This window comes from Actinomycetota bacterium, from assembly GCA_040757835.1.
Taxonomy (GTDB): Bacteria; Actinomycetota; Geothermincolia; order Geothermincolales; family RBG-13-55-18; genus SURF-21.
This window is the reverse complement of sequence record JBFLWJ010000004.1, coordinates 90126-145844: the sequence shown is the minus strand read 5'-3', so window position 1 is coordinate 145844 and position 55719 is coordinate 90126. Positions and strand designations below refer to the sequence as shown.

The 55719-nt window shown below is 63.3% G+C and carries 58 protein-coding genes and 4 tRNA genes (1 of these 62 cut by a window edge); 22 read left to right on the top strand and 40 right to left on the bottom strand.

Annotated elements, in window-relative coordinates; translation table 11 throughout:
- The 3 genes from AB1384_06090 to AB1384_06080 all read left to right on the top strand — a co-directional run.
- Positions 1–1629, top strand: the 3' portion of a protein-coding gene (locus AB1384_06090; protein ID MEW6553836.1) for a VWA domain-containing protein. It extends 372 nt beyond the left edge of the window; 1629 of the gene's 2001 nt are visible here — the last part of the coding sequence; its start codon lies beyond the left edge, outside the window; its stop codon occupies positions 1627–1629.
- 481 nt (positions 1630–2110) lie between these two features.
- On the top strand, positions 2111–3973 hold the full coding sequence (locus tag AB1384_06085; protein ID MEW6553835.1) for an ATP-binding protein: 1863 nt from the start codon (positions 2111–2113) through the stop codon (positions 3971–3973).
- Positions 3960–4343: a response regulator gene (locus AB1384_06080; protein MEW6553834.1), complete on the top strand. Its 384-nt coding sequence runs from the start codon at positions 3960–3962 to the stop codon at positions 4341–4343. The genes AB1384_06085 and AB1384_06080 overlap by 14 nt, the downstream gene beginning before the upstream one ends.
- 30 nt (positions 4344–4373) lie before the next feature.
- Here AB1384_06080 and AB1384_06075 read toward each other — a convergent pair whose 3' ends face one another.
- Positions 4374–5183 carry a histidinol-phosphatase HisJ family protein gene (locus AB1384_06075; protein ID MEW6553833.1) on the bottom strand — a complete coding sequence of 270 codons (810 nt, stop codon included), beginning with the start codon at positions 5181–5183 and terminating at the stop codon, positions 4374–4376.
- A 115-nt stretch (positions 5184–5298) separates the two neighbouring features.
- Between AB1384_06075 and AB1384_06070 the strand changes: the two genes are divergently transcribed.
- Entirely contained in the window at positions 5299–5454 is a 156-nt protein-coding gene (locus AB1384_06070) for a hypothetical protein (GenBank protein MEW6553832.1), read from the top strand.
- Between the two features lie 138 nt (positions 5455–5592).
- Here the strand turns inward: AB1384_06070 and AB1384_06065 are convergent, their stop codons facing one another.
- Both AB1384_06065 and AB1384_06060 read right to left on the bottom strand, forming a co-directional pair.
- A complete protein-coding gene (locus AB1384_06065) occupies positions 5593–6501 on the bottom strand; it encodes a PH domain-containing protein (GenBank protein ID MEW6553831.1) in 909 nt (302 codons plus the stop codon).
- 20 nt (positions 6502–6521) lie between these two features.
- Positions 6522–7421, bottom strand: coding sequence for a PfkB family carbohydrate kinase (locus tag AB1384_06060; protein ID MEW6553830.1), 900 nt, complete (start codon positions 7419–7421; stop codon positions 6522–6524).
- Between the two features lie 251 nt (positions 7422–7672).
- On the opposite strand from AB1384_06060, the gene AB1384_06055 reads away from it, so the two are divergent.
- The 7 genes from AB1384_06055 to AB1384_06025 all read left to right on the top strand — a co-directional run bounded on the left by AB1384_06055 (position 7673) and on the right by AB1384_06025 (position 14626).
- Positions 7673–7969 (top strand): FmdB family zinc ribbon protein, encoded by a 297-nt coding sequence (locus AB1384_06055; GenBank protein MEW6553829.1) that lies wholly within the window; start codon positions 7673–7675, stop codon positions 7967–7969.
- A 29-nt stretch (positions 7970–7998) separates the two neighbouring features.
- Complete coding sequence (locus tag AB1384_06050) at positions 7999–8829, top strand: S-methyl-5'-thioadenosine phosphorylase (protein ID MEW6553828.1); 831 nt, start codon at positions 7999–8001, stop codon at positions 8827–8829.
- A 16-nt stretch (positions 8830–8845) separates the two neighbouring features.
- Positions 8846–9979, top strand: a complete 1134-nt coding sequence (locus tag AB1384_06045) for a site-2 protease family protein (protein MEW6553827.1) — start codon at positions 8846–8848, stop codon at positions 9977–9979.
- A 91-nt stretch (positions 9980–10070) separates the two neighbouring features.
- Positions 10071–11120 (top strand): nitronate monooxygenase, encoded by a 1050-nt coding sequence (locus AB1384_06040; protein MEW6553826.1) that lies wholly within the window; start codon positions 10071–10073, stop codon positions 11118–11120.
- A gap of 374 nt (positions 11121–11494) precedes the next feature.
- On the top strand, positions 11495–12331 hold the full coding sequence (locus AB1384_06035) for a HesA/MoeB/ThiF family protein (protein ID MEW6553825.1): 837 nt from the start codon (positions 11495–11497) through the stop codon (positions 12329–12331).
- Between the two features lie 57 nt (positions 12332–12388).
- On the top strand, positions 12389–13060 hold the full coding sequence (gene cpaB / locus AB1384_06030) for a Flp pilus assembly protein CpaB (protein ID MEW6553824.1): 672 nt from the start codon (positions 12389–12391) through the stop codon (positions 13058–13060).
- A gap of 96 nt (positions 13061–13156) precedes the next feature.
- Complete coding sequence (locus AB1384_06025; GenBank protein ID MEW6553823.1) at positions 13157–14626, top strand: diguanylate cyclase; 1470 nt, start codon at positions 13157–13159, stop codon at positions 14624–14626.
- 8 nt (positions 14627–14634) lie between these two features.
- Here AB1384_06025 and AB1384_06020 read toward each other — a convergent pair whose 3' ends face one another.
- On the bottom strand, positions 14635–16032 hold the full coding sequence (locus tag AB1384_06020; GenBank protein ID MEW6553822.1) for an NAD(P)/FAD-dependent oxidoreductase: 1398 nt from the start codon (positions 16030–16032) through the stop codon (positions 14635–14637).
- 515 nt (positions 16033–16547) lie between these two features.
- Between AB1384_06020 and dapA the strand changes: the two genes are divergently transcribed.
- Positions 16548–17465 (top strand): 4-hydroxy-tetrahydrodipicolinate synthase, encoded by a 918-nt coding sequence (gene dapA / locus AB1384_06015; protein MEW6553821.1) that lies wholly within the window; start codon positions 16548–16550, stop codon positions 17463–17465.
- A 105-nt stretch (positions 17466–17570) separates the two neighbouring features.
- Positions 17571–17840, top strand: coding sequence for a hypothetical protein (locus tag AB1384_06010; GenBank protein MEW6553820.1), 270 nt, complete (start codon positions 17571–17573; stop codon positions 17838–17840).
- Positions 17841–17861: 21 nt separating this feature from the next.
- Here AB1384_06010 and AB1384_06005 read toward each other — a convergent pair whose 3' ends face one another.
- The 3 genes from AB1384_06005 to AB1384_05995 form a co-directional block, all read right to left on the bottom strand.
- Positions 17862–18101: a MoaD/ThiS family protein gene (locus tag AB1384_06005; protein MEW6553819.1), complete on the bottom strand. Its 240-nt coding sequence runs from the start codon at positions 18099–18101 to the stop codon at positions 17862–17864.
- Between the two features lie 32 nt (positions 18102–18133).
- The gene (locus AB1384_06000) at positions 18134–20200 is read right to left on the bottom strand and encodes an aldehyde ferredoxin oxidoreductase family protein (GenBank protein MEW6553818.1); all 2067 of its coding nucleotides are present in this window, start codon (positions 20198–20200) and stop codon (positions 18134–18136) included.
- Between the two features lie 421 nt (positions 20201–20621).
- Positions 20622–21503, bottom strand: coding sequence for a TetR family transcriptional regulator (locus AB1384_05995; protein MEW6553817.1), 882 nt, complete (start codon positions 21501–21503; stop codon positions 20622–20624).
- Between the two features lie 189 nt (positions 21504–21692).
- Between AB1384_05995 and AB1384_05990 the strand changes: the two genes are divergently transcribed.
- A complete protein-coding gene (locus tag AB1384_05990) occupies positions 21693–22142 on the top strand; it encodes a response regulator (GenBank protein ID MEW6553816.1) in 450 nt (149 codons plus the stop codon).
- A gap of 27 nt (positions 22143–22169) precedes the next feature.
- Here the strand turns inward: AB1384_05990 and AB1384_05985 are convergent, their stop codons facing one another.
- From AB1384_05985 to AB1384_05900, 18 genes are all read right to left on the bottom strand, one after another.
- Positions 22170–22766 (bottom strand): hypothetical protein, encoded by a 597-nt coding sequence (locus AB1384_05985; protein ID MEW6553815.1) that lies wholly within the window; start codon positions 22764–22766, stop codon positions 22170–22172.
- Between the two features lie 158 nt (positions 22767–22924).
- Positions 22925–23015, bottom strand: a tRNA-Ser gene (locus AB1384_05980).
- Between the two features lie 82 nt (positions 23016–23097).
- Positions 23098–24000, bottom strand: a complete 903-nt coding sequence (locus tag AB1384_05975) for a trypsin-like peptidase domain-containing protein (protein MEW6553814.1) — start codon at positions 23998–24000, stop codon at positions 23098–23100.
- A gap of 41 nt (positions 24001–24041) precedes the next feature.
- Positions 24042–24731 carry an ABC transporter ATP-binding protein gene (locus AB1384_05970; protein ID MEW6553813.1) on the bottom strand — a complete coding sequence of 230 codons (690 nt, stop codon included), beginning with the start codon at positions 24729–24731 and terminating at the stop codon, positions 24042–24044.
- A gap of 12 nt (positions 24732–24743) precedes the next feature.
- A complete protein-coding gene (locus AB1384_05965; protein ID MEW6553812.1) occupies positions 24744–26273 on the bottom strand; it encodes an ABC transporter permease in 1530 nt (509 codons plus the stop codon).
- Between the two features lie 19 nt (positions 26274–26292).
- On the bottom strand, positions 26293–27063 hold the full coding sequence (locus AB1384_05960) for a hypothetical protein (protein ID MEW6553811.1): 771 nt from the start codon (positions 27061–27063) through the stop codon (positions 26293–26295).
- 140 nt (positions 27064–27203) lie between these two features.
- Positions 27204–28361, bottom strand: a complete 1158-nt coding sequence (locus tag AB1384_05955; GenBank protein ID MEW6553810.1) for an ATP-binding protein — start codon at positions 28359–28361, stop codon at positions 27204–27206.
- A 66-nt stretch (positions 28362–28427) separates the two neighbouring features.
- The gene (locus tag AB1384_05950) at positions 28428–29129 is read right to left on the bottom strand and encodes a response regulator transcription factor (protein MEW6553809.1); all 702 of its coding nucleotides are present in this window, start codon (positions 29127–29129) and stop codon (positions 28428–28430) included.
- 168 nt (positions 29130–29297) lie between these two features.
- Complete coding sequence (nadA, locus tag AB1384_05945; protein ID MEW6553808.1) at positions 29298–30221, bottom strand: quinolinate synthase NadA; 924 nt, start codon at positions 30219–30221, stop codon at positions 29298–29300.
- 65 nt (positions 30222–30286) lie between these two features.
- Complete coding sequence (locus AB1384_05940; protein ID MEW6553807.1) at positions 30287–30754, bottom strand: Rrf2 family transcriptional regulator; 468 nt, start codon at positions 30752–30754, stop codon at positions 30287–30289.
- Positions 30755–30766: 12 nt separating this feature from the next.
- Positions 30767–31945 (bottom strand): cysteine desulfurase family protein, encoded by a 1179-nt coding sequence (locus AB1384_05935; GenBank protein ID MEW6553806.1) that lies wholly within the window; start codon positions 31943–31945, stop codon positions 30767–30769.
- A gap of 25 nt (positions 31946–31970) precedes the next feature.
- Positions 31971–32924, bottom strand: a complete 954-nt coding sequence (cysK, locus tag AB1384_05930) for a cysteine synthase A (GenBank protein MEW6553805.1) — start codon at positions 32922–32924, stop codon at positions 31971–31973.
- 131 nt (positions 32925–33055) lie between these two features.
- Entirely contained in the window at positions 33056–34138 is a 1083-nt protein-coding gene (locus AB1384_05925) for a hypothetical protein (protein MEW6553804.1), read from the bottom strand.
- Between the two features lie 376 nt (positions 34139–34514).
- Positions 34515–34606 (bottom strand) — tRNA-Ser (locus AB1384_05920).
- Positions 34607–34730: 124 nt separating this feature from the next.
- Positions 34731–35216, bottom strand: a complete 486-nt coding sequence (locus AB1384_05915; GenBank protein ID MEW6553803.1) for a hypothetical protein — start codon at positions 35214–35216, stop codon at positions 34731–34733.
- A gap of 221 nt (positions 35217–35437) precedes the next feature.
- On the bottom strand, positions 35438–35905 hold the full coding sequence (tadA, locus tag AB1384_05910; GenBank protein ID MEW6553802.1) for a tRNA adenosine(34) deaminase TadA: 468 nt from the start codon (positions 35903–35905) through the stop codon (positions 35438–35440).
- Positions 35906–35930: 25 nt separating this feature from the next.
- The gene (locus AB1384_05905) at positions 35931–37775 is read right to left on the bottom strand and encodes an aldehyde ferredoxin oxidoreductase N-terminal domain-containing protein (GenBank protein ID MEW6553801.1); all 1845 of its coding nucleotides are present in this window, start codon (positions 37773–37775) and stop codon (positions 35931–35933) included.
- A 1-nt stretch (position 37776) separates the two neighbouring features.
- Positions 37777–37986: a 4Fe-4S binding protein gene (locus AB1384_05900; GenBank protein ID MEW6553800.1), complete on the bottom strand. Its 210-nt coding sequence runs from the start codon at positions 37984–37986 to the stop codon at positions 37777–37779.
- 208 nt (positions 37987–38194) lie between these two features.
- On the opposite strand from AB1384_05900, the gene AB1384_05895 reads away from it, so the two are divergent.
- The 3 genes from AB1384_05895 (at position 38195) to AB1384_05885 (ending at position 40485) form a co-directional block, all read left to right on the top strand.
- Positions 38195–39052 carry a hypothetical protein gene (locus tag AB1384_05895; GenBank protein MEW6553799.1) on the top strand — a complete coding sequence of 286 codons (858 nt, stop codon included), beginning with the start codon at positions 38195–38197 and terminating at the stop codon, positions 39050–39052.
- 173 nt (positions 39053–39225) lie between these two features.
- The gene (locus AB1384_05890) at positions 39226–40089 is read left to right on the top strand and encodes a hypothetical protein (GenBank protein MEW6553798.1); all 864 of its coding nucleotides are present in this window, start codon (positions 39226–39228) and stop codon (positions 40087–40089) included.
- Between the two features lie 162 nt (positions 40090–40251).
- Positions 40252–40485: a hypothetical protein gene (locus tag AB1384_05885; protein ID MEW6553797.1), complete on the top strand. Its 234-nt coding sequence runs from the start codon at positions 40252–40254 to the stop codon at positions 40483–40485.
- 100 nt (positions 40486–40585) lie between these two features.
- Here AB1384_05885 and AB1384_05880 read toward each other — a convergent pair whose 3' ends face one another.
- The 4 genes from AB1384_05880 to AB1384_05865 are packed head-to-tail and all read right to left on the bottom strand — an operon-like array spanning position 40586 to position 43853.
- A complete protein-coding gene (locus AB1384_05880; protein MEW6553796.1) occupies positions 40586–41785 on the bottom strand; it encodes a uroporphyrinogen decarboxylase family protein in 1200 nt (399 codons plus the stop codon).
- A gap of 43 nt (positions 41786–41828) precedes the next feature.
- Positions 41829–42452 (bottom strand): cobalamin-dependent protein, encoded by a 624-nt coding sequence (locus tag AB1384_05875; GenBank protein ID MEW6553795.1) that lies wholly within the window; start codon positions 42450–42452, stop codon positions 41829–41831.
- 5 nt (positions 42453–42457) lie between these two features.
- Positions 42458–43099 (bottom strand): cobalamin-dependent protein, encoded by a 642-nt coding sequence (locus tag AB1384_05870; protein MEW6553794.1) that lies wholly within the window; start codon positions 43097–43099, stop codon positions 42458–42460.
- Positions 43100–43109: 10 nt separating this feature from the next.
- Positions 43110–43853 carry a GntR family transcriptional regulator gene (locus AB1384_05865; GenBank protein MEW6553793.1) on the bottom strand — a complete coding sequence of 248 codons (744 nt, stop codon included), beginning with the start codon at positions 43851–43853 and terminating at the stop codon, positions 43110–43112.
- A 168-nt stretch (positions 43854–44021) separates the two neighbouring features.
- Here AB1384_05865 and AB1384_05860 point away from each other — a divergent pair, with 168 nt between their 5' ends.
- Both AB1384_05860 and AB1384_05855 read left to right on the top strand, forming a co-directional pair.
- Positions 44022–44633, top strand: coding sequence for a GTP-binding protein (locus AB1384_05860; protein MEW6553792.1), 612 nt, complete (start codon positions 44022–44024; stop codon positions 44631–44633).
- On the top strand, positions 44612–44956 hold the full coding sequence (locus tag AB1384_05855; protein ID MEW6553791.1) for a hypothetical protein: 345 nt from the start codon (positions 44612–44614) through the stop codon (positions 44954–44956). Before AB1384_05860 ends, AB1384_05855 begins: the two co-directional genes overlap by 22 nt.
- Positions 44957–45028: 72 nt before the next feature.
- Here AB1384_05855 and AB1384_05850 read toward each other — a convergent pair whose 3' ends face one another.
- The 5 genes from AB1384_05850 to AB1384_05830 all read right to left on the bottom strand — a co-directional run bounded on the left by AB1384_05850 (position 45029) and on the right by AB1384_05830 (position 48643).
- A complete protein-coding gene (locus AB1384_05850; GenBank protein ID MEW6553790.1) occupies positions 45029–46591 on the bottom strand; it encodes an FAD-binding oxidoreductase in 1563 nt (520 codons plus the stop codon).
- A gap of 122 nt (positions 46592–46713) precedes the next feature.
- On the bottom strand, positions 46714–47661 hold the full coding sequence (locus AB1384_05845; protein MEW6553789.1) for a HEAT repeat domain-containing protein: 948 nt from the start codon (positions 47659–47661) through the stop codon (positions 46714–46716).
- Positions 47662–47819: 158 nt separating this feature from the next.
- Positions 47820–47896, bottom strand: a tRNA-Arg gene (locus AB1384_05840).
- Between the two features lie 41 nt (positions 47897–47937).
- Positions 47938–48031, bottom strand: a tRNA-Ser gene (locus AB1384_05835).
- Between the two features lie 87 nt (positions 48032–48118).
- Positions 48119–48643: a C-GCAxxG-C-C family protein gene (locus AB1384_05830; protein MEW6553788.1), complete on the bottom strand. Its 525-nt coding sequence runs from the start codon at positions 48641–48643 to the stop codon at positions 48119–48121.
- A gap of 198 nt (positions 48644–48841) precedes the next feature.
- Here AB1384_05830 and AB1384_05825 point away from each other — a divergent pair, with 198 nt between their 5' ends.
- Positions 48842–49798, top strand: coding sequence for an ROK family protein (locus tag AB1384_05825; protein ID MEW6553787.1), 957 nt, complete (start codon positions 48842–48844; stop codon positions 49796–49798).
- Positions 49799–49814: 16 nt separating this feature from the next.
- Here the strand turns inward: AB1384_05825 and AB1384_05820 are convergent, their stop codons facing one another.
- From AB1384_05820 to AB1384_05795, 6 genes are all read right to left on the bottom strand, one after another.
- Positions 49815–50276, bottom strand: coding sequence for a pyridoxamine 5'-phosphate oxidase family protein (locus tag AB1384_05820; protein ID MEW6553786.1), 462 nt, complete (start codon positions 50274–50276; stop codon positions 49815–49817).
- Positions 50277–50337: 61 nt separating this feature from the next.
- Positions 50338–51477, bottom strand: a complete 1140-nt coding sequence (locus AB1384_05815) for an ABC transporter permease (GenBank protein MEW6553785.1) — start codon at positions 51475–51477, stop codon at positions 50338–50340.
- A complete protein-coding gene (locus tag AB1384_05810) occupies positions 51474–52226 on the bottom strand; it encodes an ABC transporter ATP-binding protein (GenBank protein ID MEW6553784.1) in 753 nt (250 codons plus the stop codon). Before AB1384_05810 ends, AB1384_05815 begins: the two co-directional genes overlap by 4 nt.
- Positions 52227–52240: 14 nt before the next feature.
- Positions 52241–52879 carry a permease gene (locus AB1384_05805; protein ID MEW6553783.1) on the bottom strand — a complete coding sequence of 213 codons (639 nt, stop codon included), beginning with the start codon at positions 52877–52879 and terminating at the stop codon, positions 52241–52243.
- Positions 52880–52904: 25 nt separating this feature from the next.
- Positions 52905–53390 carry a permease gene (locus tag AB1384_05800; GenBank protein MEW6553782.1) on the bottom strand — a complete coding sequence of 162 codons (486 nt, stop codon included), beginning with the start codon at positions 53388–53390 and terminating at the stop codon, positions 52905–52907.
- A gap of 6 nt (positions 53391–53396) precedes the next feature.
- The gene (locus tag AB1384_05795) at positions 53397–53804 is read right to left on the bottom strand and encodes a PadR family transcriptional regulator (protein ID MEW6553781.1); all 408 of its coding nucleotides are present in this window, start codon (positions 53802–53804) and stop codon (positions 53397–53399) included.
- A 390-nt stretch (positions 53805–54194) separates the two neighbouring features.
- Between AB1384_05795 and AB1384_05790 the strand changes: the two genes are divergently transcribed.
- Complete coding sequence (locus tag AB1384_05790) at positions 54195–54401, top strand: SHOCT domain-containing protein (GenBank protein ID MEW6553780.1); 207 nt, start codon at positions 54195–54197, stop codon at positions 54399–54401.
- 522 nt (positions 54402–54923) lie between these two features.
- A partial coding sequence (locus AB1384_05785; GenBank protein MEW6553779.1) for a hypothetical protein occupies positions 54924–55719 on the top strand: 796 nt, incomplete at its 3' end.

The following is a 55719-nucleotide window of genomic DNA, read 5'->3' as shown; positions in this document are numbered from 1 at the left end:
GGGGTGAAGGATTTCGAGGCGGGCATACTCGCCGACGCCAACCGCTCGCTGCTCTACGTCGATGAGGTCAACCTCCTCGACGACCATATCGTAGACATCCTGCTGGACGCCGCGGCAATGGGGGTCAACGTGGTGGAGCGCGAGGGGGTCTCGTTCTCCCACCCCTCCTCGTTCATCATGATCGGCACCATGAACCCCGAGGAGGGCGAGCTGCGCCCCCAGCTCGAGGACCGCTTCGGCCTGTGCGTGGAGGTACAGGGCGAGAAGGCCAGCGAAGACCGCATCGAGGTGATACGCCGCCGCCAGCGCTTCCTCGCCGACCCCAGGCTCTTCCGCGCTTCCTTCGACGCCATGCAGGAGACATTACGCGGCGAGGTGCTGCGCGCGCGGCGGATGCTGCCGGAGATCGAGCTGTCCGATGCCATCATGGAACTGGTGGCCCGCATCGCCGTGGAACTGGAGGTGTGCGGACACCGCGCCGACATCGCCACCTGCCAGGCGGCCCGGGCCCTGGCCGCGCTGCAGGGCAAGAAGGACATCGACGACGACCACATCCGCGAGGCCGCGGAGATGGCCCTGGTGCACCGGCTCAGAAGAACGCCCTTCGACGACCAGTTCAAGGGCATGGAACGCCTGGAGCGCATCATTGAGCGCAAGGGCAGGTTGATCGATATCCCCCTGCAGGACAACCGGCCGGCCATGAATGCGGCGGCGCCCCTGGCGGGAAACGTGGCGGAGGAGAGCCGACCTGCCGCCCCACCTGAAGAGAGGTGTGCGGCGGTTTCCAGCCGGGAGATCGAGACGCCGCCACTGCAGGGACTGGAGACCAGGGTGAACCGCAGGGCTAACGGCAGCAGGAGCAGCGCGATCACGGAGACGGGGGAAGGGCGCAAGGTCGGGTACCGCCTTCCGCGCCCCGACGAGGAGGTCAACTCCGGCAACCTGGCCACCGGCCCGACCCTGCGTGCCGCCGCCGCCAGGACGGCGGGGAGCGACCAGCCGTGGGGCGTCCGCAAGGAGGACCTGCGCGCCTCCATCAAAAGGCGGAAGGTCGGTAACCTCATCCTCTTCATCCTGGATGCAAGTGCATCCATGGGCTGCCAGGAGCGCATCGAGACCACCAAGAAGGTGGTGACCCAGTTGCTCGTGGACGCTTACCAGAAGCGTGACCGCGTCGGCCTGATATCCTTCCGAGACGAGGGCGCCCAGCTCGTCCTCAATCCGACCTCCAGCGTCCAACTGGCGAACCTGCGCATCAAGGACCTGACCACGGGCGGGGCGACCCCCCTCAACCACGGCCTGGCCATGGGACTTCTGGTGGCAAGGCGGGAGCTGAGGCGGGACCCGGACATAGGGCCGCTGCTGGTACTGATCACGGACGGGCACGGCAATGTCGGCTACGCTTCCGACAACCCGCTGCGCGAGAGCCTGGAGCTCGCGGAGAAGATCCACGCGCAGAACCTTCCCTGCCTGGTCTTCGACACCTCCCCGGGGGCGTCCCGCAACAAGGCGGGGCGCACGGTGCCCTCGCATGCCCGCCGCATCGCGGACGCCATGGGTGCGGAATACCATCACCTGGCCGGCCTGCAGCCCGAGGACATGCTGGACCATTTGAACAGGCATCTCTGAGTCCGGGCTCAGACCTTAACATCCGGAAACAGTAAGGCGCAGGCACCGCCGCGCCACCCTGCGGGTGCCGCTGTCGCTTACGCGACGCAATCCACGCAGCCATGTGCGCCAGAACAGCGGGTAACGGAGCGAGGGTGGCAGCGCTGACGTTTCTGCCCGGGCACCGCGACGTCCGGGTTCGTTTTCGTTGACGAAACCCGGATCGGATTTATGTTGCCATGGCCATTTCCCACGCGGGGGCGTTCCTCGAGACGCGCTGTTCCATCGTGAATATGCACTTTTCTTGGTCATGTATTCACTTATCGGGCTCCTCGCTTTTTCAGAACCGTTTTTATCTGCTGGGCTTTGGGTTATCCATCCCATGTCCAGTGGGTCGGATAAACCGCTAAAAGGCGTGGTTTTCCTGCCGATAAAGAGGGAGTAGGGAATAGATGGGACGGCTGGAGAGCCCGGCTGGCGGGCTCTCCTATAGAGGTTTGCCATGAAAGAAAAGCGGGGGACCGATCACGACGCCGGGGAGAAGATGTCGCGCAAGCCCATCGGTTATCTCGTCTCGCTGGCCGTCACCATCGCCATACTGGTGGGAGGCATGATAGCCGTCTCCCTGGTGCTCTCCTCTCCCCTCAGCATTATCGTGGAGTGCATACTGGGCGCCTGCCTGGTCGCCCTGGGGATCTACCTGACCCTGGAGTGGTGGCATTTCCGTGAGCAGAACAAGGGATATATAGACGAGATAACCGACCTCAACCTCCGGTTCGGTATCCTGGCCGATGCGGTAAGCGCGGTCTCCTCCACCCTCGACCTGGAGGAACTGGTGGCCAACATCCTGGGGGTGATGCTTACCCTTACCAATTCCGGCATCGGCGTGGTCCTGGTGCCGGACGAGAACCTCAACTACCTGCAGGTGCTGTCGCACCGCGGCTTCCAGGAGAAAGCGGTGCGCGGCCTCAAGATCCAGGTGGGACAGGGCGCGGTTGGCAAGGCCTTCCAGAACGGCCAGATGGTCATCCGCAAGAACCTGCCGGAGGACCCCAAGGCGGGGGACACCTACACTGAGGGGAAGAGCCCGCGGTCTCAGATAATCATGCCGCTCAAAGCCAAGGGGCAGATGGTGGGGATAGCGGTCACCGCCTCCTTCGAGGAACACGAATACAAGTCAGACGAGATCATGTTGCTCTCCAGCCTCTGCCACGAGCTGGCCGTGGCCATGATCAACGTGGACCTCTACCAGCAGAGCCAGAAGACCCTGGAATGGCTGTCGGACACGCAGGAATATACCGAGCATTTCATCCAGGAGATGCTCGCCGGGGTCATGGTCATAAACAACGAGGGTGACACCATCTACTTCAATAACGAAGCGTCCTCCATCCTGGGCATAGCGGCCAAGGAGGTCATCGGGGTCAATTACGAGGACATGGTGGAGGAGGTGGAGAAGTTCCGTTCCCTCTCCTTCCTCAAGCCCGTCTTGCGCTTGAGCATGGAGGAGGACCGCGTGTTCCGCCGCCACGAGATGACCATCACCGGGCCGGAGAGCAGGAAGGTCACCATCAACTTCAACGCTTTTCCCCTCCACCGCTCGAATGGGGAGCGCATGGGCGCCGCCATCGTCTTCATGGACATCTCGGCGATGAAGGAGATGGAGGGGAGGCTGCGGCAGCAGGACCACCTCTCCATACTGGGACAGATGGCCGCCAAGATCGCGCACGAGGTGAAGAACCCGCTCTTCGCCATCATCGGGCTGGCCGACGAACTCGTGGATGATGAGAGTGACCCCGACCGAAAACACCTCCTGACCATGATCCAGCACGAGGCCATCCTGAGTAATCAGTGGATATCGGGCATGCTGACCTTCAGCAAGTCCCCCTTCCCCGTTGGCGAGGAGGCGGCGCTGGTGCTGCAGACGAGTATCCCCGAGCTGATAACCGACTTCCAGCGCACCCACGAGCAGGACAACGTGAAGATACTGCGGGATTTCGAGGAAGGCCTGCCGCCGGTGATGCTGAGCCGGGACAACATGCGGCATATCCTCTTCAATCTTCTGGAGAACTCCATGCAGGCCATGCCCCAGGGAGGCATGATCACCGTGCGCGCTCATTACACGGGCAACGGGTTCGTGGAGATGCGCGTGGAGGACACCGGGAGGGGCATAAAACCCGAGATCATGCCCTCCGTTTTCGAGCCCTTCTTCACCACCAAGGACGGGGGCACCGGCCTCGGCCTGTCCATCGTGCAGAAAATCCTTCTAGACATCGGCGGCGACATAGATGTACGCTCTCAGCAGGACCTGGGAACCACCTTCATCCTAAAGCTTCCAACACGGGGAGTCAGCCATGAACGGGATTGACGCCAAGCTTCTCATAGTCGATGACAACGAGGGGGTCCGCCACCTCGTCTCGCGCTGGTTGGAGAGGGCGGGGTTCTCCGTACACGAGGCCAAGGACGGCGCCGAGGCCATCGAAATGGTCAAGAAGGACCCCCCGGATATCATCCTCGCCGACATCCGTATGCCCAAGATAGACGGGATCGAGCTGGCGCGCATCATCAAGGGCGAGCACCCGGGGATCAAGATAATCCTGATGACCGCCTATTCATCTCCGCAGACCATCGCGCAGGCGAGGCGGGAAGGTGTCGATGACTACCTGGAAAAACCCTTCACCAAAGACCAGGTGGAACGGATAACCATGGAGGTCCTCTCCGCGGGATCGGGCGGATAGGCCCGGCCGCACACCCCTCTTGCCCCCACTTCAAGCAGGAAGCCGCAAAGTACCCCTCGCACGTCGGTTGAAGAGGGCGATCTCCTCGTACCCCACCCGCCGTAGCAGCGAGAGGGCCTGCTCGAAGTCCTGGCCGACCTCGCGGGGGTGGTGGGCGTCCGAGCCCAAGGTCACCGCGATGCCCCGCTCCCGGCACTCGCGCAGGAACCCCTCGTCCGGGTATATCTCCCGCGCCGGTTTGCGCAGCCCCGCGGTGCTCACCTCCACGGCCACGCCACAGGCGGCGATGCGGTCAAGGCACCTCTCATGAAGGTGGCGAACGTCCTCCTCGGGGCGGAACCCGAACTTCTTGATAAGGTCCGGGTGGGCGAGGACATCGAACAGCCGGCTTTCCGCCGCCTCGCCGAGGAGGTCGAAGTACCTCTCCCAAAGGGCGAGGAGGTCGCGCCCCTCGTAGCCGCCCAGGTTGCGGGGATCGTCGAACGCCCATCCATCCAGGAAATGCAGGGACCCCAGGACGTAGTCGAAAGGGTGGGCGTCCAACAGCTCCAGCAATCTCGGCGCGGTCTCCGGGAGGTAGTCGACCTCTATGCCCAGGCGGATGGGGAGGGCGGGGAAGGCGGCACGCAACTCATCCACTTCCCTCACGTAAAGGGGCAGTTCGTCCAGGGCCATGGACAGAGTCGGGTCCTCTGTGTGCAGCAGGGGCAGGTGGTCCGAGAACCCTATCTCGCGCAGGCCCAGTTCAACCGCCCTCGCGGCGTAATCCTCCAGCCGCCCCACGGCATGCCCGCAGCGGGCGGTGTGCATGTGATAATCCACCAGTTCCAGAGCTCTCATCAGTAAAGAGCATAGCAGATATACTTCCCTTATTGTTCAGGTTAAGAACCAGAAATGCTATACTTCTTTGGTACGTGGCATATGAATCCGGTTTAGCGAAAGGAGGACGCAGGGAATGGGAAAGGCTAGCAAGCTGAAGAAGGCGGAGAAGACCGTGGAGAAGACGGAGGCGAAGAAGGCCAAGCTGGAGAAGAGCATCGCCAAGCTCGACAAGACGGGCGCCAAGGCCCAGAAGAAGGTGGACAAACTCTCCAAGAAGCTCGCGGACTGATCACGCGGTCGATCCCGGTCACGTGAACCGCTAGGATATTCTCAACCGAGGAGGGGCAGCCGTTTCGGGCTGCCCCTCTGTCCTTACTGTATGCGCCTTCCCGGATAACAGCAGCGGGACGCTTGACACGGAAGGTGCTTATTCCTCCTGGTCCATCTCCAGCAGTTCCGCCTTGGCCCTCTGGAACTCTGCGTCGCTGAGGGCTCCGGAGGCGTGCAGCTCGGAGAGCTTCTCCAGGCGCTCCACCACGCTGGTATCCGTCGCCGCGGGTGCGGGCGCGGGTGGCGCCACGGGCGCCTGCGTCTGCATGGCCGTGGCCATCTCGTGGGCGATCTCCTTGCCCCGCATCGTCTCCTGTTGCTCCTCGAGGGCTTTTCTCTGCTCGAAGATCTGCTTCTTGACCTCCAGGGGGTGGCCGATGTTGGTGAAGGGCTGCTGGCCGAACTCCCCCGCGGTCTCTATCACCACGTCGCCGTAATTGAAGATGCGCTCCCAGGCGTTCTGGCTGGTCCTGACGTCGTTCAGCATCTCGAGGGGCATGGCCATGGTGCTCTTATTGATTATGCCCTGGGAGAGTATGAGGCGCCTGTCGGTGAGGACGAAATGGGCGAAGAACCACGCGAAAATGGGGTAGATGAGCCATCCGATGATTACCACCACGAAAGCGATCCAGACCACGGTGCTCCAGATGCTGGCAAAGTCCTCGTCGTTGCGGAACCACATCAGGGCCCCCCACCCTGCCGCCGCGAGGACCATGAACAGCACCGGCAGGAAGAAGTGCCTCTCGGGCAGCCTGCGCCGCTTGAACATGGGCCAGGCCCCGTACACGAGGACCACGAACAGGGCCATGGCGCTGATGAGGATGATGTAGCCCCAGTTCGTCCCGTCCGATGGACCCGGCTTGAACTTCGTCTGCAGCAGGATGAGCGCGACGATGGCCCCTGCCCCGATGATGAAGTTCCTCCAGATCTCCCACAGGGAATGCCTCTTGTCGAAGATGACCACCTCACCGGGCTCGATGAGCTTCTTGTGATACTGCTCGGCCATGTCCCCCCTCCTTCCACTATTCAAAAACAGGTGATGGACGAAAACTCACGGTATCTGTCCTCGATCTCTCCCATGGTCAGTCCGCGCAGGCGGTCGCACGAGAACGACTCCACGTTGAACGAGGCCACGACGCTGCCGTAGACGATGGAGCGGCGGACCTCGTCCTCGCTCATAGCCGGGTAACGGGACAGGGAGCCCAGGAAGCCACCCCCGAAGGAGTCCCCCGCGCCCGTGGGGTCGAAGACGGTCTCCAGGGGGTAGGCGGGAAGGGAGAAGAACACGCCCTTTCCGAGCATGATCACACCGTGTTCTCCCTTCTTGATGATCACCCTGCGCGGCCCCATGGTCAGCAATTTCCTCCCCGCGGCCACCAGGTTGGGCTCGTCGGCGAGCTGTCTAGCCTCGGAGTCGTTGAGGAGCAGGTAGTCCACGCGCGCTATGGTCTCCAGTAGCGCCTGGCGCTGGCTCTCGATCCAGAAGTTCATGGTGTCGCAGGCGACCAGGCGGGGTGAGCGCATCTGCTCCAGCACCTTGAGCTGCAGCGCGGGGTGTATGTTGGCCAGGAAGACGTACTCCGAGTCCCGGTACTCCTCCGGGATGTCCGGGTCGAAGTCCTCGAAGACGTTGAGCTGAGTATCAACGGTATGGGCGTCGTTCAAGTCGAACTCGTAATATCCCTTCCAGCGGAAGGTCTTCCCCGGGACCCTCTTCAGGCCCCTTAGGTCTATATCGCGCGAGGCCAGGAAGTCGACGTGCCCGGGCGGGAAGTCCTCCCCGACCACCGCCACCAGGCGCACCTGGCTGAAGAAAGACGCCGCCACGCTGAAGTGGGTCGCCGAGCCCCCCAGGATATCCTCTACCTCCCCGAAGGGCGTGCGGATGGAATCCAGGGCCACGGAGCCGACGACCAGGATGCTCATGGGTACCTCCCTCTTTTTACGCTATTCTAGCAGGATAAAAACCTCGCCTCCAGGCCACGCGGACAATCGGCCGGTCGGCCCCGCGGCGCGGCTAACCGGCATCAGGGCAAGGCGGGGACGGGGGTGGTAATGTTGATGAAAGAAGGAATAGAATGTATATTTTTAGACTACGAGCCCTTTTCCGGGTTGGTCTGATGTGACCGGTCAAGGACGGGGCTGCATGGGATAACCGACGATAGAGGTGAATGGAAATGCCGAGATACGACTACAAATGCGAGGACTGCAGCGACGTGTTCGAGACCACCCACGGCGTCGAGGAGGCCATTGAGGAGTGCCCCAGGTGTGGGGGAAGGGTCAGGCGCCTCTTCCATCCCGTGGGCATCATCTTCAAGGGCTCCGGTTTCTATAAGACCGATTACCGTTCCTCATCCTCGGGCAACGGGGGCGAGAAGCAGGGCCCCGAGAAGATAGAGAAAGAGCTCGAGAAGGTCAAGGAGAAAGGCCCGGAAAAGAAGGAGAAGGTCGCCGAGAAGAGCGGCGGGGACTGAGCGGCCACGGGTCCTGGATCGGGGGTCACATGAAACTGCCTGAGGTGAAGATCGGCATCTTCGGAGGATCCGGCTTCTATTCCCTACTGGAGAGCGCCAGCAGCTACGCCGTGCATACCCCGTACGGGGTCCCCAGCGACCGCTTCACCGTGGGAGAGCTTGGCGGCGTGCGCGTCGTGTTCCTGCCCCGCCACGGCCGGCACCACCAGTATCCGCCCCACCGCATCAACTACCGCGCCAACATCTGGGGCATGCGCGAGTTCGGGGTGGAACGCCTGATCTCGCCCGGCGCCTGCGGCTCGCTGCAACGCGATATCCCCCCGGGTTCCTTCGTCCTCTGCGACCAGTTCGTGGACCGCACCTCGCGGCAGGAATGCACCTTCTACGACGGGCCCGCCGCCGTGCATATAAGCTGCGCGGACCCATACTGCCCCGGCATGCGCGAGATATGCGCGCGTACGGCCGCGGAGCTCGGCATCGACTGCCGCAACGGCGGCACGGCGGTGATCATCCACGGGCCCCGTTTCAGCACCCGCGCGGAGAGCAAATGGTATCACTCCCAGGGATGGGACGTGATCAACATGACCCAGTATCCCGAGGTGGTGCTGGCCAGGGAAGCCGGGATGTGCTACCTGAACATCTCGCTGGTCACCGACTGGGACGTATGGATCGCGGACGAAGAAGGGGTAAAATCGGTCACGGCCGACGAGGTCGGACGGGTCTTCAAGGAGAACAACGAGAAGATGCTGCTCCTGCTCAAAGAGATGCTGCCGGCCATCGCCGGGGACGTCTCCTGCGATTGTCCGTCCATGCTCGAAGAGGCTACCATCAGCCCCATCGAGATCGTGGAACACTTCTAGGACCGAGACGCGTGCGGTGATCCCCCGCAAAGGCTTCCGTATCGCGAGCTTCCGAGACATATCGGTCTACCTCCACTGGAGCTGGTTCATCGTCTTCTTCCTCATCCTCTGGGTGGTGGTGCAGTTCTTCCAGCTCAACACCGACGCCCAGCCGGCTTCCTACATCCCCATCGCCGTGGTTACCACCTTCCTCTTCTTCCTCTCCGTGCTGGTGCACGAGTTCTCGCACTCCCTGGTCGCCAACCGCAACGGCATCCCCATCAGGCGCATCACCCTCTTCGTCTTCGGCGGGGTAGCCCAGATGGACCGCGACGTGCCCTCGCCCGGGGTGGAGTTCAAGATGGCCGTGGCGGGACCCTTGTGCTCCTACGGGCTCTGCCTGCTCTTCGGCCTCGCCCTCTACATTGCGCGCGGCCTTGGAGCCGGCACGGTCGCTTCCGGCTTCATGCTCCTGGCCCTGGTCAACTTCGGCCTGGGGACCTTCAACCTCATCCCTGGTTTTCCCCTCGACGGCGGCAGGATACTCCGGTCGCTGCTCTGGTACCACTGGAGCGACCTGGAGAGGAGTACCCGCGCCGCCAGCCGCCTGGGGGAGGCGGTAGGGGCGGTGCTCGTCCTTGGCGGCGTGGCCCTGCTGGTCGTCGACTTCTTCCAGACCACTTACGACCTGCTCTTCGCGAGCGTCTGGTTCATCCTGGTGGGGACCTTCCTCATCCAGGCTGCCTTCAGCAGCTTCCGCCAGGTGCAGGCCCGCGTCTCCCTGGGGAGCACCGACGTCCGGGGGCTGATGCGCACGGGTGTGCCCGCCCTGGACTCCTCCGCCACCCTGGAGGAAGCCTACCGTACCCACCTGGAGAGGTCGCCCGCGAGCACCATCCCGGTGTTGAGGCAGGGCCGGCTGGCTGCGACCGTGGGCATGGCGGAACTGCGGTCCGTGGACCCCGGCAGCTGGCCCAATACGCCGGTTGCCCGGGTAGCCCGCCCGCTCGGAGAGGGCGATGCCGTCACCACCGACATGCCCCTCTTCGAGGCCATGCTGCTCATGGAGCGCTCGGGCAGGCAGTTCCTGTGGGTGGTGGAGGACGGCCGCCTGGTCGGGGTGCTCCTGCTCGATGACGCGCGGCGTATGGCCAAACCCTCCCGCGAATGAATTAGGACCGGGCTTGGGATATAATATGTCGTGGTTTGCCGCACGAGGGAGGTCCGAGGGACCATATCCGGATGAGAGGAAGGAGCGTCGCATGAAGACAAGCGTCACGGAGATCCTGGGGATAGAGCACCCCATCCTGCTGTCCGGCATGAGCTGGATCAGCGTTCCCAAGATGGTGGCCGCGGTATCGGAGGCGGGGGGACTGGGCCTGCTCGCCACCGGCGTGCTCGACGCCGAGGAGACCAGGGCCGCGGTGAAGGAGATACGCTCGCTGACCGACAAGCCCTTCGGTGCCAACGTCTCCCTGCTCTTTCCGGGCGCGGCGCAGAACGCGGTGGTGCTGCTGGAGGAGAAGATACCGGTACTCAACTTCTCACTCGGGAAGGGTGACTGGATCGTGCAGATGGCCCACGAGTACGGCGGGAAGGTTCTGGCCACGGTGACCAACCTCCGCCACGCCAAGCGGGCCCAGGATTACGGCTGCGACGGCGTCATCGCCACCGGCAACGAGGCGGCCGCCCACGGCGAGGAGGTCACCACCTTCTGCCTGGTGCCGAGCCTCGCTTCCGGCCTGGATATCCCGGTCATCGCGGCTGGCGGCGTCGGAGACGGCAGGGGCCTGGCGGCCGCCCTGGCCCTCGGTGCCGGCGGCGTGGCCATGGGCACCCGCCTGATGACCACTGTGGAGAGCCCGCTGCACGAGAACTACAAGCAGCTCTCGCTGGAGAAGGACGTCTACGACACCCTCTTCTCCAAGAATTTCGACGGGCTTTGGTGCCGGGTGCTGGACACTCCGGCGGCGCGCAAGGCGATCAAACACGGCCTCACCCCCTTGGACTACCTGAGGGCCATCCCCAACTCGCGTTCCATCGCCCAGATGCTCAAGCTCCCATATTACAAGCTGTTCGTGGGCGTGCTGGCCTCAGGCTGGGAGAACGCCCGCCAGCTGGCATTCATGGCCAACGCCTTCAAACAGATCCGCGTCGCGACCGAGAAGGGCGACACCGAGCACGGCGTGTTGCCGGTGGGACAGGTCACCGGCCTGATGCACGACATCCCCACCGTCAGGGAAGTCATCGAGAGGACGGTCAAGGAAGCGGAGGAAGTGATGGAGGGTCTCGCCAAGATGGCGAAGGGCTGAGAGACGACACTTACGTAGCAGCGGGGCCGGGACAACTCCTGGCCCCTTTTTGCTGGAAGGAACATAGGTTAGTCATAACTCATCTTCAACAGTTGATTTTTCAAACTCCCAGCTAGAAGTACATAATTCACCCTCAGAAAAGGGCCGTGGCATTAGGTTTGGCTTCCTGGGCTGATGACGGCACGGCCACGCCAACAGCCTTGAACACCTTGCCGGCCACACCCTGCGGGGAAAAGACGGAGCGGGGTGCCAGGACCGACGGGCTAAAAGACGTGGCGTTGCTCCTGATTTTTCGCGCCTGCGGCCATGACCGGGCGAAGGAATAGACTCAACAACCTCTTGTATATATGTTTTGTATGTTATATAATTCTTCCATGAGCGATGAGCTTCTCGCCGCCATCAGGGCGGCATCACGACCCAAGGGGGATGACGGGGCCCTTTTTCTGAGCCTCGATGACACCAGGCGCATGGCGGACGAGAACGGGCTGCGGGCCCTGGAAGTGGAGGTGGCCGCGCTGGAGGGCGGCATCGTTCCCGTCCGCTACGCCCGCAACATCGGCACCGTTGCCATGGAGGGCCAGATAAGGCTTCTCCGCTCCTGCATGGGAATATGCGGCCTCGGCGGCCTGGGGGGTTTTATCGTCGAGATGTTGGCCCGCGTCGGGGTGGGAAAGCTCATCCTGGTGGACGGGGACGTGTTCGGGGAGGACAACCTCAACCGGCAGCTCCTGTGTACGGAGTCCACCCTGGGCAGGGCCAAGGCGGTGGTGGCGGCGGAGCGGGTGTTGGAGATAAACCCCTCCCTGGAGGTGACCGCGCATCACCGCTTCGTCGGCCCCGCGGACGTCACCGAGGTCTTCGGCGGAGCCGACCTGGTCATCGATGCACTCGACAACGTCACCTCCCGCCTGGCCCTTGAGGAAGGGTGCGCGCAGCTCGCGATCCCCCTGGTGCACGGTGCCATCGCCGGTAACTCGGGTCAGGTCATGACCATTTTCCCCGGCGACCCCGGCCTTAGAGCCCTCTACTCGGATAGCGGGGACCGGGGGGTGGAGGCACTGGAGGGCAACCCTCCCACCACTCCCGCCCTCATCGCCTCGCTGCAGGCGCAGGAGGCGGTGAAGGTCGTCTGCGGGGGAGAACTGCTGCGCCACGGTTTCCTGCTGCTGGACACCGCCGCCAACCTCTATCAGTTCATCCCCTTGAGGTAAGACAGGCCGATATCATCCACCGCACGTATAGTGCGGCACACCGGGAAAGGACCTCTCATGCGCAAGCTCCCGTACCGCTCGTCACGCTTCTACCTGATCGTCTCGGTGGTGGCGGCGCTGCTCGCCGCCCTCAGCCTCCTGGCCTACCTGCAGGGACTGCGCTCGCGAATCGCCGAGAGCGGTCGCCTGGTAGGGCTGGTGGTAGCGGCAAGGGACCTGGGAGCGGGGGAAGTGCTCGATCCATCGTCCCTCCGCCTCATCGATTTTCCAGATCTCTACCTGCTGCCCGGCACCTACACCGATACCGCCATGGTGGCCGGTTCCACCCTGCGCTGCGCGGTCAGCGCCGGCGAGCCCCTGCTCGATAGCTCGCTGCTGCCGCGGGGGGGAGGAAGCCTGACCATGGACGCCCTCGACAAGGGCTTCCGCGCCTACGCCCTCGCCGCGTCCGCAGTGGCCTTTCCGGCCGCGGAGCTCCACGCGGGTTGCCGCGTAGACATCCTGGCCGTCACCGGGGAAGGCGCGGCGCCCCTGCTGGAGAACGTCGAGGTCATCATGGTCCACGGCCTGCCCACCAGCGCGGGCAGCGAGGCGGGGCCGGTCGCCTCTCAGGACTACGCGGGCGGGAGCATACTGCTCCAGGTGACCGGCGAGGAAGCATGCCGCCTGGCCGCGGCCCAGGAAGGGGGCAGGGTCGAGCTGCTCTTGAGGGCCACCGAAGGGCCTTGAGACATCATACGGTGCATCCATGTCTTTGCGTTCAACCTCGCGTGCCTCCACGCCGATAAATCAAGCGCACAATCCGATCGTACGGGAGTGATAAGCATGGGCGCGAAGGGGCACATCCTCCTGGCCGACGACAACAAACTGGTGGTCAAGGTCACCAGCTCCATACTGGAGCAGGCCGGTTATGAGGTCGACGTCGCATGGGACGGAATCGATGCCGCCGTCAAGGCCTTCTCGCTCCTGCCTGATCTCATGATCCTGGACGTGGAGATGCCCAAGATCAAAGGCTACCAGGTGTGCCGGCTGCTCAAGGAGGACTCCCTCACCTCGTGGATGCCCGTGATCATGCTCACCGGCAGGGAGCACCAGAGCGACATGTTCTGGGGGATGAAGACGGGGGCGGACGCCTATATTACCAAGGGCTTCAAGCCGGAGCACCTGCTGCAGAAGGTGGACGAGCTGCTCTCACAGGCTGGCGCATATGAGGAGGCCAGGGAGCTCTCCCGTAAGAGGAAGAAGGAGGTCACCGAGGACTACGTCATCGACAAGATCACCGACCTCCTGGACCGCAAGCTCTACGAGACGACCATCCTCAACGATATCGCATCTCTGTCCAGTTCCCTTCAGGACTTCTCCGAGACCGTCAATTCCGTCTTCGAGATCCTCGACAACTTCTTCGGCTATTTCGCAGGCGGCCTGCTCTTCTTCGCCGAGCAGGAGCTGTACGTCTACGTCAACAAGCAGTGCACCGCCGAGATGGTTGAGGAGATATCCCAGGAGACCATCCAGGTGGCCACGGGTTACGCATGGCAGGTCTCCGACCCCTCTCTCGTCGAACGCGTGGTGCTCAACCAGGAAAGCCTGGTCAAGGCCGGAGATGAGAAACAGCCCCGGCCCGCTTACGTCCATATACCGATGACCGCCCACAAGACGGTCATCGGCGTGCTGGTCGTGGCCGGACCGCCCAACCCGGCTTTCCGCCGCGACGCTCCCGTGATCCTCAACCTGATCAGCAACGAGTTGACCATGATCCTGGACAACGCTCGCCTCTACGAGGGGGCGAAGCGCATGGCCATCACGGACGGCCTGACCAAGATCTACAACCACCGCTTCTTCCAGGAACTCTTCGAGAAGGAGTTCAAGCGCGCCAGCCGCTACAACTCCTCCTTCTCCCTCATCATGCTGGATATCGATTTCTTCAAGCGCATCAACGACACCTATGGCCACCTCTATGGCGACGAGATCCTCAAGGAGATGGCCAACCTGGTCAAGGGTTGCCTGAGGACCATGGATATCCTGGCGCGTTACGGCGGGGAGGAGTTCGCCATACTCCTCCCGGAAACGGACCTGGAGGACGCCGTATTCACGGCCGACCGTATCCGCATGGCGGTGGAGAACCACGATTTTCCGCAGTCAAAAGGAAGGCCGGTCAAGGTGACCGTCAGCCAGGGCGTCACGTCTTTCCCGTCTCCCGATATCGAGAAACGTTCCGATATCGTGGCCAAGGCGGACGCCGCCCTCTACGAGGCCAAGGAGGCGGGGCGCAACTGCGTGCGCCAGCGTGAATAAGGGCCGTCTTAGCGCAACGTCCTCCAAAGGTTCAATGCGCTGTCCACGGCCATCTCCGTTCCGACGCCACGACCGCCCGCGTCCGCGCCCACGTAGTAGAGGCCCCGCACCGGAGACACGGCGGAGGGGCGCCTCTTGCCCACCTGGTGGCGGTTCTGCGCCAGGCCGATGACCTCTCCCGTCCATCTTCCCGAAATATCCGCGATGTAGCGGGTATCGGTACGGATCTTCCAGACGATGTGGTCCTCTATGCCCGGGTAGAGGTCATGCATGGTGTTCTCGATGCGGTCGAGCATCTCCTTGCAGATGGCATCGGCCACCTCAGGCTCCTCCAGTCCCGGAGGCGCCAGGGAACCGGCTAGCACCAGCTGGCAGCCGGGGGGCGCCAGGGACGGGTCCGCGGCGGATGGCACGGGCACGAAGATGGCGGCCTGCCTCTCCACCAGTTCGGGGTCGTTGAAATCCGGGAAGTAGCAGGCGAGCGGGGCCCTGACCACCTCGGCGTCCAACGCGTACTTCACGCTGACCGCTCCAAAGGAGAGGCGCATGCTGTCTATGGTGGCCAGGTAGTCGTCAGGGAAATTGTGCCGCCCGGCCAGGGCGATGGTCTCCTTGACACCGTTGTTGCTGATGACGATGTCGGCGGGGATGAAGCCGCCGGCCTCGACGCCCCTCACCGCGCCGCCCTCCACCACGATGCGCTCCACCGGGGTTGAGTAGCGCAGCTCTCCCCCCAGGGACTGCAGGGCGTCCAGGTAGGCCATGGGAACAGCCCGCATGCCACCGACGGGGTAGCAGAGGTTCTTCTGTTTACTCTGGGTAGAAAAGCAGAGGATGTATTCTCCCGCCGAGGCCGCCCTGCGGGAGATGCACATGTACATGCCGGTGAAGCCGTCGAGCAGGCGGTTGAGCTGCTCGTCCTCGACGAAGCGGGCTATGTACTCGGCGAAAGAGACTTCGTCCAGCTCTGCCAGTTCCTCCGGAGTGCGCTCGCGTGCCAGGTCCTTGAAGAGCGCCCTGGCCCCCTCGCGGTTCTCGGGCAGCACCTCGATCTGTTCGAAGAGCTTGTCCAGTGCCTCGTCCTCTTCCATGTCCTGAGCTATCACGGCGGTATGCCCGCCGGTGGTGAATTCCATGGCCGTGTTCAGGGTGACGAACTCGATCTCCGTTCCCACGATGCTAGCGACCTCTCCCATGGGCCCCTTGTTGCCGCGCGCCAGCCAGTGCACGCCGGTATCGTAGATGAAGCCCTCGCGTTCGAAGCTAGCCGCCTTGCCCCCCGGATAACTGTTCCTCTCCAGGACGGTTACCTCGGCTCCCTCCTTGGCCAGCAGCGCGGAGACGGCTGACCCTCCCATCCCGGTCCCGATGACCACTACTCTCTTTCCCTTGATATCGCCCGCCATCGCACACCTCCTGCCGATAACGTCGTCCTTCTCTCCCTGCCCGCACTCATGACCTCGGCCTATGACTCTATCACCCCGCAGCCTGACGGCGCATAAAAGTAGAAACCCAAGATACCTTTGGGACCGCCGAACAAGGGGCTCGACGTTTTCTACTCGGCATCCTGGGTTCCTACCTACGTTCCGGACGCGCAAGCCCAAACGCGCTTCAATTCAGGTTTTCCCCCGATTTTTTTGGCCGGAACGCTTCAATAATATCATTCTCTTTTTAAGTGTCAATAGGGTGGAGGGCAGTATTTGAAAAAAGGGAGCTATATTCCATTATATACCATATTTCTCCGACTTCCACGGACATCGCGGGAGAGCGTCCGTACCCGGTGCGGACGCAGCGGCGACGGTTAGAGTACGGTTATGACCGTCCCGCCGTCGCCTTTACGGGGGACGGCGGGACGGTCAGGTGGCTTTCGCCGTCTGCTATTATGTATAGATAAAGTGGGCGTAGAACAGAGGAGGTCTGGATGGGAGACTGGAACGTCAAGGGATGCCTGATCCCGTTGGTGACACCCTTCGATGAGCGGGGCAAGCTGGACGAGCCTGCCCTCAGGAACCTCGTCAATTATCTCATAGAGGAACAGGCGGCGGACGCGATCATCCCCTGCGGGACCACCGGGGAATCGCCCACCCTGAGCCACGGGGAGCACATGACCGTCATCGAGGTGGTCCAGGAGGAGACGGCGGGGCGCGTGCCGGTCATCGCCGGGACCGGCAGCAACAGCACCGCGGAGGCCATAGAGATGACCGTGGCCGCGGAGAGACTGGGCGTGGACGGGAGCCTGCAGGTGAGCCCCTATTACAACCGGCCGAGCCAGGAGGGTATATACCGTCACTACCGGTCCATAGCCGAGAGCACCTCCCTGCCGCTCATCCTCTACAATATCCCTTTCCGGACGGGCAGGAACATCGAGCTGGACACCATGCTGCGCCTGTCCGAGATCGACAACATCGTCGGGGTGAAGGAGGCCTCTGGCGATATCCTTCAGGTAAGCAAGATCATCGAGGAGACGCGCAAGGCGGGGACCGAGTTCTTCGTCTATTCCGGCGAGGACCCGGTGACTTTCCTCGTGCTCTGCCTGGGTGGCCAGGGTTGCATCGCAGCCGTGGGCCACGTGCTGGGCGCCGAGTTCAGCCGCATGTGCCGGCTGGTCTGGGAGGGCAGGATAAATGAGGCCCGGGACATCCACTTCCGCGTCCTTCCACTGGTGCGCGCCCTTTTCTGCGAGCCCAACCCCACCGCGATAAAGCAGGCCTTGAACTGGATGGGGGTAGAGGTGGGGGGCCTTCGCCTCCCCCTTGTGGAGATGACCGAAAGGGGCAAGGAGACCCTGCGCGCCGCCATGGTAGAGCTGGGTAAGGCGTCCCCCGGGGAGTGCCGCTGACAGGCCGCGCCGTAAGGACCGGCATGTCTGCCTCGCGGGAAAGTGGGCGTTGGCCGCTGCGTGCGTACCCGAGCGACCGGGTAAACGAAAGGAGAGGTGGGAAAGATGTGTCGAGATGGTATCGACCTGGTCACCCTGAAGGTGGCCCTGAAACATAGCGCGGACCTGCTCGAGAAGGAGATCGAACATCTGCGCCAGTGGTCCGCGCTGGCATCCAACGTCAACCTGGGCGATATATCCTCGCGGCTGCGTGAAGCTTCCCTGCAGGTGGCGGGGAGCGAGGAACTTGTCGCGTCCTGCGTGCGCTCCCTGGCGGAGCTGCAGGTGCAGGGGCCTTCGACGGCGGGGACGGGGGTCACCATCACCCCCGTATAGAGAGTCCCGGCTACGCCGGTTCTATCCGCCCGCGGCCGGCGGAAAGAGAGAGACCTCGTCTCCGGGCCCCAGCCTGGTCCTCTTTCCCTTGAGATAGCTGATGTTCTGGCCGTTCACCAGCACGATGCAACTCTTCAGATACCTGGATACGCCACCCCCGTACTTCCTCTCCACCTCTTTGAGCAGCTCGGCAACGGTAGAGGCCGAGGTCTCGTAGCCCGCCTCTCCCGTGGCCTTGCGCAGCATGGTGAAGAACTTCACGGTCGCCAATTCCGCTCCCTCCCGGTCTCCCGCTACGCGTGCAGGGCGCTGGCCACGTCGGCAAGGCCGACTTCCTCGAGGCGCCTGCGGCTGGGACGCCCCTGGGCGTCGATGTCCCGCAGCGTGTAGAACTCCTGGATCATCTGGTCGAAGGCCACGGTCTTGCGCTGCCTTTCCGCCTCGTCTCCGCGGGCCAGCTTCTTGAGTCTGCTCGAAAAGAACGGCAGCTTGTTGAGCATGGTCAGTATCTTGTCCATGTTGGGGTAGAGGAACTTGGAGAGGACCATGGCCGTGATGTCCTTGATCTTTTCTATCCTCAGCTTCTGCAGCGGCACCAGGGACATGAACTGCGGGTAGACCGCCGTATGCAGGCTGGAGGTCGTCCCCTCCGCATGGGGCTCGAGGATGCGCCTGGGGAGCTGGTCGTCCTCACGGGTGGCGCCCATGAGGCTGCCCAGGGCCCGCTTGATGTACCAGATACGGTCCCCGGTCCTCGCCAGCTCGTCCGGGCTGTAGCCGAACCCGGTCAGGGAGTTGAGCATCGCGACCATCTCCGCCATGTGTCCCCCGGCGGCGTTCCATGCGTATTCGCAGATGACCGCGGAGTTGGCGATGACGCCCTTCTTCTGCGCGGCGATGGTCTGGGCCGCCTTGCCCTTGGGGCTGTATGGCCAGGTCCTCTTGGCGCCCAGCTCCTTGAGGTCGAGGATCCCGAGTTCCACGTACAGGTTGGCGTCGGCGCAGTGGCATGCGCCGCGGATGGATGTCGCGTAGGTGAGGGCCATGGCCCAGAGGGCGCGGGGATCGTGCATAGGGCACTCCAGCCCCTTCACGTGGACGGCGAACTCCTTGCCGCCGAACTTCTCCGACATGGCCCGCGAGCCCTCGGCCAGGTCATCCCCGATGCCCTCACGCATGGCGGTCCTGCGGATAAGTTCCAGGAGGGTCTGGGGCTGGTTCCAGCCCAGCTTCAACCCGCCGGTGTCCTCCTCCGTGATCAGGCCCTTCTCGAAGGCCTCGGTGGCGTATGCCAGGGTTGAGCCGCAGGAGATGCAGTCCATGCCGTAGCGGTTGCAGAGCTCGTTGGCCTTGTTGTTGGCCTCCTTGTTGTCCATGAGTTGCAGGGTGCCCAGGGCTGAGGCGCCCTCATACTCGGCCCCCGGTCCTTCCTCGATGGCAAAGGGCCCCGACTTCACCTCCACGATCCTCTTGCATGAGATGGGACAGGCGAAGCACGAGTGGTTTTTGGTGAGGATGCTCTCGGCCACGGCGGTGCCACCCAGCTCTCCGGGTCCTTCCGCCCAGTAGGCCACCCGCCAGTTCTTCGTGGGCACGTCCCCGATGGCCATCCCGTACTCCATGTGCACGTTGGAGCCGAAGTTGCGCAGGCCGTCGGCTATCAGGCTGAACTTGAGGAGTTCGTTCATCTTCTCGCGCGTCTCCTTGAAGGCGGCCTCATCGGCCACGGGCGCCTTCGCGTTGCCCCGCGCCACTACCGCCTTGAGCTTCTTGGAGCCCATCACCGCCCCCATGCCGCAGCGGCCGGCGGTGGAGCCGCGGTCGTTCATCACGCAGGCGAACTTCACCATGTTCTCCCCGGCGGGACCGATGGAGATGACCTGCGCGCGCTTGTCTCCCACTTCCTGTTTGAGCAGGTCCTCGGTCTCGTAGGTGTCCTTGCCCCAGAGATGCGAGGCGTCCCTGATCTCCACCGTCTCGTCGGTCAGGTAGAGGTACACCGGCTTCTCGCTGGCCCCGACGAAGATGATGCCGTCATATCCGGTCCGCTTGAGCTGGGGCGAGAAGTGCCCGCCCATGGAGGCCTCCCCCCAGATGCCGGTGAGGGGAGAGCGGGCGCAGATCTCCAGGCGGGATACGCCTGGCAGGTTGGTCCCCGAGAGGGGCCCGTTCATGACAATCAGGGGATTTTCGGGCGAAAGGGGTTCGGCCTTCCAGCCCTCGTTGTCGAAGAACCACTTGGCTGCCAAGCCGCTCCCGCCGAGGAAGTCGCGGTAGAGTTTCTCTTCCAGTTCCAGCACCTCGGACTCTCCGGAAGTGAGGTCTACCTTCAATATCTTGCCCCAGTTTCCTCCCAACATCGCAAGTACTCCTCCCTGCTATCGGTCGGCTCGCCAGCCTGCGAGCCGACCCCGACTCGTGGGTCATGTTTCCCTCATCAAAGAGGAGTCCATCGAGGCTCAACCAACCTCAAAGACCCCTGAAACTGGCCATGACCATGGCTGAAGACATTATAGCAGAGCCTTCAGGGCGATTTGTCTTTTTGACCGAAGAAACCCTTTGCATTGAAAGTTACTTTATGGTAGCATAACCACTTAACAGGTCTCCGCACAGAGGACGAGGGTGTGGGACTTCTCTGGGGATCGGGACTTTCCCTCCCTCACAAAAACCTCGGAGGAGTTCCGCCAAGGCACCCGCCTCAGCGTGACCTCATCCGTGCTCCGGTCCCGAAATCGGAGCACCTCCCTCCCTGCTGACCCCGGTTTGCCGGAAACCGGGGTCCTATTCTTTGACCCGTTTTCTCGCCGCCAGCGCACGGGTAAAGAACATATGCATCGTCTTCCAGGTCCTCTCCATCTGCTCCGGGCCGCTGCTCGAGAGCAGGATGGCGATGCTCTGCCCCATGCCGACCAGGGCATAGGATATGGACTTGAGGTCCTCGAAGGGGTAGATGTCCCCCGCTTCGACCCCTTCCCTGATGTCCACCTCGACCCTTTCAGCCAGCCTGCCATAGACCTCCCGGAGCTGATCGGTGAGGCGTTTATTGCCGACCGTCTCCCCCATGAGCATGTACAGGAGTTCGCTGCTCTTGATATAGAGATCGAGCATCTCCCTCCCCTTGACCTCGATACGGGTCACGAAGTCCTTGCCCTCCTGACGCTCCAGCTCCTGGTCTATCTTTTCCAGGGTGTTCTCGATGAGCCGCTTGATCACCTCGACCAGGATCTCCTCCTTGCTGTCGAAGTAGATATAGAAGGTGCCCTTGGCGATGCCCGTGGCCTGCACGATCTCATCGACGGTGGTGCCGTGGTAGCCCTTGGCGGCGAAGAGCTCGGCGGCATTGGCGACGATGCGTTCCCTGCGGTCCATCACCTGGGTCTCCTCTTCCGGCTCCTCGCTGACCTCGCTCGGGCTCGTGCTGACGATGACCCCGAAGAGGCCTGAGATGTCCCTCAGGGACATGCCGTAGCGCGAGCGAAGGTACTCGATCATGCGCAGCCTCTCGAGATGATGCGAGGTATAGGTCTCCCCCTCGCCGGGCTGGGGAAGAATGCCCTCCCTGAGGTAACGGCCTACCTGCGTGCGGGTCACGGGGGTCCCGGAATCCGCCTCGTAGGCCTTGATGAAGCCGTTGAGGTCCCAGCCCGTCTCTTTTTCCGCCATCCGCCGGCCGTCCTTTTCTCGTAATGGAGCAGCTTTTTTCGAGCCCCTGAACCTTGATATCGGAAAGCGACTGGGTAGTCAGTCACATAATAGTATCCCTTGCCGGCCACTGTCAACGACCCCAGCCCGCACCGGCCGAGAGATCGCGCCTCCATATGCGGCTGCAGGCGGGCCCAAGACGGTCATGGCATGGTTTGTCTGCTGGCGAAGATGGGAATATACGTGGTGAGGGGGTGGTCCACTATGGAGGCGAGCGCCCTGGTAGTGGACGATGACCGGCTGCTCTTACGGTTGATAGAGCTTAACCTGGGAAAGGCTGGGATGAAGGTGCTTCTCGCCGACAGCGGCGCGGAAGCGCTACGCCTGGCGCGCGAGGAGAACCCCGATATCATCCTGCTCGACCTGATGATGCCCGCGATGGACGGTTACGAGGTCATGCGGCACCTGAAGGGAGCGGAGGAGACCAGGGACATCCCGGTGGTGATGCTCACCGCGAAGTCGAGCCAGGGCGACCGCCTGAGATGCAAAGAGATGGGAGCCGTGGATTACGTGACCAAGCCCTTCAACCTGGAGCAGTTGCGCAATCTGGTCAGCCGTATCGTCGCATCCCCCTCCGGGCACCAGGCTCCCTCCGAATAGGCAGGAGCGGCGGGCTTCCTCCACCCCTCAGCCCGCGGGGGTCAGGAACTTCTGGAACATGGCCATCTGCTGGGCGTTCTTAAGAGCGCCGCGCACCTTGAACCTCCCGGTGCGCACGGCTTTGATCACCTTCCGCCCGTCCTCGCTCTGCAGCCACTTGAGCATCTGTCTACCCTTGCCGGCGCCGGAGAGACTGAGCAGGAGCGCGAGTTCGGTCCCGATGTAGATGTCCACCCCGTCGATGACCCCGTTGGCGACCTCGATATCGCTGGCCTTGAAGATAATGGTGGCCGCCATCTCCGGGTGGTCCAGGTCCTGGACGGCCACGGAGACGTTCATCTTGTCGGCAAGGGACTTCTTGCGGGGGTCCTGGATAACGGCCTTGACCATCTCGCCCATCATGAAGGCCAGCGGGCCCGGCTCCGAATCGCGCAAGGTGACGGTGCCGCTCCCCGGGGGCAGCGCCTCGCCTTTCGCCTGTGACTTCTTGAGGGCAACGGCTCCGGCTCCGACGAGGGACAGGAGCAGGAAGAGCTTGCCGCACCTGCAACGCCTTCTCCTGTCCAGCTCCTCCTTGAGGAGTTCCTCGTCCAACTCGATGACCTCCATCCTTCTCTTGCCCACATCCTCCTCCTTTGGTCCCGCCGGGGATATTTCATCGCCCGTTATCAGTCCTGGAACATCCCCCATATTCTACCCCATTAAGAAAGGGGTGAACCCCCTTCCCGCCCCTGTCACCCCAGGAAAAGGCCCGGGGAACCGCGTTCCCCGGGCCGTTCCGTTGGCGGAAGGGGAGGGATTTGAACCCTCGGTGCGGTCTCCCGCACAATCGCTTAGCAGGCGATCACCTTAGGCCAGCTCGGTCACCCTTCCGGAAAACCTGTCTGCCCGTCGCAGCACAAGACCAATTATAAGGTCAGGCCCAGGGCCTTTCCAGATGCGGTCTCGTGAGCGATCAGTACATACCCTGCCTGGAGCGGACGGGCGACCCGATGGCGATCAGCGATTCGATCACCGGCCTGGCGCTGTCGATGGGGATGGAGAACCCCAGGCCGTCGTAACCACCGCTCTCCGTATAGATGGCCGTATTGATGCCCACGACCTCGCCCGCGATGTCGCCGAGGGGGCCTCCGGAGTTACCGGGGTTGATGGCGGCGTCGGTCTGGATCACGCCTGACAGGGTCTCGTAACTCGAGATGGCCACGTCGCGGTCGAGGGCGCTGATGATCCCGGAGGTGACACTGCCCGCAAAACCCTCGGGGCTGCCCACGGCGACCACCGCCTCCCCCACCACCAGACCGGAGGAGTCCCCGAGGGTTGCGGCGGGCAGCCCGGTGGCGTCGACCTTGATCACCGCCAGGTCGGTACGGGGATCGGCTCCGACCACCCCGGCATCGTAGGTCGAGCCGTCCTGCAGGGCCACGGTCACTCTTACGGCGTTTTCCACCACGTGGTTGTTGGTGACGATGTAGCCGTCGGAGGAGTAGATGAAGCCGGAGGCGATGCCGGTGCCGCCGCCGAAGCCCCCCGTCACGACCTCGATGTGGACTACGGAGGGCAGCAGCTTCCCGGCGGCGGCAACCACCGCCTCCGCGTCGCCCTGGACGACCCTCTTCTCCACGGTGCGCACCTCCCTCACCTGGGCCTGGTCCTGCTGGTCGGTGTCCTTCCCGCTGAGGACATCGATGGGATTGGCCCCCAGGGTAAGGGGCACGACAAATATAACGGCCGCCGTGACGATAACCGCCACGGCCACGGCCAGGAGCAATGTCTTCCCCCTGCCTCCCGGAGGAGGCGGGGGGTTTGGGGGGGTGTCCGTGGAAAGGGTCCCGCATATCGGCCGGTTGTCCTCGATCATCCTGTACACCTCTGGTCTCGATCTGCCGCTGTCATCGCCGGCTACCGGGCGATCTCCATGCCGGCAAGCCTTCCGTCCTCCATGCGGTAGGCCCAGTCGGCCGCCTCCAGGATGGACTCGTCATGGGTGACGATGATCACGCACTTTCCGTCCCTGCGCGCCAGCTCCACCAGGATGTCCACGACCACCCTGCCGGTGGCCGAGTCCAGGTTGCCGGTGGGCTCGTCGGCGAGGATGATGTCGGGGTCGTTGGCGAGGGCGCGGGCGATGGCCACCCTCTGTTTCTCACCCCCGCTCATCTTGTTGGCCTTGGCCTTTTGCAGCCTGCCGCCCACGCCCATGCGGCTCAGCAACGCCTGCGCCCGCTCGTGCTGTTCCGCGGCGGAGGCCCCCGCCAGGTCCATGGGCAGGGTGACGTTCTCCAGGGCGGTAAGCGCCGTGATGAGGTTGAAGAACTGGAAGACGAAACCGACCCTTTCGCGGCGGTAGCCTATGAGGTCAGCCCCGGGCTTGCAGATGTCTTCCCCGAATACCTCGATCTCGCCGCCGTCCGGGCTCTCCAGGGAGCCGATGAGGTAGAGCAGGGTGGTCTTGCCGGAGCCGGAGGCGCCCAGGATGACCGTCACCTCGCCCCTGTTGGCGCGGAAGCTCACCCCGTCCACGGCCTTCACGTCTCCCGCCTTGGCTTTGAAGGTCTTGCTCACTTCCCTTATCTCCAGTACGTCCTGCATCTTGCCTTCCTCCTATTCCATGCTCAGAACCCGTGCCGGCCTGAGCCTGGTTATCCACACCAGGGGCACCGCCATCCCAAGCAGGCTGATGCCCAGCAGGATGAGGATGCCGTAGAGCAGCATGCTGCCCTGCCAGACCACGTCGAGGCTGGTGGCCTGCTCGGTGGTGGAGGCGGCGTTGAAGCCGCCCCCCTCCTTGTACAGGCTGCCTGATCCCGCTGGCCCTCCCATCATCTGTCCCGGCGCTCCCGGCATGCCGGCGGCCGTCCCCTCCGAGTCGCTGCTGTTTGCCGCCTGCTTGTCCGAAAGCAGCCAGTCGCCCATGCTCTGCGAGATCACGGCGGTGGCCCCCGTGGCCAGGATGATGGCTACCAGGCAGATGCAGACCACCTCCACCGCGAACTGGGCTATGACCTGCCGGTCGGTGGCCCCGATGGCCTTGAGCACTCCCAGCTCGCGGGTGCGTCCGCCGATGATGATGGCCATGGCCAGGAGGATGATGAGCGCGCAGGCGCCCAGCGCACCGGCCAGGCCGATCATGGAGGTCTTGCCCACCTTGAGCAGGGGATCGGCGATGGACTCGAAGTCGGAGTAATCGGTGGCCAGCTCGTAGTTGCCGCCCCCGGCATAGGTGGCCGCGAAGGCCTGCTGCAGCTCATCGGTGGAGTCGACGCTGTCGAAGTAGTATGATCCAAGCTCGACATAGCCCAGCGTGTTGTTGAGCGCCTGCACCACCGAGAGGGGGGCGTAAAAGGTGTCGCCCATGGGGTTGAACGTCTCGGCGCTGGAGCCCTCGCTCTGCTCCTCGGCCTCCACCGTCTCGTAGATGCCGATGACCGTCAGGTCGACCTCCGCGTCCTTTCCGCTCTCGCCGCTGATGGTGGCGGTGATGGTGTCCCCCACCTCCAGATCGTTCTCCTCGGCCAGAGTCTCTTCGACGATCACCACCGGATTGGCGTCAATGTAGTCCTGATAGGTATAGAACGACCCTTCCACCAGGACCTTGTTGCCCAGCATGAAATCGGAGACGGAGGAACCGCTGGTATTGCCCTCGAAGCCGAACGAGTTCGAGGAAAGGGCCGCGGGCCCCTCGCCCTGCGGTCCCCTCTCCCGCATGGACATCATCGTCTCCATCTCGGTGTTCTCGATATCATCCAGGGTTATCCGCGCCTCCAGCACCTTGTCGTAGGTGATGACCTCGCTCAATTGCGAGAAGGCGTCGGTGACCTCCTCCGGCACCAGGAACATGGTGCGCTGCGCCAGCATCTCCTCCTCGCTCATGGTGCGCGCCTGCGCCGCCCGGTCGGCTTCATCCTCAGAACGCTCCTCCTCGAACAGGGCCATCATGTAATCCGAGCTGACCTTGATCTCGGCGTAGTTGCCGACGCTCTGCTTCACCTCGTCCACCTGGCTGTCCGCCGCCAGCTTCACCGCCAGCATGGAGAGGGAGAAGGCCAGGCAGACGAAGAGCAGCAGGATGACCACCAGGTTACGCAGGGGGTGGCGCCGGAAGTTCCTGAAACCCCGCTTGATGGAACGCATCGCTATGGGCCCCCCTTCGCTAGCCGGCATAATCGGCCAGGTTGATCTCCACCTGGTCGCCGGTCTCGGTGTCGTAGATGACCAGGTTGGTGCCGGCCAGGCTGACCCCCTCGTTCACCGCCGTGCTCTGGGGGTTGAGGTCGAAAAAGAGAAAGATGTTGTCCACCGTCTCGCCCACCCGCAACTTCATGGAAACGGACTGCAGGTTCTCGTAGTCCAGGAGCGCGGCCGAGATCATGTTCTCGGACACGTAACTCCCGTAGGTGCCGGTGCTGCCGTAGAAGTCATCGTAGAGGCCGGCCTCTATGGCCGGGTTCCACAGCCGGAACGAGAAACTCGAGAGGTCCACCAGCTCGCCACCCGCGTTCTCCACTGCCATCTCGATCTGCAGGAAGTCGCCCGCCACCTCCCTCACGCCGGAGCCGGCAACGGTCTCGTTGCTGTCCTCCCTGGTCACCGAGACCACGGAGAAGTTCGCTCCGGAGAGATATGCGGTCTTGGTGAGTTCGCCCGAGGACGCCGCGTTCGCATCGGCTCCGACCGATCCGCTCTCCTCTTCCTCGTCCTCGCCGGTGGCCTGGGCCTGTGCGGCCCCCGTGGCATCCGACGTGGTGGTCAGCGTGCTCTCCGTTGTCGTCGCGCCCGGAGGCAGCTTGGTGGCCGTCTCCGAGGTCCGCGACGATCCCGAGCTGCCTCCGCATGAAGCCGCCGCCAGGGTGACGATTGCCGCCAGGAGCAGCATGGACAGCAGCTTGAACCCACGGGCCATGGACCTTCTCTCGGATCTCATCTTCCACTCCTTTTCAACATCAGAGTCGTTGACCGACATCTCGATGCTAAGAAGGAGAAGTGAAGGAATTGTGGTGGCGAGATGTGGTAGTTGTTAAATCCCCCTTCGCTTACGCGATGCAGGCTATCGAGCGTGGCTGTTCAGGCCGTGGGGAAGGTGAAAAAGATGGTGGTGCCTTTGCCGGCCTCGCTCCCGGCCCACATGCGGCCCCCCTGGGCTTCCACCAGGCCCTTGGCTATGGAGAGGCCCAGGCCCGTGCCCCCGGTGTCCCGCGTCCGCGACCTGTCGGTGCGGTGGAAGCGGTCGAAGATGAAGGGCAGCTCCTCCGCGGCTATCCCCGGTCCCGTATCGGAGACGAAGATGGCCACCTCCCTGTCTTCCCCCCGCGCTCCCATGGTTATGGAGCCGCCCCGCGGGGTGTACTGCAGGGAGTTCGCGAGCAGGTTGCCGAGTATCTGCGACAACCTGCCCGGGTCGGCCATCACCGCGGGAAGACCCGCTTCCACGTCCGTGGTCAAGGTGATGCCCCTGTCGGCAAGATCGTGCTCGAATCCGGAGGCGGCTGCCTTCAGCGCCTCCTCCGCGTTAACCGCTATCAGGTCGAGGTTGAGCTGCCCGGCATCCACCAGGGAAAGCTGCTGCAGGTCATCCACCAGGCGCGCCAGCAGGGCGTTGTTCTTTACCAGCACCTCCAGGGCTTCGGGCTTGAGCTCGATGACGCCGTCCTGCAGGGCCTCGAGATAGCCGCGCTGGGCGGCCAGGGGGTTCCTCAGTTCGTGCGATATGTCCGCGATCATGTTCTTGCGCAGGACCTCGTTGCGCTCAAGGCCCAGCGAGAGAGCGTTGAAGGCCTCTCCCAGCTCCTCGACTTCCCTTCCCCCTTTGACGTCGACCTGCCGGCCGTAGTCCCCACCGGCGATGTGGCTGGTGGCCAGGGTTAGTTCGGAGAGGGGTTTGGAGATCCTGTCCGCCAGGTACCAGCTCAAGACGAAGGCGAGCAGCACCCCCAACATCCCGGTGATGATGTAGCTGACGTTGACGACGTCGACGCGCTCGTCCTTCATCACCTTTATGTCGGGGGGTTCGGGGGGAGGAGGCCCCAGCGGCTCCATCACGAAGTCCCGCTCGAAGCCCTCGAAGGTGCGGTCGAACTGCTGGCGCACCAGGTAGTTCGAGAGCAGGGCGAAGAAGAGTATGCAGGTCAGGGTGACCCCCAGGATGACCAGGAAGAGCTTGAGGCGCAGGCCGAGCCTCTTCCTCTGCCTGGTGCCCGGCCCCGCCGCGGCGGATCTCCTCAAGGCAGCTCAGCTCCTCCGCGGGGTCGCGATGCGGCCGGCGCCGGCCGAGCCGTCTGCGCCCTCATGTCAGCCCTCCTGTTTCCGTTTTGCCTGGAACCTGTAACCGACACCGTAGACGGTCTCGATGAAGGTCCACTCTTCCGTCCTCTTCGCCAGCTTGTTGCGGATGTTCTTTATATGGGTGTCGACGTTGCGGTCGAAACCCTCGTAACAATCGCCCTGGGCCAGGGCGATTATCTTCTCCCGTGAAAGCACCTGGCCGGGATGGGTCGCCAGCACCGCGAGGATGCTCAGTTCCATGGGTGTCAGAGGCACCTCCTCGCCGTTGACCTTCACCAGGTGGCTGCCGGTGTCGATGGCCATAGGCCCGGCGGTGAGCGATCCCCCTCCCACCATGCTCTCCCTGCGCCTGCGCAGCAGCGCCCTGATCCTGGCCACCAGCTCACGCGGGCTAAATGGTTTGACCATGTAGTCGTCCGCCCCGTACTCCAGGCCGACGATCCTGTCGTCCTCGGCGGACTTGGCGGAGAGGATGATGATGGGGACGCTGGAGTCTTTGCGCACCTCGCGGCAGAAGGAGAGGCCGTCGAGATGGGGCATGAGGACGTCCAGCACCACCAGGTCCGGCCGCTGTTCCTTCCACAACCTGAGGGCGGTCTCGCCGTCGTAGGCCTCGATGGTCGGGTAGCCCTCTTTCGTGAGGTAGGCCGCAACGAAATCGACGATGTCCTTCTCGTCGTCCACGATCATTATCTTCTCTTCCTTCATCTTCGCTCCGAAAGATGGACTTTTTCCGGCTCCACCGTGAGCAGCTTCTCCGGAAAGGTGTCTTCGATATTTACGATACAACCTCCGGCGGCCAGTCGCATCCCGGGCCGCTCCGTCATGGCGACATCATAGGCCCGGATTATTAAGGAATTATGAAGAGGGGGCTTGTTACAGGAGCGAGCCGCCCTGGACCAGCATCCTCTCGACCGCCTGCAGGGCCCTTGCCCTTGTCTCCTCCTTTACCCTCACCTGGGGAGTCAGCGTCTGCAGGGACTGCAGCACCTTGGAAAGGGTGACACGCTTCATGTTCGGGCACAGCGGCTCGCTTGCGGGAGGATAGAAACGCTTGCTCGGCATCGCCTTGGAGAGGGGGTGGACCATGCCCGACTCGGTGGCGAGCACGAACTCGTCGCATGGGGATGCCATGGCCGCTTCCACCATACCGGATGTGCTCCTGACGTGATGGGCCATCCCCCGCACCTCCCGGGTGCACTCGGGGTGGGCGATGACCTCCGCGCCCGGGTGCTCCTCCAGGACCTCCTGGATATGTGCGGCGCTAATGTAGTGGTGGACGTGGCAGTAACCGTTCCAGGGGAAGACCACCTTTTCCGGCACCCGTTCGGACACGTAGTCGGCCAGGTTGCGGTCGGGCACGAAGATGACCTCTTCCGTATCAATGGCTTTCACCACTTCGACGGCGTTGGATGAGGTGCAGCAGTAGTCACTCACCGCCTTTACCGCCGCGGTGGTGTTGACGTAGGAGACCACCACCGCCCTGCGGAGCTGCTCCTTCATGCGCAGGACCGCCCTGGCGTCGGCCATGTCCGCCATGGGGCATCCCGCATGCAGGTCGGGCAGGAGGACCGTCTTCTGCGGGCATAATATGGAGGCGGTCTCGGCCATGAAGTGGACCCCGCAGAAGACGATGACCTCCGCGTCGGCCCGGGCCGCCTGGCGGGCCAGACCCAGGGAGTCGCCTACGTAGTCACCTATGTCCTGGACCTCCGGGCGCTGGTAATTGTGGGCCAGGATGATGGCGTTTCTCTTGTGCTTCTCTTCCTGGATGCGTGCGACCAGCTCCTCCCCTGGGATGAGCAGTTCCTCGAAGTCCTCCATTTTCATCTCCTGAGAGCCTGTTGCTTAATCCCGGATACGGCTCACTTTTTTCCACCCGCCTCATGGGGAGCCAAAGACTTGCCAGACTTAAGGCCCGTCTCTATATCCACAAGGCCCGCCAGGGTCCTGTTCATCAGGGAATCCCTGATCGCCTGGGTGAGTTCCTTCCATACCACCTGGGTCGCGCACCTCTCGCCCCTCTCGCAATATCCCGGGTCCCCGGTGCAGTCGACCATGGTCAGTTCCCCGATGCTCGCCTCGACGATCTCAAGCAGTGTTATCTGAGCAGGATCACGTGTCAGCAGATACCCCCCTCCGGCCCCGCGCACGCTGCGCACCAGGCGGGCATGGCGCAGGGGGATCAGTACCTGCTCCAGGTATTTCTCGGGAAGGCCCTGTCTCGCGGCGATATCCCGCATGAGGACCGGCTTGTCTTCTTCGTAGTGGAGCGCCAGGTCGAGCATGGCCCGCATCCCGTATCTTGCTTTGGTGGGCAGTCGCATGGGCATCCTCGCTTCCGATCACGCCTGCGAGCGGGTTCGCGAGCCCGCTGATGCTACCTCCCTGATCCTGGCCACGATATCGGGGAGTTCATCCAGAACGTAGTCGATCTCCTCCATGGTGTTATAGCGCCCGAGCGAGAACCGCAGGCTGCACTGGGCTATGCGCGGCTGCACGCCCATGGCCAGGAGCACGTGCGAGGGTTCCACCGCGCCCGAGGTACAGGCGGAACCGGTGGAAACGGCGACGCCCTTCGCGTCCAGGCCGAGGAGCAAGGCCTCTCCTTCCGCACCTTCGAAACTGAGGTTCAGGATGTTGGGCAGCGAGTTCCCGCTGCCGCCGTTGCGGCGCACCCCATCGATACGCTCCATGATCCCGGCGGCCAGATGATCCCTGAGTCCGGCCAGACGGGACCGTGTCTCGCCGAGTTCCGCGGTGGCCAGCCTGAGCGCCGTGCTCATCCCCACGATGCCCGGTACGTTCATGGTGCCCGGCCGCAAGCCCCACTCGTGGTGACCGCCGTGCATTTGCGGAACGACGGTCGTGTCCTCGCCGATATACAGGGCCCCCACTCCCTTGGGGCCGTAGAACTTGTGGCCGGAAAAGGAGAGCAGGTGCGCCCCGATATCCCGCACATCAAGCCGCATCTTGCCGGCCGCCTGCACCGCATCGGAATGGAAGATGATGTCCCTCTCCCCGGCGATACGGCCGATCTCGCTGACCGGCTGCAGGGCGCCGGTCTCGTTGTTGGCCATCATGATGGAGATGAGGATGGTGTCTTCCCGGATCGCCTCCCGGAGCCCGTCCAGGTGTACGATCCCTTCGCCATCGACTGGCAGGTAAGTGACCTCGAATCCCTCGCGCTCCAGGTCCCGACAGGTGTGAAGGACGGCATGATGCTCGGTCGTACAGGTTATGATGTGGTTCCCACGGCCCCGGTAAGCCATCGCGGCCCCGCGGATAGCGAGGTTGTCGCTCTCGGTACCCCCGCTGGTGAAGACCACTTCTTCCGCCTCAGCGCCTATAAGGGAAGCGAATTCCTCCCTCGCGTCCTCCAGTGCTCTCTTTGCCGCCTGCCCGAAGAAGTGGACGCTCGACGAATTTCCGAAACATCGCCGGTAGGCGTCGACCATGGACTCCAGGGCTTCCTCCCTGATGAGAGTGCTCGCGGAATTGTCCATGTATATCTCTCTGTTCATCTTTCCCATGGGATCACCGCTCAGCTCATTCCGGCAGAAGCGGGTCGAAGAGCCAGGTGGAAAGGTAACGCTCACCGCTGGAAGGGACGATTACCACCAGCAGCTTACCCTCGTTCACGTCCCGCCTGGCCACCTCGAGGGCCGCCCATACCGCCGCGCCCGAGGATATACCGACCGGGATGCCCTCCTCGCGGGCCATCCTTCTCGCGGTCTCCCCGGCGTCCTCTTCGGACACGGTGACGATCTCGTCGATAAGGTCCGTTCTCAAGATGTCCGGCACGAACCCCGCCCCGATCCCCTGTATCCTGTGGGGGCCGGGCTTACCCCCGGACAGGACCGGGGATTTCTCTGGCTCCACGGCCACCACCTGAAAGCCCGGCTTCTTCTCCTTGATTACCTCCGCGATCCCGGTGATAGTGCCCCCGGTTCCCACCCCGCTGACGAGGATATCGGCCTTTCCCTCGGTATCTTCCCATATCTCTACTGCTGTGGTCCGCCTGTGGATGGCGGGGTTGGCGGGGTTACTGAACTGTTGCGGCATGTACCCCGCCGGCGTCTCCGCGAGGAGCTCCTCTGCCCTGGCGATGGCCCCGCGCATGCCTTCCGCGCCCGGGGTCAGTACCAGCTCGGCTCCCATCACGGCCAGCAGTTTTCTGCGCTCCACGCTCATGGTGTCAGGCATGGTCAGGATGAGGCGATACCCCCTGGCCGCGCACACGAAGGCCAGAGCGATGCCGGTATTCCCGCTGGTGGGCTCGATGATCACGCTTCCCTCTCCGATCAGCCCCTTTTCCTCGGCGTCCTCGATCATGCTCACGCCGACACGGTCCTTGACGCTGGAGAGGGGGTTGAAAAACTCGAGCTTTGCGTAGATGGTCGCCCCGCATCCCTCCGCGATCCGGTTGAGCCTCACCAGGGGGGTGTTTCCGATGGTCTTGGTAATATCATCGTACAGTCTCAATACCTCTCCCCCTCTCATATCGATCCTGCATATATCAGTCCGTTCCCGGGGAAATCCGATGAACCGGGTAATCTCTATTAATACTATCTTATTAGTAGTGTTTCAACCACAAGTATCTTACATTCGAGGAAGGTGAGTTCGCGGGATCTTTAAACCGTCGCCATTACCCCGCGTGGCCTTACGTCCACCTCCAGGTTGCCCTGGAAAAGTTCCCATTCCACGCCTGAGTCCACGTCGAAGATCATCTCGAAGAGGCCCTGGACCATGCCCACCATGAGCAGGTTGCAGGCGGCGTTGTCCACGCGCAGGTGCATCCCCTGCGCGCCCATCCGGAGTTCCCGCAGGTTGCCCATGCCCCGCAGCGCCAGTTGGAGCCGGAAGTCGCCCTCGTCGCTCAGTTCGTCGATGGAGAAGAAACCGGTCTTCACGAACCTGCGCTGCGCCTCCACCACCGCGGCGGGGATTTCCTCTCCCAGCTCCGCTTCCAGCGCCCTGAAGAGCACGTCCAGCAGCTCCGGTCCCAGGACGGCCATGCGGCGTTTCGTACGCCGGTTCACTATCAGGCCCCGGTCCAGGTACCAGCTGTACGCCGAGAGCGCGGCGGGAAGGCCGCAGGTAGCGCACCGCTCCAGCTCTATATCGCCGTCGCGGTGTTGATAGGCGGAGGTCTGGAGCTTCTCCGCAAGCACCTCGGGATACTCGGTCCAGCTGGTGGTGAAATCGTATACCCCCGGCGAGACTTCCTTGTAGGTCACCGCGTGTTCGCCCCCCACCGTGGCCGATAACACGCCGGCGATGGCCCCGGCGGCTTCCGGCACGGAGAAGGGTGCCTCGATGCGGGTGATGGAGTAATCGTCTTCATCCCTCTCGTAACGTGAATCGATGACCTCGTATTTTCCAAACCCGACTATATGGCAGAATGTCACTACCGGTGCCACGAAAGCGCCCGGGTCCATCTGCCTGGCCTGAACCATCTCCTTGACCACCGGCGGGATCAGGCTGCTCATATATTTCTGTGTCCCCCGCGCGGTGAGGTTGATGACCATGCTCTCGATGTTCATACCGATGATGTCCCCGATGTTGTTGAACAGCGGGTCCAGGTTCTCGCATTCGATGAATCCCAGGCGGGCCTCGGGGTTTACCTTCTGGACGACGTCGCCGTTGTTGAGCCAGACCTGGCCCTGGCTGAAGGGCTCGGGGATACCGCATTCCGGGCACATGTTGACGTCCATCTTTGTGTCCTCTCCTGTTGGCGGGCCGGGAAGAACCAGATTTTTCCCAACCTCGGGCCACAGTTATGAATCGGAAAGGTGGCCGATTTACTTTATCGCATGATAATCGCGGCTGGTCGCTACGGATCATTCTCTCCGCCAGGACCCCGTCCCTGTGGTAGATCATGATACAGGCATCGTGCATCATCTCTATGCCGTTGGCCTCGCAATGGGCGATGGCCTCGGGGTGGCCTTTTGCAAGACATCACGCGTGCCTACGAGGCATCCATCATCCTGACGCACAACGACCACCGTGATGTCTGGGTGCTGGACGGCGGCTTGGCCGCCTAGCCCTTCGAGAAACAGGTGGTCAGTAAATAGCCCCGTACATGTGAGCTGGCGGAGAGGGTGGGATTCGAACCCACGAGACCCCTCGCGAGGCCCAACGGTTTTCGAGACCGCCGCATTCGTCCACTCTGCCACCTCTCCGCCCCACCATTATAGCGAGGTCGAGACCGTGGTTGAAACAGACCATCGCTGCGATGGAAAAGCCCCGGCGGTGTGTACGCCGGGGTGATTCCATCCAGGTCTCGTTCTACAAGAATATGTGGGCTCAGGGATTGACGAAGATATCGATATCGGATGGTCCGTCAGGCCGGTTGGGATCCTGGGGCGTGATCTCGATCATCATCGGCACCCCAGCGGCGTTCTTGAACTTGAACGTCACAGACCCTTCTCCCTCGGTTTCCTGCAGGTCCGTCATGCCCCTTAACGATTCACGGAAGAAAGCGGCGACGTTTACCACCGGGCACTGGTCTGCATGATAGACGAACCATTCGGACTTATGGGCCGGTTCCCACACTATCACCGACTCGTCTTCGTCTAACTCGCTGGCCGGGTACGGCTGCACTCCCAGTTCCTCCAAGGTGGGCGCACTCGAGAACCCCTCTGCCCATTGAGTCGTGTCCTGCGGCTCGGTCTGTCCTGCTTCCGTCCCCGTGGTGGCCCCCGTGGTGTCGCCACCAACTCTGCAGCCTGCCCACATGGAGACCCCCATCAGCAGCACCACGGCGAACACTATCGGCACAATCCTGCGCATTTGCATCCTCCTCTCGTTTCGAGGTCATCTAGCGACCATCATGCCGGGGAGACCCGTGCTTCGAGCGCCATGATGATCCCCAGCTTCCTCTGCCATCCCTATTCTTTTCGGCAGGTGGGCGGGCCAGCTCAACATCTTCCGGCGGGCGGCAGCAGTAGCTGTTCACAAGGACCATACGGGCATGAAAGGTAAGGCATACCGCGAGTGCGGACGTAACGCGATCATGCGGGAGGCTTGTTTCCGTTGCGGCGGGCCTCGAAGAACTCGCGCAGCACCTCCCGGCACTCCTCCTCGAGGATGCCGTCGGTTATCTCCATGCGGTGGTGGGTGGTCTCGTCGCTGACCAGGTTATAGCGGCTGCCCGCGGCCCCCAGGTTCAGGTCCCTGGCCCCGAAGACCAGCCTGCCCACGCGGGCCTGCACCAGCGCCCCCGCGCACATGGGGCAGGGTTCCAGGGTGACGTAGAGGGTCGAGCCTTCCAGCCTCCAGCTCCCGAGGTGGGCCGCCCCCTCCTGTAGGGCTATCACCTCGGCATGGTCCATGGGGTTGCCCGTGGCCTCCCTGCGGTTATGGGTGCAGGCGAGGATCTTGCCGTCCTTCACCAGCACCGCGCCCACCGGGACCTCCCCCTCTGCGGCGGCGGCCCGCGCCTGCTCCAGCGCGGCCAGCATGTATTCCCTGTCCTTCAAGCGTGTCCGTCCTTAAGTCACAGGTCTAACCGTGTTTCCTCTTTCTCTCATCGTGATAATCGGCGATGAGGGTTAGAATATCATCCCTGGTCAGTTCATTTCCGAAGTAATCCCTGAGGCGGCCGCCCCTTCCCCATAACGGTTGTTCGTCGAACCAGGCTGCGGGGGGAACGTCCGCCTGCAGGCCCAGCCCCTCGCGGTCGTTGAGCTCCCGGTAGAGCTCCCACCCCGCGGCGGCCCTGTCCACCATCTCCCCCACGCCCAGCTCCACCCCGGTCACGGCCGCGTAGAGGTCGCGGATGAGTTCCACGTGGTAGAAGCGGTTGATCTGATAGCGGTTGCAGATGCCCAGGGAGCTGAAGAGGCTGTACCAGTCCTCGGAGTAGCGGGTGAGGCGCCCGACGTTCATGCCCCAGGGCGGCGAGAAGATGCGCTCCAGGGCCTCCTCCCCGGCCCCCATGCGCGCGGTGAGGCGGCGCAGCCTCTCCTCGGGCAGGCCGGGTACATAAGTGGCCGAGCCGGCGCTGGCCGAGGTTGGGCCCCGTGGCGAGACGATCTGCTCGAACTCCATGGTGCCCAGGCCGCTCACGCGCGGGTCGTAGAGGCAGTCCTGGTCCCGCACCAGCATGGTATAGCGCCGCGTGTCCTCTCCGAAGTATTCGAACGCCCCCCGCCAGCCCCGCGCGAAGGCCTCGCCTATCTCACCCTCCCGCCGGGCCACCCGCAGCGCCAGCTCCCGCAGGATGCCGGCGCCCCGCTCCAGCGGGATCCCCTCGGCTTCATTCCGGGAGAGGATGCCGTGCTCCTGCAGCTCCAGGAGGAAGGCCGCCTGCCAGCTCAGGGTCATGAAGTCCAGCCCCAGGTCGTCCAGGAGGGCCAGCACCTCAGCCGCCTCCTCGGCGTCCCGCATGAGCAGCGCGCACCCGATGATGGCGGCGTTGAGGAAGGAGGTGGAATAGACGCTCTGACCCGTGCGCGGCAGGAAGAGCTCGTCCTTATCCGCCAGAAAGCACGAGGGGCAGGATACCCTGCATTTCTTCAGCTTCAGGTAAGCTTCGGGGCCGAAGCGCTCGGTAAGCTCACGCAGGTCCTCCTCGCTGGCGCCGTGGGGCAGCAGCTGGCCCGCGTACATGGGCCAGGCGCCTATCATTCCCAGCGCCGCGGCGGCCTCGCGCATATCGAAACCCTGCAGGCGCTCGTGCAGCCCCTTGACCAGTTCCCGCAGGCGGTCCGCATCCGCTATCTTCACCCCGCCCCCGCCCTTCACCACCAGGGCCTTGAGGTTCTTGGACCCCAGCACCGCCGCCAGGCCTCCCCGCCCCAGGGTGGCGCAGCCGTCGATCATTGCCAGGGAAGAGTGGGCGCCGTTCTCGCCCGCGGGACCTATGGCCGTGACCGAGGCGCCGGGATACGAAGACCACAGCGAGCGGGTAGCCTCCAGGATGCCCCTGCCCCACAGTGAGGCCGCGGGGTGAAACCCGGCGCGGCTGTCCTCTATATATAAGGTAGTGGGCTGCTCCGCCCTGCCCGTGAGGATGAGGTGGTCCAGCCCGGACCATTTCAGGTGCGCTCCCAGCCCCATACTCCCGCCCGCCGAGGCCACCGCCCCGGTGAGGGGGACGCGGGCGAGGGCCACCACTCGGGATGAGCCCGGCACCACTGTACCCACCAGGGGCCCCGCCCCGAAGATGACCGGGTTTTCCGGGGCAAAGGGGTCCGTGCCCGGGCGGGAGTAATCGGCGAAGAGGCGGTTGCAGGCGCCGAACCCGCCGAGGTGGTCCTCCGCGAGTCCCTCCGGGCAGGCCTCGATAGAGACCTTCGCGCTGGTGAGGTCCACGACCATCATGCGGCCGGTGTATCCGCCCTCCATATCACTTGCCCTTCTCCATCGCCCCGTACGGGCAGAACTTCGCGCACCTGGCGCATTCATCGCAATCATCGGTGAACTCGGCTCTTCGCTCCGAACCCTGCACGCTCAGGACGATACGGGACAGGGAGGGAGCGCACTCGCCGTCATGGAACAGGGAACATACGAGCTGGCAGTTCAGGCATGCGGTACATCTCTCGGGAATATGTATCATAACGGCTTTCCTCCCACACGGCGGTACACACCGTCCATAACACCATGATACCCTTGGGGGCCCGGTAATGCCCGCAAACACCCCAGGATGCGCCTTCCAACCCCGTTTACGCGCACCTGTGGGGTATTACTTCAAGCTTGCTCAGCCTGGACCCGATTAAGTATCCAGGCAAGGACGGTGGGGCGTCCGATCTCAGGGGAGGCTGAAGATGAAGCACAAGACCGGCAAAGAGATGCGCAAGCTGATGATGGCGGTGTCCGTGTCCGTCCTTCTACTGGTCCTCGCCATCATCGCCTACTTCATGGTGGACATCATCACTACCACCAACGGCAACATCGAGAAGAACAAGGACCTGGTGATAGAGCAGTCGGTGCTCTCCCTCGTCCAGATCGGCGAGAAGATCACCGAGCTTTCCGAGAGCCCTGCCGTCATCGATCTCTTCAACCGGGACGAGATCAACAAGATAATCGGCGGTGACATGCAGGCTTTCTATGACCTGATTAACCGCTTCGCCATCCTCTTCTATCCCATCGAATATGTCGGTATGGTCCAGGACGGTGAGGTCGTCTCCTACGCGACTGCCGCGGGCGTGAACGTCGATCCCGGGGAGATGCCCACCGTGCCCCCCACGGAGGATTACGCCACCCTGGATTCCCTGGGAGGAGAGGAGGGAGTCTATGTCTCGGTCTTCTACCTGGTGGATCTGAATTACCCCGGTCTGGAGGCCTTCTACGTCAATATGATCGTGGACCGTACCGATGAACTGGCCACAGTCACGGAGTATTTCGAGGACCAGAGGGACGACCTCATAATGAGGCTCTCCATGGTGTCGGTCATCGCCATCGTACTCTCCCTTCTGCTTACTACCTTCGGCCTGCGCTACTTCACCCGCAAGTATGTGGCCAACCCCATCGAGGAGCTCAACCGCACCGCGGAGAAGATAGCAGACGGCTCTTTCGCTGGAGAGGTGGAGGTGGACGAGGACAGCGCCTACGCCGCGCTGCAGGGGCTGCTGCGCAGTGGCCAGAAGGTGCTCAGCCGCATGGACGAGGAGATGCGGGAATAGCCACTGGCGGCTTTGAGTGCGCACCGCCCGGGGTGAACGCCCCGGGCTTTTTCTTCTGCTGCATAAACCAGAGCAAGCTGGGATTTCCTGTCAAGTAGCCTTGCGGTTCTTCCGATAATCTCCAAGGCTGCACAGCCGATCACGAGCAAGACCTGTAATCAAGGAGGACGAGTATGAAGCGGAAGACCGGCAAAGAGATGCGCGCGCTCATGGTGGCGGTATCCGCCACCACCCTGGTCCTGGTCGTGGCGGTGATCGCATACTTCATGATCGACATCATCGCCACCACCAATCAGAACATCGAGGAAAATAAGCAGAAGGTGATCGATCAGTCGGTACAGTCGTTGACCGAGATAGGGGAAAACATCAATGCCCTCATGACGGATCCCGGTACTTTACAGCTCTTCAACCAGGATATCGTCAACGAGCTCATCACCACCAGGAACTGGGATGTCGTCTACGACATGGTCAGCACCATCGGCTTGGGCTTTTATCCTATCGAATACATCGGGACCATACGTGACGGAGAGTTGGTAGCCTACGCGGCCAAGCCGGGCGAAGATATCGAGCCTTCTGCTCTGCCCACCGAGGTCCCCGAGGGCGATTTCGAGACGCTGGACGACCTGGGAGGAGCGGATGGGTTCTTCGTATCCGCGTTCTTCCCACTGGACCTGGACATCGTGGGCATAGACGAGACCATCTACGTGAACATGATCGTCGATCGCACTAGAGAACTGGCCGAGATCGAGGCTTATTTCACTGACCAGAGGAACGACATGATCTTGAGGATGTCCATCGTCTCTGTGTTCGCCATCATCATATCCCTGCTGCTCACCACCTTCGGCCTGCGCTACTTCACCCGCAAATACGTGGTCAACCCCATCGAGGAGCTCAACCGCACCGCGGAGGAGATAGCCGACGGCTCCTTCACTGGAGAGGTGGAGGTGGACGAGGACAGCGCCTACGCCGCCCTGCAGGGGCTGCTGCGCAGCGGCCAGAAGGTGCTCAGCCGCATGGACGAGGAGATGCGGGAATAATACCAGGATATTAATCCCTGGAAGGGGATAAAGTTTCAGCGGCCGGGAAACGATATATTGTAGGGAATCGCTGATTCCGGACCATGAGGGGATAGAGCAGGTATATAAGGATAGAGTCCGTGACCGCTGCCGAGGAAGCGGATGGAATAGAAGGAGGGGACGTTGGCGAATAAACTGGCGCAGGAGATCGAGAAGATACTCTCCGACGCCGTGGGCGATTTCATCGCCCGGGCGACGGTGAAGAAGAACTGCGAACTCATAGGCACCACTCCCGATACCATAACCGCCGATAAGCTCCCGGAACTGGCCGACAAGATCGACAAATCGGTCTCTTTCTTCTCCGGCAAGGACGTGGGGAGCGCGCTGGCGGAGAAAATAAGGGCCATCAAGGTCTAGGCGTTACGGATATCCTGTCCGGCGGCTTCTGGCCGCCGGATTTTAATTTACCCCGGACAGGAGAAAGGCGGAGGTGACCAGCGGCATTCCCGCCCATCGTTTAACCGGGTTCGCCATAATAGCCGTACTTCACCACCGAGTCCAGCATGGCCTTGACGTTCTCTGCTCTCGCGTTGGGCGGTATCTCGCAGCCGGCGCCCATGATGTAGCCGCCGCCCCTGCCCACCTCCTCGATGAGGCGGTGGCAGTACTCGTCCACCTCCGCGGGCGAGCCCAGGGCGAGCATGTCCGAGGGCACGTCTCCCATGATGCATACGCGGTCCCCGATGACCTGCTTGGCCAGGAAGATATCGGTGGGTCCGTCGAACTGGATGACGACGTTCCCGGCCGGCAGCTCGCGCAGGGCCTCCAGGTTCAGGTCCCAGTTGCCGTCGCAGTGGAGGATGGGGCTTATCCCCACGGCCACCAGCCTTTCCACCAGGTCCTTCAGGGACGGGAAGGAGAGCTTGCGGAAGGTCTCCGGCGAGATGAAATCGGTGGAGGAGCGGTGCACGAATATCTCCACCCGCCTTATGCCCATGACGGCGCAGATGAGGCGGCAAGCGAAGAGGTAGCCCGCGGTGAGGTCGTCGGCGGCCCTGGCGATCTCCTCGGGCCGCTTCTTGAGGTCGCGGGCGAAGTCGAGGAAGCCGCGGGCCAGGGAGAAGGTGTCGAAGGCGGCCTCGGGCAGGAAGCTGTAGAGGGTGGTCGTACCCCTCCTCTTCATCTGCTCGAAATCGTAGCGCCAGTTGGCGAAGTTCCAGACCAGGCGGGTCAGCATCAATGCGTATCCCCTCACGTCCTCGCCGACGTCGTCCCAGGCGCGGGAGATCATGCGCATGAAGAAGGGGATGTAGGTGAGCCTGGGGATCCGGCGCGCCAGGTCGCTTATCCACTGGTAGTCCTCGGCCTGCATGATCTCCTCTTCCAGAAGCTGGCAGATGCTGTCCGGCGGGAGGTCGATGCCCGGCCACTTCGCCTTCATGGGCATGATGAAGGTGTAGAGCTCCGGGCGCAGGGGGTTGGTCGGGTAATAGACGTCCCACGGGCCCAGTTCCCGGTAGCACTTGTCCAGGGCCATGCGGTACTTCTTCGGATCGGACCACAGCTCGTGCACGGTTATCCCGGCATGGAAGGCGGCGAAATAATAGATGAACGGGCACGAGGGCACGCGGTCGGGAACCCTCAGGTTGATGACCGCCTGCAGGCGTTCCTCGGCGGTCATGGTGTCCCCGGGATGAAGAAGCTTGGCGGTCTTCATGATAAGGCCCTCCTTCGGGCTTCGATCTCGCCGTTTCCGGCCCCTAACCCATGTGCCTCTCTGCCAGTCTCACCGCCTCCGTGGGGTCCTTGCCGAAGGCGTCGGCGCCGCAGTATTCGAGCACCTTCTCGTTAACGGGTCCGCCGCCGATGATGATCTTGAGCTTGCCGCGCAGGCCCGCCTCGGCCAGGGCGTCCACGGTGTCCTTCATGGCGTCGAAGGCCAGGGTGAGCAGGCCGGATATGGCCACTAGGCCAGCCCCGGCCTGGGAGGCCTTCTCCACGAAGGCCTGGGGGGCCACGTCCACTCCCAGGTCGTATACCTGGTAGCCGCTGCAGCGCAGCATGGTGGCCACTATGTTCTTGCCGATATCGTGGATATCACCCTGGGCGGTGCCGATGACCACCGTCCCCCTGGTCGCCACGTTCTCGCCCTCGAGGCGGGGCTCGATGAGCGCGATGGCCTCCTTGAAGATCTCCGCCGCGAGGATGAGGTCCGGCAGGAAGTACTCCTTGGCCTCGTACTTGTCCCCCACCACGGACATCCCCTCGCGCAGGGCCTCCACCAGGGAGAGGGGGTCGGCTCCCTCGTCCAGCGCCTTGCGCACCTCCACCAGGGTGCCGTCCTCCTCCACCTCGGCTATGAGTGCCGCGATCCTCTCGTTCACCCCGATCACTCCTTTCCCGTGAAAGCCCTGGCGTATTTGACCGCGTCCGCGGCGTCGCGGCTCCAGGCGTCCGCGCCCGCGTACTCACATACCCGCTGCGAGACCGCCCCGCCGCCCAGCATGATCTTCACCTCGTCCCGCAGGCCCTCGCGCTCGAAGTCGAGCACGGTCTCGCGCAGGGACTCGTAGGCCACGGTGATAAGCGTGCTTATCCCCACTATCCTCGCGCCGCTCTCCACGGCCGCCTCCAGGAACCCGGCCGGCCTGACGTTGACGCCGAGGTCGATGACCTCGAAGCCGGAATAGCGCAGGAGCTGGCCGACGATGCCCTTGCCGATGTCGTGCACGTCGCCCAGGGGAGCCCCCAGGACCACCTTGCACAACGCCTCTTCCTCGCGGGGACGGAGGCAACCGGAGCGCTCCAGGAGATCCAGGACGCTGCTGAAGATGTCGTCCGAGATGATCAGGCCGGAGAGGAAGTACTCCCTGTTCTCGTAACGCTTCCCCACGATCTCGAAGCCCTTGCGGCACAGCTCGACGATGTGCAGCGGAGCGGTGCCCGCGGAGAGCATCCTCTCCACGCCGGCGATCACCCCCTCCTCGTCCAGGTCACCCATGGCTCTTACGAGTGTCTCGTCCTCATCCATGCGCATCACCTCATAACAACAGGCTTGAAGACTCGAAGCTGAACTTGTCCCCGCGAAATATCAGCCATCCCCAGATGACCCGCTTGTCATTGGCGGCGAAGATCACCTGTTCCATGCAGAAAGCCGGCGCTCCCTTCCTGCCGCCCAGCTGTTGGGCCTCGCGGGTCGAAAGGGTGGTGGCGGAGAGTTTTAGGTCGGCCCGCACCGGGGCCATCTCCGGGATGTCCGCGAAGAGGTCCGCGGTAGAGCCGTGGCCCAACTCGGACTCGAGCAGGGGCTGCGAACTGGAGAGCAGCAAGTATTTGCGGTCGAGCACCAGGGGTTCCCCCCCTCCCTCGAGCACCCTCTCCAGGTAGATGACCTTCTCGCCCTTCCTCACCCCCAACATGGCGGCGGGGACCTTGCCAGCCTGGACCACCCTCACCCCCAGGAGCCTGACGTCGCTTGAAAGCCCCTGCATCCTCATCTCGTTATGGAAGTCGGGGATGTGGAAGAGTCCGCCTTCCGTGCGCGGCCGGCTGACGAAGGTCCCCCTGCCTTTCTCCCTGCGCACCACGCCCTTCTCCGCCAGCAGGCCGATGGCCTTGCGGGCGGTCATGCGGCTCAGCCCGTACTCCTCGCTCAGCTCGTTCTCGCTGGGCACGCGGTCACCGGAGCGCAGGCTGCCGTCCATGATCTCCCGGTGCAGGATCTGGGCGAGCTGGAAGTAAGCGGGGGTGAAGGAATCCGTGTCTATTTCGAGCCGCTTGTTCAAGGGCGCTCCCGGGTCCTGTTGCATAAACGACCATACTTGTATATACAAGTATACAGAATGTTGGCAGGGGCGGCAAGGGGCCAGAACACAAAGGCCCTGAATGGCCCCAGAGGCCGGTTATAATGATCTCGTCTTTGTCTCATGGCTGGCAGAGAGAAGGAAACGGTGATGAAACTGATCATCATCTCCGGGTTTCTCGGCTCCGGAAAGACCACCCTCCTGCTGGGGCTGGTGCGCCTGCTCACGGCGGGCGGGGAACACAAGTTCGTCGTCCTCGAGAACGAGGTGGGCGAGATAAGCATAGACGGCGCCCTGCTCCAGGCTGAGGGCCTGCAGGTGAGGGAGCTCTTCTCCGGCTGCGTCTGCTGCCAGCTAGCGGGCGACCTGGTGGTCACCCTGCGGGAGATCGCCGCCGCCCTCGCGCCCGACGCGGTCATCCTGGAGGCATCGGGGCTGGCCAAGGTGGAGAGTATCCTCGAGACCCTGGACAGGTACTGCCGCGAGGTGGACGGCGTGCTGGTCATCACCCTGGCGGACCTCGAGCGCCACGAGCTCTACCTGGAGGAGCCCATGCCCTTCGTCATCAACCAGGTCAGCCGCGCCGACCTGGTGGTGCTCAACAAGACCGACAGCGGGGGCGAAGAACTGGTGCGTGCCCTGGAGGAGAGACTGGCGGAGCTGAACCCCCGGGCCGGACTGATCAAGGCCTCGGCGCTGCACGGCAGCAACCTCGAGCAGGTGGCCGAGAAGGTGGGGGTATGGATGCGCACGACTTCGTGACCGTCTCGGCGCGCAGGGAGGCATCCCCGGCATCTGTGCGTTCTCCCGAGGAGGCCCTGCGCGGCCTCCTGGGTTCCCTGGTCCAGGCGCTGCGGGAAGGTGGGTGCACCATGGTGGGCCACATCAAGGGCATGCTGGAGGACGGCGGGCCGTCGCCGCTCTTCTTCAGCGTCACCTCCCTCGAGGCGGAGCCGCAGATAAAAGGAGGGCCGCTGGCAGCACAGGCTGGTCTTACCTTGAGCATCACCGCGATCGTGGCGGGCATCGGTGAAGAAGAGGCCGCCAGGCTGCTCTCGGGGTCGCTGGGCGAGTATCTCCCGTGAACGCGGTGGATGTGCGCCATGGCAGGAGGCGTAAAGCCGGAAAGCCTTGCGCCGAGCCTTTGCGATCCGCTATCAATCAGCGGAATAGAAGCGGCCGTCCCCCAGGTCTTCGGGGTCGAAGGCTTCTTTGATCTTCTTCTGCCAGGAGGGATAGTCCCAGGTGGACGCCCCGAAGATACCGTCCCGGGCCCCGGCGTCCAGCATGAAGGCGCCCAGTCCGACGCCGTAGTGCTCGTCCCGCATGAGTTCGGCCGCCTCGATGCCGTACTCCGCCACCCCTCTCCGGTGGAGGGGGTCGCGGTGGTCGAAGAGGATCAACTCCTCCTGGTGGCCGTAGAGCCCGCTGCTCTCGTAGATGCCTCCCCAGGCGTTGTCCGCGAGGTCGTCATATAGCTTGCCTTGCTCGATGTAGGCGCGCTTCAGCTCGGCGCCGGCGCGGGACTGGTTGACGCAGTTGTCGAAGGCGGCGCAGGTCCCGAAGGAGGTGCCCATCATCCCCCCCATGCGGAAGGAGAGCGGCGGCAGGGCACCGCGAACCAGGCCCCACCACACCGCCCCTCCGAAGCCCGGCGCCAGGCTGAGGTCGATCAGCACGGCGCCGGTGGAGGCCGCTATGTTCTGCAGCACCTCGTCCTGGTAAGCAAGCTCCCCGGGGGAGTTCGCCGCGATCATGAACTGGAACATGTGCTCGGCCGCGCCGAGCGCGTTCCTCAGGTTGCGCGCGGACGCCAGTTTCTTCAGCAGCCTGGGCACGAATATGGAGAGGACGAGCCCGATGGAGTTCTTGCAGATCATGAAGCCTATCTCCGCGTCCGCGATGCCGTAGGCGAAGTCCGCGTACGCCTCGAAGGAGGGGAAGAGGCACATGTATATCCTGAAGTTGTCGGGGATGGCGGCCTCGAGGTCCGCCAGGGTGCCCCCTATCTCGGGCCGCGGCGGCCCGTTCCAAGGGTAGAGCTTGATGGCGCACTTGGTGAACACCCCCAGGGCGCCGCGGGCCCCGAAGAGTCCGCGCATGATCCCCCGCAGGGAGGGCCCCGGGCCGTCCCCGCAGAACCACCCCGTGCCGCTGCCGGGGCTCCCCAGTTTGAGCACCTCGCCGTCGGGGAGCACCCATTCCACCCCGAGCACGTTGCGGCAGTTGTAGCCGGTGGAGAGGCCCGTCCAGCCCGTGCCGTCCATGGAGGTACAGCTGGCCAGGGGCGAGGTGCCGCAGCCGGCGCCGATGATGTGCAGGTTGAGCCCCCTCTTGAGCGCCTCCGCCTGCACCTGGGCGCAGATGACGTACGGCTCCACCACCGCATAGGCGTTCTTCTCGTCGATCTCCAGGATGTGGTCCATGCGGCGCAGGTCGAGCTGGACGACGCCGTCCCCGCCCGGTCCCCCGTGCGCCCCCCAGCCCGTCGAAAAGGCCTTGATCCTGCACCCGTGGCGGCCACACGCCCGCACCGTTGCCTGCACCTCCTCGACGCTGGAGGGCAGGACCACGGCCACGGGCCGGTGGATCCAGGGGAGGGAATCGCCGATGTTGCCGAAGCTCTGGAACGCGTAGCCGTCGAGGACGCCCGGCTCGGTGGAGACGTTCTCCTCTCCCACCGCTTCCGCCAGGTCCTTGTAGAGGGCATCCCCCTGCATCCCCGCTACTCTCCTTGATCGTGCCCACCACGGCGTGGAGGCAGGCGATATCGGCCACGCTTTGATTATAACCGTTTTGATCGCTCTGCTGCCGGTGCGACACTTCCGCCCGGGCGGTTCGCTCAGATGGAGAACCTCAACCGCTTGAGCGACTTCGCCGCCGCTTCCCTTACGTCGGGATCGCCGTCCTCCGTGGCGCGGGAAAGGGGCTCTATGGCCGCCGCGTCTCCCAGTTTTCCCAGGGACCTCGCCGCTCCCTGTCGCACGTATTTCTCACCGTCGCCCAAGGCGGTGATGAGCGCTTCCACCGCCCGCTTGTCCCCGATGGACCCCAGGGCTTCCGCGGCCTTCCACCTGACATCGAGGGTGCTGTCGTGCAGCGCCCGGATGAGGGGTGCGACCGCCCTCGCGTCGCCTATCCTCCCCAGGGCTTCCGCGGCCCTCCAGCGGGCGCGCGGGCTGCCCGTCTCCAGGGTCCTCAGGAGGGCCAGTACCGCCGGCTCGCCGATGGTCTCCAGGGCCTCCAGGGCGCCCTGCCGCACGCGCAGCCTGTCATCGTCCAGCGACCTTATCAGGGCGTTGACGGCGGCTTCGTCCATCTGCACCAGCGTCCTCTGGGCGCGCTTGCGCACGCGTATGCCGGGGTCGTCCAGCACGTCGATGAGGTGCAGGGCGGACGGCTCCCCGATCTCGACGAGTGCCACCCTGGCGATCCAGCGCACGTTGCCGTCATCGTCCTTCATGCACTCGATCAGGGCGTCTATCGCCCTCGCGTCCTTCATCCTGCCCAGGACCCCCGCCGCCTCGGCCCGGGCGTACTTGTTCTTCTCCGTGTCCAGCGATCGCAGCAGCGGTTCCACCACGTCATCGCCGACGGCGAGCAGGGCGTCGGCCGCGTCCCATCTCACACGGTCATGTTCGTCCTGCAGGCATACTATCAGCAGTTCTATGGCCTCACTGCCCCCTATGTTCCGAAGGGTCCTCACGGCAACCTGCCTCGTTTCGGGATCGTCGCTTTCGAGCCTCTGTCTCAGTTCGGCCCATCCTTCTTCTCCGTGGTTCGCGGTCATCTTCATCACCTCCCGCTGTAATTATTCCCTTGTGTCTCCCGTTCAGGCGTGCACCGATAAAACAATGACACGTCCGCGATATGGCCGGTGGTAGCATCAGGGTTCGAGCCACAACGAAAACAGGCCAGGAAATAAGCTTCCTGACCTGCTGTTTCATGTGGCACGCCCGGAGGGAGTCGAACCCCCAACCTACAGATCCGTAGTCTGTCGCTCTATCCAATTGAGCTACGGGCGCGTGCAAATACCATTCTATCACAGCGCCTAGACGCGATTTCCTGGCGGAAGGGGAGGGATTCGAACCCTCGAGGCAAGTTTCCTCACCCACACGATTTCCAGTCGTGCTCCTTAGGCCAGACTCGGACACCCTTCCATATCTGAAACATACCGCCCCGCATGGGCGCCTAAACATTATAAATGGGCTTGCGGGCGCTTTCCAGCGACGTTCCGATCAGGACCCCTAATCCTGGGCGTCCTTCTCCCTCTCCGCGAGGATCAGCTCCGCCGCTTTGCGCGCCGCTTCGCCCACTACCTTCGAGCAGTGGTCCATCATGCCGTCCTTGAAGGCTTCCTGGAGTTGCTCGGGGTCGTACATGTTGTAGGTGCGCCCCATGAGCTTCTCCTGGATGTCAAAGCAGCGGCAGCTCCCGTAGCGCGCGGTGAAATCGTCGTGCAGCTCCTTGCACATGAGATAGGACCGCATGGGTTTTATCATGTCCTGGTGGTCCTTGCGCTCCCGCCCGTACAGGAGGCCGAAGACCATGCAGGCGCCGGTGAGGGCGCCGCAGGAACCGTCACCCGTGAGGCCGATGCCGTCCGCCAGCCCGCTGGCCGCGCGGAAAACCCCTTCGTTCTGGTCCTCGATTCCCAGGGCATCCAGCAGCCCCGCCACTACGGATTGCGCGCAGCCCGTGCACCTGCGCTCATAATCCTCGGCGAGCCGCGCCGCATCCTCCACCATGGCCTGGCCGTCTTTTTCCGCCATATCTCCCCCTTCCGTATGAATCCAGCGACACCGACCATTCTATATGCACTTTCATTAGTGGTCATCACGCCTCCAGGCTCACCCCCGCAGTTGTTAGCCCGCGAGAGGCGGTGATATAAAGGTTGATAAGCGGGTGGACAGGTGGTGAGGGGGCGTCGCCGGGCCGATTTCCGGGCGTGACCCCCTAAGGAGGGTGGTTTGGCGGTCATCGGGATAGACCTGGGCGGGACCAAGACGGCGGGGATGGTGCTCGAGGGCGAGGACGTCGTGGAGAGGATCCGCCTGGCGACGGACACGAGTTCCCAGGACAGCGTGATACGGGGGCTCCTCGAGATGTGCGGGCGGCTGCGGGAGAAGGCTTCTGCCGTGGGTATCACCGTTGAAGCTGTGGGCCTGGGCATCGCCGGGTTCGTGGATTTCGAGCGCGGCGTGGTCACCGAGGCCCCCAACCACCCCCTGCGCGACGCCCAGGTCAGGGACATCCTGGAAGAGAGCTTCGGCCTGCCCGTCTGCGTGGACAACGACGCCAACGCGGCCGCCCTGGCCGAAGCGCGCATGGGAGCCGGCCGCGGCGCGCGCTACCTGGTCCACCTCACCCTGGGGACGGGGATCGGGGGCGGCATCATCATCGACGGGCAGGTCTACCGCGGCGCCCTGGGAGCAGCCGCCGAGCTGGGACACATGATCGTCTGCGGTAACGGCCCGGCCTGCAACTGCGGCGCAAAGGGTTGCCTGGAGGCCATGGTCTCCGGGGTCGCCATCCACCGCCGCGTGGAGGAAATGGCCGCCGTCGGGCACGAGTCACCCTTGGTGAAGGATCTCCTCGCCGCTCCCGATGTCTTCAGCGCCGAGGACGTCTGCCGCCACGCCGACGCGGGCGAGGGGCTGGCGATAGAGATCCTCGAGCAGGCTGGGTGGTACCTTGGAATCGGCATCGCCTCGCTGGTGAACATCTTCAACCCCGACGCGGTGACCCTCAGCGGCGGCCTGCTGGGCTGCTTCCACCACATGGAGAAGGCCATGCGCACCTCTTTCGATGCCAACGCCATCGCCATCAGCCGCGACCACGCGCGCATCCTCGCCGGCACCCTGGGGGAGGACGGCGGTATGCTGGGCGCGGCCATCCTCGCCCGTGAGAACCTGGGGCGGAGCTGAGCCGCGGCGGGGACGGTCAATAGCCGTTGGCCTTGGCGGTGATCTCCTCGATATCGATGCGGATGACCTGGGTGAGAGAGAGGTTCTTCTCCCTGTAGAGATGCGGGCCTTCTTCTCCGTAATGCTCCATGATGGCGTCCAGACCGCGCCTTTTTTCATCATCGTCTTCGACCAGGAAGGCCTTCCCGAAGGCGATGACGCTGCGGTACCTCATATCGTAACCGCAGGAATGGCCGGCGGTCTCAAGTTCGTGGTCCACGTCGACCTCGAAACACACGTGGTTGTTCTCGCGCAGGATATCCAGCTTCCTTCCTTCGCGGGCCGCATGCAGGTAGACGCGTCCGTCCCGGTACCCGAAATTCATGGGCACGACATAAGGCTTGCCGCCGTCGCACATGGCGATGCGGCAGACGGACGCCCGGTTGATGACCTCCTCGATGACAGCGGGGTCCGTTATCTCCTTTTCTCTTTTGCGCATATCGCGTACCCCTTCCCTCAGACAGCCAACGACTCCTTGAAACGGCTCCTGCTTGCTCTCGTCAGTCCTTCCGGGTCCTCAGGGAGAGGACGGCCAGGGTCAGGAATATCGCCGCCATGGCCAGCAGGGCCACGATGTCTATCCAGATCTTCCCGATGCCGTAGCCCTTGAGCATGACCGCGCGCGAAGCGTCCACCGCGTAGGTGGGGGGGACCAGGTAGGACAGGGACCGCAGCCAGGCGGGGATGGCCTCGATGGGCCAGAAGATCCCCGAGAGCAGGAAAGCGGGCAGGACCACGAAGGGCAGCACCTGGATGGCCTGGGCCTCCCGCCTGGCCGTGCTCGAGAGCAGTATCCCCAGCGCCTGGGAGACCACGGCCAGAAGGGCGATGACCAGGAAGGCCAGGAAGACGTTGCCCACCACGGAGATGTCGAAGACCAGGATGCCGACGAGCAGCAGCAGCAGGGCCTGGCCCATGCCGATGAGGCTGAATGCGCCCGCGTAGCCCAGCACGATGTCACGCTCCTTCAGGGTGGTGGCCAGCATGCGCTGCAGGGTGCCGGAGGTCCTCTCCCCCACGAAGGTTACCAGGGTGAGCAGGGTGGTGATCATGTACACCGCGAAGGCCATGATGCCGGGCACGAAGAAGTCCATGAACTCGGCGCCCTCGCCGAACACCGCCACGGTGTCTACGGTGACCGGCATCTTCACCCCCAATTGCTCGACCGTCGCGGCCAGGGCGTCGGCCACCGCCTTGGTGACGGCGTTGGCCACGTTGATGTTGCTCTTATCCAGTTGCAGCTCGATGGTGGCGGACGCTTCCCCCGCCAGGCCGTTCATGCTGGAGACGGCGTCGGCGGTGAAGTCGGGCGGAAAGATGATGGCCGCGTATGCGTCGCCGTCCTCCACCATCGCCAGCGCCGCGTCGCGGTCGTCCAGGAATTCCAGTTTCATGACCTCGGTATCGAGGTTGGAGATGATCTTCTCGGACAGGGACACGGTGCCCGCGCCGCCCATGGCCGCGCCCTGGTCGAGGTCGACCACCACCACCTTGACGTTCTTCACTCCGCCTCCGAAGGCCAGGCCGAACACGAACATGACGAAGATGGGGGCGATGACGATGAGCGCGAGGGAGCGCCTGTCGTTCTTGAGGTCCCGGAAGACCCGCTTGGTGACGGTGAGGAAAGCCGGCTTTCTCATGGCTCCACCTCCCGCTTGCTTCCGGCGGTGAAACTCAGGAACGCGTCCTCGAGGTTGTGCGTGCCAGTCATCTCCAGGAGTTTTCCCGGTTCGCCCTCGGCTGCCAGGCGCCCGTTGTGCATGAACCCGATGCGGTCGCAGCGCCCCGCCTCGTCCATGTAGTGGGTGGTGATGACGATGGTCCTGCCCTCGCCCTTGATGTGGTTGAAGTATTCCCAGAAGGAGACGCGTAGCTCCGGGTCCACGCCCACGGTGGGCTCGTCCAGGAGGAGGAGCGGGGAATGGTGGATGAGGGCGCAGGCCAGGGAGACGCGGTGCTTCATGCCGCCGCTGAGGTTGCCCACCAGCTCGTTTCTCCATTCCGGCAGGCCGATGAACTCCAGCAGTTCCTTCTCTCTCTCCTCTATCTCCCGCCTGGAGAGCTTGAAGACCTCCCCGAAGAAGGCCATGTTCTGGTGGACGGTGAGCCCCAGGTAGAGGGCGGTCTCCTGGGGCATGTACCCTATCTCCGCGGCGGCGCGGTGGTCGGGCAGCCGCCTGCCGCCCACCTGTGCCTCCCCGCCGCTCATCCTCAGCAGCCCGCACAGTATCTTGATTGTGGTGGTCTTGCCGGCCCCGTTGGGGCCCAGCAGGCCGTAGATCTCGCCTCTCCTCACCCGCAGGTCAAGGCCGTCGACGGCGGTGAAGCTACCGTACCGCTTGACCAGGCCGCTGGCCTCCACCATGTAGCTGTTACCATTCCCTTCCATCTTCTCTCCTTGGCTCATGAGCCCGCGCCCGGCTGGGGAACCTCGAGTCCCACCGTCTCCTCCACCGCTTCAACTTCTTCCTCACCGAACGGCTGTATACCTCCCTGGTCGCCGCGGTGATAGAGGACCTCGGCCAGCAGCGCCATGGGGATGAGGACGGCCACCGTCAGTCCCAACCTCAACAGGGTGAACTTCCAGCCCATGAACTGCAGCTCCATGAGCTCCAGGGGCAGCTTGATGCAGGCCCAGGAGGAGAGGAAGAGCATGGCGTTGGCCACCCTGGCGCCTTTCTTGAGCAGCATGGCCGCCAGCGGGAAAGCCACGTAGAGCGGGCCGGTGGGCAGGGTGCCGAGGAGGATCGCGAGCAGCAGGCCGGAAGCCCCCGAGCCCTTGCCCAGGTACCTAACCACGACCTCTCTCTCCACCCAGACGCCGAAGATCCCCATGAGCACCATCACCGCGGGGAGGATAAAGACCATCTCCTTGAAGAACTCCCACGAGATGTCGAGGGCCTTCTCCCCTTTGTCGGGGAAGACCATGGCGAGGCCGAAGAGGACTATCGCGAAGACGACCATGGCGGTCTTGTCCCACTTGATCCTCTTGCGCAGGGGGAGTTTGGGCGCCGCCCCTTGCTCTTGCATCTCTTTCTTCATCTTCCGTCACCTCCACTCCAGCCCATCAGCCCAGTACCAGGCCTATGATCACCGCGATGAGCAGGGCCGCGGCGAAACTGAGGCCGTTACGCAGCAGGGCGAACCTGGTCCCGAGCTCCTTGATCTCCACGGGGAGGAAGACGAAGCCGATCATGGTCAGGGTGGTGATGAAGGCGGCCATGGCCATGATGCCGGCCCCCATGTCCAGGAGGGACTTGGCGAGGGGAAAGGCGATGATAGCCGGGATGAAGAGCACGGACCCGAGGACGGCGGCGATGAGTACCCCCAGTATTCCCTTGTCGCCCCCGATGCCGGCCGCGATCCACCTGGGCGGGATGAATCCCACGATGATCCCGATGATCGCGATGACCGCGAGCACGCTGGGTGCCATCCTCTTCGTGCCGTTCCACGCGATGAGCAGGGCGGTGCGTGTCTTCTCCCGGCTCTTGGCCAGGGATACCGCCAGGCAGACGGCAACAAAAGCATTGACGACGATGGCGGTGATGGACATCGGCGCTCACCTCTCCTTCTCACACAGCGCGATGAAGGAGTTGAGCATCTCGACCCTCTCCTTGAAGGCCGCCACCCATACCTCAAGCCTCGCCTCGCCCTGGGGGGTGAGGTAATAGACGCGCTTGGACGGCCCCGCCTCACCGTGTTCCCAAGCTGAACGCACCAGGCCTTCCTTCTCCAGGTCCCGCAGGGCGCGGTAGACGGCCGCGGAATCGGGGGTGGGTCCCGGGAAGGGGAGCCTGCCGATATCTTCGGTGAGCCGGTAACCGTAACCGGGGCTCTGCTTTATGAGGTAGAGCAGCCGGGGCTCGATGAACCTCTTCTGGGGTCCCTCACGCACGAAACGCTCGTGGTCGGCGAGGTCTGGCCCCCTGCTCTTAGCCGCTTTATTCCCTACCGTTCCTCTGGCCATCTCTCTCACCCCTGCTGTTCACATCTATATGTTTATATACATCTAACTGTAATATGCATATACTTGATTGTCAACCCCCGGGTCCCCGTTTGACCAGAGCGCGTGATGATGCCGGGGTCCAAGGTCTCGCGGGACTTCCCGCAAGGACGGCCCTTAACAGGAGACATGATCCGGCACATACCCCACCACGCTGCGGTTGACGGTTCTCATGAACATCCCCGCATGAGCCGTTCATGATTGGAGGTGAAGACGTATGAAGCCATTAAACGGTGGGCTATGATCACCTTGAAGATGGCCGGCAAGGAGTGATGCAAGATGGTTGCTTTACTGTCTTTATTGGCCGATTGTGCGGAAGGTGTTTCCCATTGGGGAACGGGAGGTTGGATCTGGATGGGACTGATGATGCTGGCCGGACTGGTGCTCGTTGTCGCAGTTGTCTACCTGCTCTTCCGGGGTTCTCAATTCTCCGGCGACGGAGCCGCCTATGCGGCCCCGGACCACAAGGAGTCGCCTCTGGAGATCGCCCAGCGCAGGTATGCGGCGGGCGAGATAGGCCAGGAGGAATTCGAGAGGATCAAGAAAGACCTCGGCGGCTGACGCTTGAGCGGCTGAGGTCACACCCATAACGCTTGGCGCCGGGCCCGAAGACGAACCCTGAGTCAGGTGACCAGACAGACGGGGTACGACAAAGGGCTCGACGCTCCCTTCCCCGGCATAGGCGGCCGAGGCCATATCCATAACGCCTGGCGTCGGGCCCGGATGATCGACCCCCTACGTTCGAGTGACCCGGACGCGCGGACACGACGGAGAGCCCGGTGACCCTTTCACACTCCAACTTCCCCGTATGCTCCCACATTCTGACCGAAGAGGCTCCCTGGTAGCGGAGACACGCTCCCGGAGTATAATAAACCTAGGGCTTTTCAAAGATCACCGAACGGCTGTTTCGCGCTTCCTGTGGGTATCCCGAGGGGAAGGGGTTGAACCTTATGCTCTCGTGCATGGCGCCTCTATCCCCCTTTTCATGTATGACCGTTCTTAAGCCGGCTGGAAGTCTCCTCGCTGCGTATTGCGCACCGTGCGGAGATGCCGATATGCCGTGACCCTGTAAAGGAGGCAGTCATGAAGACGACGTCGAGATGGTCCATTCTATTCCTCTTCTCCCTGGTCCTGTTCTTGTCCATGTTGCTCGGGGCACCCCAGTGCGCGGCCGGGGTGAGATGGACACCGGACGGGGTGGGCATCCGCACCGCTGCGGCAAACGGTGCCGGTTCACCCCAGATAGTTTCGGATGGGGCTGGCGGGGCCGTCATCACCTGGGAGGATGGACGCCGTGGGATCAATGACATCTACGCCCAGAGGGTGGACGCATCAGGTACCCCGCAGTGGACCGTGGACGGGGTGGGTATCCGCACCGCTGCGGCAAACACTGCCGGTTCACCCCAGTTAGTTCCGGACGGCTTCGGGGGAGCCATCGTCACCTGGCACGACTACCGCTCCGGAAGCAAGTACGACATCTACGCCCGGCGGGTGGACGCGTCCGGCACCTCGCTGTGGACCTCGGACGGAGTGGGGGTGCGCACCGCCGCGGCAAACAGCGCCGAGTTTCCCCGGATAACTCCGGACGGCTCCGGGGGGGCTATCATCACCTGGCAGGATTACCGCTCCGGGAAATGGGACATCTATGCCCAGCGGGTAAACGCGTCCGGCACCCCGCTATGGACCGCGGACGGGGTGGGCATCCGCACCGCAGCAGCAGGCAGCACTGATTACCCGCAGATAACCTCGGATGGCTCCGGGGGGGCTATCATCACCTGGCAGGATTACCGCTCCGGGAAATGGGACATCTATGCCCAGCGGGTAAACGCGTCCGGCACCCCACAGTGGACCGCGGACGGGGTGGGCATCCGCACCGCTT

Coding starts and splice junctions, on each gene's coding strand:
- AB1384_05850 (MEW6553790.1), bottom strand. CDS start 46,591: ATGCAGGGGGATGCCCTCTACAAGGACCTGGCGGAAGCGGTGGGAGAG.
- AB1384_05890 (MEW6553798.1), top strand. CDS start 39,226: ATGAAGCGGAAGACCGGCAAAGAGATGCGCGCGCTCATGGTGGCGGTA.
- AB1384_05995 (MEW6553817.1), bottom strand. CDS start 21,503: ATGGCGGAAAAAGAGACGGGCTGGGACCTCAACGGCTTCATCAAGGCC.
- AB1384_05940 (MEW6553807.1), bottom strand. CDS start 30,754: ATGCCCATGCGACTGCCCACCAAAGCAAGATACGGGATGCGGGCCATG.
- AB1384_05815 (MEW6553785.1), bottom strand. CDS start 51,477: ATGAGAAAGCCGGCTTTCCTCACCGTCACCAAGCGGGTCTTCCGGGAC.
- AB1384_06025 (MEW6553823.1), top strand. CDS start 13,157: ATGGGCGCGAAGGGGCACATCCTCCTGGCCGACGACAACAAACTGGTG.
- AB1384_05935 (MEW6553806.1), bottom strand. CDS start 31,945: ATGAACAGAGAGATATACATGGACAATTCCGCGAGCACTCTCATCAGG.
- AB1384_05960 (MEW6553811.1), bottom strand. CDS start 27,063: ATGAGATCCGAGAGAAGGTCCATGGCCCGTGGGTTCAAGCTGCTGTCC.
- AB1384_06035 (MEW6553825.1), top strand. CDS start 11,495: ATGAGCGATGAGCTTCTCGCCGCCATCAGGGCGGCATCACGACCCAAG.
- AB1384_05895 (MEW6553799.1), top strand. CDS start 38,195: ATGAAGCACAAGACCGGCAAAGAGATGCGCAAGCTGATGATGGCGGTG.
- AB1384_05810 (MEW6553784.1), bottom strand. CDS start 52,226: ATGGAAGGGAATGGTAACAGCTACATGGTGGAGGCCAGCGGCCTGGTC.
- AB1384_06085 (MEW6553835.1), top strand. CDS start 2,111: ATGAAAGAAAAGCGGGGGACCGATCACGACGCCGGGGAGAAGATGTCG.
- AB1384_05925 (MEW6553804.1), bottom strand. CDS start 34,138: ATGGACGTCAACATGTGCCCGGAATGCGGTATCCCCGAGCCCTTCAGC.
- AB1384_05950 (MEW6553809.1), bottom strand. CDS start 29,129: ATGAAGGAAGAGAAGATAATGATCGTGGACGACGAGAAGGACATCGTC.
- AB1384_05970 (MEW6553813.1), bottom strand. CDS start 24,731: ATGCAGGACGTACTGGAGATAAGGGAAGTGAGCAAGACCTTCAAAGCC.
- AB1384_05830 (MEW6553788.1), bottom strand. CDS start 48,643: ATGGCGGAAAAAGACGGCCAGGCCATGGTGGAGGATGCGGCGCGGCTC.
- AB1384_06000 (MEW6553818.1), bottom strand. CDS start 20,200: ATGTTGGGAGGAAACTGGGGCAAGATATTGAAGGTAGACCTCACTTCC.
- cpaB (MEW6553824.1), top strand. CDS start 12,389: ATGCGCAAGCTCCCGTACCGCTCGTCACGCTTCTACCTGATCGTCTCG.
- AB1384_05845 (MEW6553789.1), bottom strand. CDS start 47,661: ATGACCGCGAACCACGGAGAAGAAGGATGGGCCGAACTGAGACAGAGG.
- AB1384_06065 (MEW6553831.1), bottom strand. CDS start 6,501: ATGGCCGAGCAGTATCACAAGAAGCTCATCGAGCCCGGTGAGGTGGTC.
- AB1384_06010 (MEW6553820.1), top strand. CDS start 17,571: ATGTGTCGAGATGGTATCGACCTGGTCACCCTGAAGGTGGCCCTGAAA.
- AB1384_06050 (MEW6553828.1), top strand. CDS start 7,999: ATGAAACTGCCTGAGGTGAAGATCGGCATCTTCGGAGGATCCGGCTTC.
- AB1384_06040 (MEW6553826.1), top strand. CDS start 10,071: ATGAAGACAAGCGTCACGGAGATCCTGGGGATAGAGCACCCCATCCTG.
- dapA (MEW6553821.1), top strand. CDS start 16,548: ATGGGAGACTGGAACGTCAAGGGATGCCTGATCCCGTTGGTGACACCC.
- AB1384_05965 (MEW6553812.1), bottom strand. CDS start 26,273: ATGCGTTCCATCAAGCGGGGTTTCAGGAACTTCCGGCGCCACCCCCTG.
- AB1384_05880 (MEW6553796.1), bottom strand. CDS start 41,785: ATGAAGACCGCCAAGCTTCTTCATCCCGGGGACACCATGACCGCCGAG.
- AB1384_05990 (MEW6553816.1), top strand. CDS start 21,693: ATGGTTTGTCTGCTGGCGAAGATGGGAATATACGTGGTGAGGGGGTGG.
- AB1384_06020 (MEW6553822.1), bottom strand. CDS start 16,032: ATGGCGGGCGATATCAAGGGAAAGAGAGTAGTGGTCATCGGGACCGGG.
- AB1384_05905 (MEW6553801.1), bottom strand. CDS start 37,775: ATGGAGGGCGGATACACCGGCCGCATGATGGTCGTGGACCTCACCAGC.
- AB1384_05820 (MEW6553786.1), bottom strand. CDS start 50,276: ATGCGCAAAAGAGAAAAGGAGATAACGGACCCCGCTGTCATCGAGGAG.
- AB1384_05900 (MEW6553800.1), bottom strand. CDS start 37,986: ATGATACATATTCCCGAGAGATGTACCGCATGCCTGAACTGCCAGCTC.
- AB1384_05870 (MEW6553794.1), bottom strand. CDS start 43,099: ATGGATGAGGACGAGACACTCGTAAGAGCCATGGGTGACCTGGACGAG.
- AB1384_05805 (MEW6553783.1), bottom strand. CDS start 52,879: ATGAAGAAAGAGATGCAAGAGCAAGGGGCGGCGCCCAAACTCCCCCTG.
- AB1384_06075 (MEW6553833.1), bottom strand. CDS start 5,183: ATGAGAGCTCTGGAACTGGTGGATTATCACATGCACACCGCCCGCTGC.
- AB1384_05800 (MEW6553782.1), bottom strand. CDS start 53,390: ATGTCCATCACCGCCATCGTCGTCAATGCTTTTGTTGCCGTCTGCCTG.
- AB1384_06080 (MEW6553834.1), top strand. CDS start 3,960: ATGAACGGGATTGACGCCAAGCTTCTCATAGTCGATGACAACGAGGGG.
- cysK (MEW6553805.1), bottom strand. CDS start 32,924: ATGAGAGGGGGAGAGGTATTGAGACTGTACGATGATATTACCAAGACC.
- AB1384_05790 (MEW6553780.1), top strand. CDS start 54,195: ATGGGACTGATGATGCTGGCCGGACTGGTGCTCGTTGTCGCAGTTGTC.
- AB1384_05860 (MEW6553792.1), top strand. CDS start 44,022: ATGAAACTGATCATCATCTCCGGGTTTCTCGGCTCCGGAAAGACCACC.
- AB1384_06070 (MEW6553832.1), top strand. CDS start 5,299: ATGGGAAAGGCTAGCAAGCTGAAGAAGGCGGAGAAGACCGTGGAGAAG.
- AB1384_06060 (MEW6553830.1), bottom strand. CDS start 7,421: ATGAGCATCCTGGTCGTCGGCTCCGTGGCCCTGGATTCCATCCGCACG.
- AB1384_05975 (MEW6553814.1), bottom strand. CDS start 24,000: ATGATCGAGGACAACCGGCCGATATGCGGGACCCTTTCCACGGACACC.
- AB1384_06055 (MEW6553829.1), top strand. CDS start 7,673: ATGCCGAGATACGACTACAAATGCGAGGACTGCAGCGACGTGTTCGAG.
- AB1384_05915 (MEW6553803.1), bottom strand. CDS start 35,216: ATGCGCAGGATTGTGCCGATAGTGTTCGCCGTGGTGCTGCTGATGGGG.
- AB1384_05855 (MEW6553791.1), top strand. CDS start 44,612: ATGGATGCGCACGACTTCGTGACCGTCTCGGCGCGCAGGGAGGCATCC.
- AB1384_05795 (MEW6553781.1), bottom strand. CDS start 53,804: ATGGCCAGAGGAACGGTAGGGAATAAAGCGGCTAAGAGCAGGGGGCCA.